The following is a 57,671-nucleotide window of genomic DNA, read 5'->3' on the forward strand; positions in this document are numbered from 1 at the left end:
ATTGGAGAATCGTATTCTACGTGTGATGTATTAATTGTAATACCACGTGCTTTTTCTTCAGGAGCTGAGTCGATTTGTGAGTAATCTTTCGCTTCACCGCCGTAAGTTTTTGCACAGATAGTTGCAATCGCAGCAGTTAAAGTTGTTTTACCATGGTCAACGTGACCAATTGTACCCACGTTTACGTGTGGTTTATTACGTTCAAACTTAGCCTTAGCCATTTTGATTTTCCTCGTTTACGTCGACGCCAGTTTAGAGAAAAACAACCCTGAAAAACCTTCTTTATCGACATTCGCCTAAAAAACTAGACACCTAATACTTGAAAAGCAGACTATAATAGCCTGCTTCTTTAAAATGTTGTGGAAATTCCACTAAGCTGTATATCTGGAGCTCTTATCGAGATTTGAACTCGAGACCTCTCCCTTACCAAGGGAGTGCTCTACCACTGAGCTATAAGAGCGACATCTTCGATGGAGCGGGAGACGAGGATCGAACTCGCGACATGCAGCTTGGAAGGCTGCCACTCTACCAACTGAGTTACTCCCGCATGTTGGTACTGACCACTTCTATCGAAGTTAAATGGTGGTGAGAGAAGGATTCGAACCTTCGAAACTTTCGTAGCAGAGTTACAGTCTGCCCCCTTTGGCCGCTCGGGAATCTCACCACATCACACTTACACAGTGCTGTTCACCTACTTTATACTACCACACTTTTAAGATGGTGCCGGCACACGGATTCGAACTGTGGACCTACTGATTACAAGTCAGTTGCTCTACCAACTGAGCTATGCCGGCGCTTTCTAAGTGTTTCGTACGTTTCGTATCGGAACGGTGTGCAGTTTAGCAAAACTCTGAATCGATGCAAGTGCTTTTTTTAAAAAAACTGCTAAAAACTCATAAAATCAATCCGTTTGACGATAATTCAACCGCTTTGATCACTGCGCGAGCTTTTATTTGGGTTTCATTCCACTCAGATTCAGGATTTGAGTCTGCAACCAACCCTGCTCCAGCCTGCACGTAGACCTTTTGATCACGAATAACACAGGTACGAATCGCGATCGACATATCCATTTCGCCATGCCAGCCTAAATATCCAACTGCCCCACCAAATACACCACGTTTTACTGGCTCAACTTCATCAATAATTTCCATGGCCCGAATTTTTGGTGCACCCGAAAGTGTTCCCGCCGGGAAAGTAGCTTTAAATACATCTAAAGCATCTACATCATCCCGAACTTCACCTTGTACGTTGGAGACAATATGCATGACGTGTGAATAACGCTCGATTACCATGCGGTCAGTGACTTGGACTTTACCAATTTTAGAGACACGTCCAACATCATTGCGCCCCAGATCAATCAGCATCAGATGTTCTGCAATCTCTTTTTCATCTGCCAGTAAATCTTGTTCTAAGGCAAGATCCTCTTCCTTGGTCTTGCCACGTGGTCGTGTTCCCGCCAACGGGCGAACCGTTGCAATGCCATTTTCCAAGCGAGACAGAATCTCTGGCGAAGAGCCGACAATATGGAATGGCTTTTGATCTGTCAGGGTTTGCCCCTGTACAAGAAATAAATATGGCGATGGATTTAAATGCCGCAACGCACGATACACCTGTAGCGCCTCACCATCAAAGTCAGACACCATACGCTGGCCAGGCACCACCTGCATCACATCCCCTGCACGGATATATTCTTTGACCTTTTCAATGGTTTCAAGAAATTTTGTTTTGCCTGTAATGGACTCAAAATGCGGTGCTGTGTGCGGTTTTGCCTGCAAACTCACAGGTGTTGCCAATAATTGCTCCAGTTGATCCAGCTTTTGCTGGGCTTGAGCATAGGCATCAGGCTGATTGGCATCGGCATGATGAATGAGAAATAAAGTATCTTTTAAATTATCAAACACAATCACAGTTTGAGAGAGCATTAGCCAAAGATCTGGCAATGTTACAGGATCAGCAGCAGGCACGTTTTTCAGTTTTGGCTCAATATAACGTACAGCGTCATAGCCTAAATAACCCACCAATCCTCCAGTAAAGCTTGGTAAATCAGGCAACTCAACTTGCGTAGGGACTTTAAACTGGCTTTGAAACTCACGGATATAATTAAAGGGATCGGCACACGCCTGTTGACTCACCGAACCATCTGCCTGCTGCACCGTGAGCACACCGGCATTACAGGAAAAAACGGTAGACTCACCCAAACCGATCATGGAATAGCGCGCCCAGTTTTCTCCCCCTTCAACCGACTCAAATAGATAGGCTTGCTTGTGGTGTTTAAAACGTGCAAAAACAGAAAGTGGCGTTTCAGTATCGGCCAAACGTTGGCGATAGACAGGAATGGTGTTATAGCCTGTAGCTTTTAATTGTTCAAACTGTATTAAGGTGGTCATGAATCTTCTCTATGGTTTTTAATTTCTGTGCGTTTTTTCTTTAGTGCTGTCTCAAGCCCGCCATCGAAAAACCATAATCATCTTCATGCTGGTCTCCTTACTAAATCTTCTTCTATCAATTCTGCCAAACTATCGACCACTTGCTGCGGCTGACAGTCATAGATGCTTTCTCCATGATTATAGCCATAGCTGACCACAATACAATCAATACCTGCACGTCTGGCGGCTTCAACATCATTACTTGAATCCCCAATCATCAGTGTTGCTGTTGTGGTGGTCTTCTGTGCCTGCACACAGTGTAGCAATGGCAATGGATGTGGTTTACGTTCAGCAAGACTATCTCCCCCTATCACCATTTTAAAATACGGACTCAAAGCCAAGAGATCAAGAATCCCTTTTGCCAGCTGTTTAGGCTTATTGGTTACACAGGCCATCGCAATATCATGCTTTTGACAATAATCTAAAAATGGTAAAACCCCCTCATATATTTGCGTATTGACACAGAGCTCCTGCGCATAAACAGCAACAAATGTACTGAGGAGTTGCTCTTGCTGTTGAGCCTCAACTTGTCCAAACTGATGTTCTAGCACAGCCTCACACAGTTTGGCTGCACCTTTCCCCACCCAATCCCGAACTTGAACCTCTGTCACCTTCGCCAAACCCAGTTTTTCTAAACTCAGGTTCATAGAGCGATATAAGTCAGCAGCGGAATCGACAAGTGTTCCGTCTAAATCAAATAAAATAAGACTACGGTGTTGTAACTGTGCAACAGACATCCTTTAGACCCCAGAAATGAAAAAGGCACACCCAGGAGGGCATGCCTTGATTGTAAAAGCTTCGCCCAATTATTTAAAGAATAGCCAGGCAATCACCGCTAAAATGATCAATACAATAATAGAAATGAGGCCAACCGAAGCATTCTTCTGCTGCTCTTTTTCCTCAGTCACACGCGAAACAGGTGCTTCAATCGGCACAGGTTGTGGTGTTGGTACGGCCTGTACATTGATTCCTTCAGGGATTGGTGCTGGCTTTGGAATCGCCACTTGCTGCGGCATTCCATCACGCGTGATCGGCGTCTCGACTGCACGTTCAGCAATACTTGGCATACCCTGATCCGTAGAATTTGACGCTACAGGTTCAATCTCGATTTCTGGTAATTCAGCTTCAGATACCGCTGGCGCAAGTACTGAAAAGACAAAACTGGCAAACTGCAGAATATCGCCATCGTGTAGCTCAGTTTCCTGCTCAACACGCGTATCATTAATAAATGTACCATTCGACGAGTTCAGGTCTTGTACCCATAACTGCTGATCTTTCAGCAATAACGCCGCATGGCGACGCGAAATATCTGCTGACTGTAGCAAAATATCCGCATCTTGATGTCTGCCCACCAACATGTCACGTTCGACACTCAGTTCTTGCCCCGTAAATTCACCTGTAATGGCTTGCAATTTCCAAGTCATAGATGCATATCCTTATATAATTTCTTGCAATCATAACATTGTGACATAAGCGCTTCTGTGCATCTACTGTGAAGAGGCGGGTCGGATCGTCGTTGTGGTCACGGTATTTTTACTGCGCTCGGTTTCCTTGACTGGTAATTGCACTGTTCGCTGTTGCACTTGGGGTGCTTCAACAGCAACTGGTGTGGTCACCACCACCGCTTTACCCTGCGTCGCAGTTGGAACCTTTTGATAAGGAGAATTGACCACAGGTGCTTGTCGATTATAAATATCTTCAACATTCTCTGGTAACTTGGCAAAATTACCATTCTTATCCATTGAAAGCTGCAAACTATAGAGTTGATTATAACGTTGTTGCGAAATACGACGCACATCATCAGCATCCCCCACAATTGAAGGGTGGATGAAAACCAAAAGATTACGTTTTACATTACTTCTTGTATTTGAACTAAATAGGCGACCTAGATAAGGAATATCCCCTAACAGTGGCAGGCTCTGACGAGATTGTTCCGTATCATCCGAAATTAGCCCCCCCAAAACCACTGTTTGACCATGATCAGCCAAAACTGAGGTTTTAATCGCACGTTTGCTGGTCACCAAATCGGCAGCTTGACCTTTATTGCTTTGTACATTGGAAACTTCTTGTTCGACTTCTAAACGTACAGATCCCCCTTCACCAATATGCGGAATGACCTTTAAAGTCACCCCGACATCTTTACGTTCAACCGTCGTATAAGGGTTAACCGTACTGTTCCCTGTCGTTGCCACAGAACCCGTTACAAAGGGAACGTTTTGACCAACAACAATATAGGCTTCTTCATTATCCATGGTCACAATCGATGGAGAAGACAATAGATTGGATTTGGTATTGGTCTTTAAAGCCTGAATTAAGGCACCGTATGCACGTCGCGGATTACTAAAGTCACCGACCGCGAAACTTGCGCCACTCCCAGTGCCCCCATTCGTGCTTCCAAGCACGCCTGCTGCACCTGCTGCCCCACCGGTTAAATAACCAGCGGCAATTTTAGACAGGCTTGCACCTACATTGCTAAAACTCAGTAAACCAATGCCACTACTCAGGTCACCCAAAGCCCACTGCACACCGAGTTGATCCGCATCATCACCCGTCACCTCCATAATTGCAGCCTCGATTAATACCTGCTGACGACGCGTATCTAATTGCTGAATTGCCGCATCGATTTCCCGCATCAACTGCGGATCAGCTTTGACCACCAAAGCATTTTGTGCAGGATCTGCAATAATACTCACGCCACCTTGATTAAAACTGGTAATACTTGAGTTTTGGCTATTGTTGGAATTGCTGTTTAAGTTAATTGACGGGGTAGAAACCGATGAACCTGTTGATGAACTGGAGTTCTGATTATTCGACATCAGATTACTCACCGAATTTGGTCGATTGGTACTATTTGATGTAGATGACGAAGATGCAGATTGTCCTGTTACTAAACCTTGTAAAATCTCGGCTAAGTTTTTTGCACTCGCATATTTCAAACGATAAACTTTAAGACCACCCAATCGATCTGCGGAGGGTACATCCAGCATTTCAATCATTTGACGCAAACGTTTCCGTGAGTCTGGGTCACCTTTGATCAGAATCCGATTGGTTCGATTATCAGCAATAATCCGCACCCGCGAGCCAATAAAGTCTTTCGATGCACCCGTTGCACTCATGGTCTCCAACAAGCCAATAATTTCTTCAGCTTGACTCGACTGCAAACTAATCGCTTCAATATCATTTTGACCCGTACCATCCAGATTACGCACGATATTTTCAAGCTGATAGATATTGGTTGCGCGATCAGAAACAATTAAAGCATTGGTTCCCGCAACCGCCGCCAAATGTGCAAATTGTGGCATTAATGGGCGTAAAGCGGGAATCAGGTCATTCGGATTGGTATTTTGCAACCAGATCACCCGAGTCACAATTTGATCACCACCGGCACGACTGCGTGCATCGTAAGGAATCCCGGAGTTCTTGGCATTACTGTCTGGTACCAGCTTAACCGTGTTGCCTGAAGGGAGTGCCACCACACCATTAACATTGAGCACGCCTAAAAATAGGTCATACACTTCATCTTTATTCAGCGGCTTGTTGGAAATAACCGTGACATTGCCGCGTACACGTGGGTCAACCGCAAAGTTCTTGCCTGTAATATCCGCAACTTCATTAATGAATGCGGTTAAGTCTGCATCACGTAGATTGATCTTCCATGTTTGTGCTTGCACATGGGTACTCACTGTCGCAATCAAAGGTGCTGCGGCAAGTAATGCCCAAAGTGGACGTTGATGATTTAAAACAGCCATAACCTGCACTTATTCCTAACTGATGTGTGACGTATGATCACTAAAAACTTTGTTGTATGGTCATCACTTGATCACCACGTTTTATTTCTATTTTGGCATGCCCTTCACGACGTACTTGCTCTAATAATTGTACTTCGTTGAGTCCCTGCCCGACAGTTTGACCATTGATCGATAGAATACGATCACCAGCACGCAAACCCAAGGTATTTTTTAAATTCGAAGGCGTCTTGTCTGATATTTCATAGCCATCGGCACCACCACCACTGACCCCCATATTTTTCAGATATTGCTCTCGATTATCTTGTATTTGTTGAATCGCCTGCCCAAGCGCAGATTGAGGAGAACTCTGGCTCTGTGGTGCTGGCGTAGGCGGAGGTATTACACCATTACGATTATTCAGTACGGGTTCAACTGGTTGATATAAGCCTTTATCCAAGCCCTTAAATTTAACTTCTCGGGTTGCACCATTGCCTTGCTTCAAAACCACATGATCCCAGTACACTTCTGCCAGTTGATATGAAGTTGAACCCACTGTTTCTCCAACGCGGTAGCGTTCAGCTGTATCATTCAACTTAATCACGGCAGAAGATAGGTAATTGGGTTGACCCAGCAATACACCTTGCAGTTCCAGATTGAGATTATCATCGGCTGAAGTTGCTGCAGGTTCATTAAATAAAGCAAAAGAACTGATATTAGGCACTTGGGCCTGCTGCGAGCCTAATTCAACCCGGTCAAATTGCATCGGTTGTGGTGGTGCAACCACCCACCAGAATAATGAAGCCAGCTTCCAGCACAGCCATAAAATCAATAATGCCAGAACCACGCCACCGAGCTTATCCAGTTTTTGCCAACGCAACTGTTGTATTTTTTCAGTGATTGCTTTCATCAGAAACCACCTTGCAACAAAGGTTGCCGCGAACTGATCACATAAGTGTCTAAGCCCGCCTTACCTTCATAAGATGGAATATTTAACAACATCCGCTGGGTCAGTTGTACATCCAGCATCAGGTTGGCGTCTAGGCTAAGATTCGCCATTTTCTGACTGCGTTGATCACGAACATCGATTTGTAATTGCCCATTATCATCTTTAAGGCTAGCCGCCAAGGAAGGCATATTCATCCGATCTTGACGCTGACCAAAAGTATAGGCCAACGCACCGCCTCCCCAATTCAATTGACCTTCTGTCGCGCTAAAGCCTTTTTCTTTTTGGTAATTCAATTGTACGTCTTTCAGCTGGATTGAGTTTTCAGGCCACTGCCAGTTGGCAAAATATTTTAGGGTTTCAGGCGAAATTTTTCCTTGCAGATCTTTAATCATGATTTTTTTGCCAAGACCGTAAGCAAAAACGCCATTGAATTGGGTATTACCACTATGAATATCGAGATTTGCACCAACACGTAGTAAAAGTAAATCAAGCGGACGGGTTTTCCAGTGTACTGAACCACGCAATTGGCCACGTTGCCAGTCAGCTTGCCCCTGCCAGATGTTACCGCTGACATTATGTAATATTTGATTATCTTTTGAAAATTTCGCAATTAACCATGTTGCTGGAATTTGTAAAATAATAAAAATTAAAAATGCAAAAATGGCGAAAATCCACCATCTCCATTGCTTGGTTTTTTTCTTCATTCCACCCTTACCAACATACAAATATCATCCTTTTTGAGACAATTGCCCCCTGAATGACATTATGCATACTTTTTCAACATCGCCAATTCTCTCATATAAAAAAACCAAGCTTTTTAAGCCTGGCTTTTGATAAAGGATAAAGTCATCGTATGACAAAACGATGACTTTAAAACTTGCTTAGATTAGGAAATCTTCAAGTTTTGCACCTTTTTCTAATTCTGCAACTAACCAGCGTGGTTGTTTACCACGACCAGTCCAAGTCTCTTCAGTATTGCTCTTATTACGGTAACGTGGCTCTACTGCTTTACGCGTTGTTTTCTTACGCTTTTGCTCACCCACTTCCAATAATTCTTCAACGCTATAACCAATCGCATCTGCAATCGCGATAATTTGATTATATGCATCTTCAATGGCTTGATCTTTTTTGCTTGCAATCAAAGCTTCTGCTTCTGCTTGTAAACGTTTTAAATCTTCTACAGATAAATCGCTAATATCTGGCTTCATTAGAACCACTCCAACTTAATAGGGGAAATATATCACTCGAAAAATAAAATGAATTTGAAATTCGATTCAATATTAATTTATAAATGATTAAATAATCAATATAAGAATAACCCACTTAATCGTATATACCGTACAAAATGGCATTTTATTTACAATAAAACAAAAAAAGTGGTCTGCTATATAAAAACATATTTTATAAAATTGAAACAAAGCAGAGCAATCAACACGTTTTATATTAATTTAATCTTAATTTTATCTAAAAAATTCTAATTTCATTAGCAAAAAATCTGGTTCAATTCCGCCCCTTTTACAAATGAGCAATTTGAACCTTATTATATAAATTTTCTATATAATCAAACAAAAGTAGACATAATCGTCTTTATAATAATTAATGAGATATTAGAGAATGCCCGACTCCTTGCTCTAATTCAATTATTCTCCGTCTGATTAGATCAGGAATATTCAGTTTTGTTGCTGTCACTTTATCTACACAAACCATAACAGCTTCACCCGTGGCTACTATTTGGTTTTGTGTTTCACTCCAGAGAACATAATGCATACGAAAAGCACTATTTCTGAGTTCTTCAATTCGCGCACCAATATGTAGCACATCTGGATAAAATACGGGTTTCAAATATTTACATTGACTGGATGCGACCACCGTCAATATCTCTAGATCAAAGATATTCAATGCCATTAAATAACTAATTCTCGCACTCTCCATATAACGATAATATTGCACGTTATTTACATGGCCAAAAGCATCCATATCCCCCCAAGCCACCGTTTGCTTATGGATAACCGGATAGACAGACAGTTCCTTCATTTTCACACTCATATCTTGAAATTAAGAAAATTCACATCATTTTCAAATATTAAATTTAACTGCTTGATTAAGTCCTGATTATCACCCAGCATCGACTTGATTCTTAAATAGCTCATTAATATATTATCAGGATATAAGTTTAATAGTTGTTCCGCCTCTGCCTGACGCTGTGTCGCCATATAAATATGCCACTGTGCAAAGGTCAGCATTGGCACGCTGGTATAGCGCTGCTCCAGCTGAATAATACGTTGTTCAACATAACTATAATCGGGAATCTGCTTTAACAATTGTTGCTGGAACCAAAGATAAAACACCTCAGGATCAAATTGATCTTGCAAGAGATGTAAAGCCAGATCTTCATGCTGCACACTCATTTCAGGCATACGGGCCAGTAATTTAAGCCAAAGTACCTTACTGCTATATGGGCGAGACTGGATCTCATCTTGTAAAACCAGATAACGTTGCTGCAATGCCGCAAGATCATCTACTGTAGCCTGATCAAATCGAATCAATAACTGCTGCAACCATAAATCACGATGTTCAGCATCGAGCAGGCCATATTGCGTGGTTTGTAGAAATAGCCATGGTTCTTGCAAAGCAAGTTTGCCCCATAATGCAGTAATACGCTGTTGATACGCTGTTTCAATTTCGATTAACCACGGCGAAAGTTGGTGCTGTGCAAGAAACTCCAAATGGGTCAGTGCTTTTTCAGTTTCTTTCTGCTCAAGAAAAATATCAATACGTTGCAGTTCAGCTAATTCAAATGCCATCGGCGCTGATTTTTCCAAGTTCTGCAAGGCAGCTTCATAATCACCATTTTTATAATCAAATTGCGCGTCAATAATATTGCTGAGTAATCCAGATTGAGTAAACACACGCTCAATAAAAACCTGCTGATCTTTTGCAGCCTCCAATAACCAGACGATGCCTAACTGCTCATATGGATGCAGGTCTTTAAAATGGAGAATGGTTTCTTTTTTCCGCTGTTCACGTGTCCAATATCGCTTGCTCATCAGCGCGATGAGTTGTGCCAATAAACTTATAAAAATCAATAAAGCGAGTAGCCCCAAGACATTACTTTGGAACTGCCATTCTCGCCAATAGATATAAACGTACCCACTGCCAAAGCCATAACTCAAGACTGAAAAGAGTGCAAATAATACCAATCCAACAAGCAAATAAATCAACATTAACTGTTTCATAAGCAATTATCCCAACAAACCTAAGCTAGTTAATTTCGGTGTTGGTACAGCTTGCTGATTTAAGATTTTCTCTAAACGTAATTTTATTTGCTGGCTATTCTGATCAGGTAATTCAGCAAGTAACTGGATGACTTCTTGAACTGATTTCTGGTAGTCCGCAAATTGCCCCTGCTGCAATGCTTGTGATGCGAGTAACAACCGCAATTGAGCCTCTTTTAAGATAATTTTACGACTCATTAAATCTGGGGTAGAACGTTGTACTTTTTCCAACTTAAACCACTGCCACCATTCAGCACCTGCACTCTTTTCAATACGCACTTTCGGGTTTTGAATGTCTTGCTGAATCTTCTGATCCAGCTGCTGCAATAAATGATCCAGCTGTTGTTGCTGTTGAGTCCTGCTTAATACAAATTGCTGAATCGCCTGTTTATCCTGCTGAATCGCTTTAATCAAACTGTCTTGCAAGGCAGGAGAAACTGCATATTGCAGCACATGCTGCTGAACCTGATTTAACTGCTCCAAGGCATAAATAACTTGTTGCTGATCCAAGGCAAATTGAACCAGCTGCATCTGCTGTTTAATTAAAAGAATCGGAGAAATTCCCTCAACAGTCATCGGAGTAGAAGTTTTATCCGCAGGTTCAATTACATGATTATTTTGCAGTTGGCGTTGTAGCGCTACCAACTGATCATTTAATAAGGCATAGCGCTGTTCGGTTTGAGTCAATTGCTGTTGAAGCTGAGGAAGCGTTTGAGAATATTGTGCAACATCGTAACTGAGCTTAGCCAACCACAGTAAACTCAATCCTAATATTAGATAACCAATTTTTCTCATACATGTCCTTGCCAGTCACTCATGCGTTGAATGATCTCTGATGCGGATAAATTTTCAAGCTGAATAATGTTAAAGCTTTCCGTTGTGGCGGGTTGTGAACAACGTACCAACTGATCCAGACGTGCACCTAAAACCAAATAGATCCACTGGGCAGTCAGTTGATGCTGAGTACATAATTGCTGCCAATAGTTCCAGCTGGCTTCACTACTGATCAGCACAGCAACAGGTTGATTTAAACTTATTTTTTTTACAATTTCAGGAAATACTGCAACACTTTGCTTGGGACATTGCCGATGATAGAGCACAAAGTTCAGGATTTCGACACCTCGCTGCTGCAATTGTTGCATCATAAACTGTCGTCCACCCAAGCCACGCCAAAATGCGATTTTCTTTAAATCTGTTTGCTGTTTTAAAATTGGCAGATGCAACATCCCCTCTGAGGTTTCCACCTCAGGTACCAAGCTCTGTAGCTCAAATCGAGCCAATGCCTGCGCGGTCGCTTGCCCAACCGCAATCCATTGAATATGTTTAAGCTGATCCAGTGCTATACCTGCTTGCTGTAAATAGCGCATCCCGATATCAACGGCTGTCGGACTCACCACAACAACCGCCTGAACATGGCTCAGCTCCAGATAAAGCTGTTGTAAAACATTGGAAAAAGGCTCAGCCACTAATTCCAGCAAAGGTAGGGCTTCGACCTGATACCCCGCTTGATCCAGCGCCTGGGTTAAAGCAGATGCACGCTGATCAGGTCGTGTATTGATAAACAGCATTAATACAGTGCTTTGAGCAATTCCCCTGCACCCTGCGCCAATAAGCGTTGTGCAAGTTGCTCACCCAATTGTTCAGCATCTGCTGCTGTACCGACCAATTGCTCTTTCAGCAAAGTCTTACCATCAACACTACCAACACGCCCTTCAATCTGTAATTGATCATGGACCAAAGTCGCATAACCTGCTATCGGGACTTGGCAGCCACCTTCTAGATAGGCATTAAAGGCACGTTCTGCACGGACACAGATCGACGTTTCTGCATGTTGTAAGGGCTGGATCAATTCTAATAGTGCTCCATCATCTGCACGGCATTCTAGGCCAAGTGCGCCTTGACCCACCGCAGGCAAGCTCAATACGGGTGCTAAACAATGACGAATACGGTCAGCCAAACCTAAACGTTTTAGACCTGCGCTGGCTAAAATAATGGCATCGTATAAACCATCATCCAGCTTAGATAAACGCGTCCCCACATTACCGCGTAAATCGATAATTTCTAAATCTGGACGCTGCTGTAAAATCTGACATTTACGACGCAGGCTTGAAGTGCCAACCTTAGCTCCTTGCGGCAGCTCATCAAAATGCTGATAGCGATTGGAAACAAATGCATCCAACGGATCTTCTCGTTCACAGATCACAGCCAAAGTTAGTCCTTCTGGCAAGTGCATGGGTACATCTTTCATCGAATGCACCGCCAAATCTGCACGACCATCCAGCAAGGCAGCTTCTAGTTCTTTGACAAACAATCCCTTACCACCAATTTTTGCCAATGGTGTATCCAGAATCTTGTCACCCTGTGTCACAAACTTAACCAGCTCTACCGTTAAATCCGGATAAAGCGCATTTAAACGAGCGCGAATATGCTCAGCCTGCCACAATGCAAGCGGACTTTGGCGGGTGGCAATTTTTAAGGTTTTCATAAATTCAAGTGAGGTCTGGATCAAAGCAATTGCTCCCAACTTAACTTGCTCGCCTAAAATTGCAAGTAAAAAATCATAATGTGCTGATTCATTCACCGGAATAGCACGATTTACAATTGGTGCATACACTCTCTTAAACTTGGCAAATGGCGACGACTAACCGACAAGCGTTCTTCCAGTTCACGTAAACGTACCTGATACTGTCCTGCTGCAACCAGTTCCAAGCCTTCCAGATAATCAAGCGAGACCAACGCATTACGATGAATCCGAATAAAGCGATCTGCAAATTCATGCTCTAAATCTTTTAGTGTTTCATCAATCAATACACTGCCATTTTTATGACGCACAGTGACATATTTTTGGTCTGCTAAAAAGTAATAAACATTTTCCAATGGAATCAGTTCTACCCCGCGATAAGTTTTCGCAGCAATTTGATGGCGTTGAGCCTTGGTCTCGTACATATCGTCTTGTTGTTGTAAACCAGTCATTTGTGCTTGTGTAAGTTGGGTTAAATGATTAAACACCTGTTGTAAGTCTTGTAGTGCAACAGGTTTCAGTAAATATCCTTGTGCTTGAAATTTAAATGCTTCCAATGCATGTTGATCATATGCCGTACAAAAAATAATGGCAGGGCGAGGATTGAGCTGACTGAGTTGTTCAGCGCATTCCAAACCATTCATGCCAGGCATTTGAATATCTAATAAAACGACATCAGGTGAGTCATTTTCAATATGATTTAGCACATCCTGACCATGATGCGCCGTCGCAATGACTTCATGTCCCATTTGGGTCACCAAACGTGACAACCGCTCTACTGCGAGAGGCTCATCATCAGCAATCAGAACTCTCATCCTCTTCTCCTTGTCACCGTTAACTTCATCCATCATTTTTATGGTTAACCGGACTTATTATTTTACTTGATAGTGGTAATTCACCACCGTCGTATATAACGACACTCCCCCGTAAATCTGAAACTTGACCGTTTGCCCATAATAGGCCTTCAAGCGCTGCTCCACATTCTCGATCGCAATACCATTTCCTTTTCTCGATTTTATTGTATCGTGAGAATAAGGGTTAGTAATGACTATACTGACTTGATTTTGCAATATTTCAACCAATACGCTAATGGTTGAAGGCTGCAAAACTTTTTCCACTCCATGAAAAATACTATTCTCAAGCAAAGGTTGCAATGTTAATAGTGGGATCGTGACCCGTTTTAATTCGATGGGAGTTGCCTGTATATTCCATTCTACATTTAAACGCGCGCCTAAACGCATTTTTTCTATACTTAAATAGTGCTGACACAAATCAATTTCCTCGGCCAGACTCACCAGCTTCAGTTCCTGAAAACTGGCTCTAAACAGCCGGGATAAGTTGATCAGCATATTTTCGGCTTTATCAGGGTCAATCGTGATTAAACTCACCACACTATTTAAACTATTAAACAAAAAATGTGGATGAATACGTGCCTGCATTGCCTGAATTCGGGCATTCAACTCGCTATATTGCTGATTCATCCACTGCTCACGCATGTATAAATAGCGCATGCAGAAAGCACCCAGCAACACCCCATAACCTAAGTGCAAGCTGGTGCCCTGAAATAAAATCTCTTCAGAAAATGCTCCAGAACGTGTGACCCAATATTGCAGAATATTCACAACACAGGTGGTGAACAGGACAATCAGTTGCAGCAGAATAAAACCCAGAACCAGAGCGACCTTTTGACTAAACTTGGCAAAGAAGTCCTGAAAATAATCGACCAATGCCGAAAATGATAAAATCACCCAGTTAATAAAAAACATATATTGCAAGACACGAACACCCTCCAAAGCCTGCCACGACCTTGCTTCCGCCAATGCCAGTACCATCGCCAGAACATTACTGGCAACAATTAATTCTAATAAGTGTTGCCATTGCCCAATTTTCGTAAAAAAATAGGAGCCTGATGGATTTCCCCCCTGACGAGTTTGCGATAACTTCTTACGTCGAGTTTCGGCAACTGCGTTTGGATTTGCTATACTCTTTTTTATTTTGCTGAGCCGCCATGACCACATCTTCTCAATCCTCTTCTTCAGCCAGCCCGAATCAAACCTCTGGAATGTGGGGCGGTCGCTTCTCTGAAGCAACTGATGCTTTTGTTGCAGAATTTACCGCATCTGTGCAATTTGACCAACGTTTTTATAAACAAGATATTGCAGGTTCGATTGCACATGCCACCATGCTTGCTAAAGTCGGAGTGCTGACTGAAGCTGAACGTGACGACATTATCCAAGGTTTAAGCACGATTAAAGCAGAAATCGAAGCAGGCAATTTCGAATGGCGCATTGATTTAGAAGACGTACATATGAACATTGAGTCTCGTTTGACTCAACGAATTGGCATTACAGGGAAAAAATTACATACGGGCCGTAGCCGTAACGACCAGGTTGCCACTGATATCCGTTTATATTTACGCGATGAGATCGATGACATCCTAGGCTTATTACTTCGCTTACAAAAAGGCTTACTCAGCTTAGCCAGCAACAATACCAACACCATCATGCCCGGCTTTACCCATTTACAAACTGCCCAACCCGTCACTTTCGGCCATCATTTATTGGCATGGTTTGAAATGTTAGTGCGCGACACTGAGCGTTTGCAAGACTGTCGTAAACGTGTCAATCGTATGCCGCTCGGCTCAGCGGCATTGGCAGGCACCACCTATCCGATTGATCGCGCCTATACTGCAGAATTACTGGGTTTTGAAGCCGTTTCAGAAAACTCGCTGGATGCGGTCTCAGATCGTGATTTTGCCATTGAATTTAACGCAGCGGCGTCTTTAATCATGATGCATTTATCACGCATGTCAGAAGAACTGATTCTATGGACTTCAGCTCAATTCAAATTCGTCAACATTCCAGATCGCTTCTGCACCGGCTCATCCATCATGCCACAGAAGAAAAATCCAGATGTTCCAGAACTGGTTCGTGGTAAGTCAGGCCGTGTATTTGGTGACTTAATCAGCCTATTGACCCTCATGAAAGGTCAACCTTTAGCATACAATAAAGACAATCAGGAAGACAAAGAACCTTTGTTTGATGCAATTGATACCGTTCGTGGTTCATTGATGGCCTTTGCCGATATGGTGCCTGCTTTGGTTCCAAATATCGAAATCATGCGTGAAGCCGCGTTGCGTGGCTTCTCCACCGCAACTGATCTGGCCGACTACCTTGTGAAAAAAGGTGTTGCATTCCGTGATGCGCATGAAATTGTCGGTAAAGCAGTGGCTTTAGGCGTGGCAGAAGAAAAAGATCTATCTGAACTCACCCTCGAACAACTCCAACAATTCTCTGATTTAATTACAGCAGATGTTTTTGATAAAGCACTCACGCTAGAAGCTTCTGTCAACGCCCGCGATCACATTGGTGGTACCTCACCAAAACAAGTCGAAGCTGCGATTGCTCGTGCGCATACTCGCCTAGAACAGCTATACGTTTAAGGATCTACAATGACTAGACAAGTCTTTTGCCGTAAATACAAACAAGAACTTGAAGGTTTAGACTTTGCTCCCTTCCCTGGAGCCAAGGGCCAAGAGTTATTTGAAACGGTTTCCAAACAGGCATGGCAGGAATGGTTAAAACACCAAACCACGCTCATTAATGAAAAACGCTTAAACGTGTTTGAACCGGATGCGAAAAAGTTTCTTGAAGAACAGCGCGAGAAGTTTTTCAATAACGATGAAAGCGTCGAAAAAGCTGAAGGCTGGACCGAAGAGAAATAAGTAACTCGGTTTAACTTACGATAGAAAGAGAGCTGAAAACGGCTCTCTTTTTACGTGATATTTACATAAGTAATAAAGCCTTACAGAGTATACACAGTTGTCTACATGACACATCCATCAGCTCAGCCTATAGTTGTATGCAGAAGGACAAAGAGATACGTTGATATCTCACGTAACGCATGATATTTCTCTCCCAGACTTTCCCCCGAAGTCTGGGATTTTTTTATTTGTATACCCTATAAATAAAAAACCACCCGGTATCGGGCGGTCTAAAGTTATTTTATTTTTACGCTTATTTTTGATGTACTTTCTGTTCAATTTCTTCGATGCTGGTATGACGTACATCCATCCCTTTCGCCATATAAATCACTTGCTCTGAAATGTTACGGGCATGATCGCCAATACGTTCCAAGGAGCGCAGTACCCACATGACATTAATCACGCGTGCAATATGACGAGGGTCCTCTATCATATAAGTCATTAAGGTCCGTGTCGCCGATTGATATTCACGGTCAATATCGACATCCGCCATTACTACTTTCAACGCTTGTTCAACATCTAAACGAGCAAATGCATCTAATGCATCATGAATCATGACACGAACCTGATTACCAATATGACGTGTTTCCATATAACCACGTGGCGACTCACCTTCTTCACAAAGGTTTTGTGCAATACGGGCAATTTTTGCAGCTTCATCACCGATACGTTCCAAATCTGTATTGGCCTTACTCATTGCAATGACCATACGTAAATCAATCGCGGCAGGATGACGGCGTGCAAGAATTAAGGTTAAACCTTCATCAATATCACGCTCAAACTGATTTACCGCATTGTCTTTGAACTGAACATCTATCGCTAAATTAGCATCTGTGTCTAATAAAGCATGAATTGAGTTAGCAACTTGCTGCTCTACCAATCCCCCCATGGTCATAAACTTGGTATGCACATCTTGCAAGTCTTCATTAAATTGTGAAGAAATATGATGACTTAACACAGGATTGCTTGGGCTCACAGTATGCCTCCACTAGACACATGGAAAAAATGATTGGTGATTAGAACATAGAAATGATGAAAGTTTTATGACAATAGCATGGATTTGCTGCTGAGAGATGAGCATGAATTGATACAACAAAAACTAAAAAATCTGTTAGTCTAAATGCCTAGCTTGACGGAGCGCAGTTAATCAACTGCTGAGATTATCTTAATCACCTGATTTAAAGATGAGTACCGTTGAACCTGATCAGGTTAACACCTGCGTAGGAATCAAGCCCAGCAAAAACTTAGCCTTTATTTATCATAGAGATAAATCCGCCATTGTTTTTGGTCGTGCTTGATTCGTTAATGCCATACATAAGGATCATGCCATGAACCAATTAACGAATCTTTCCCCTGCTGACATCTCCGCTCAACATGAGCAAGACGCTAAAGATTTAACCCGTATTTTACCTGCATCCCGCAAGGTTTATGTTGAAGGTTCTCGCCCTGATATCCAGGTGCCTTTCCGTGAAATCAGCTTAACCGAAACACCGACGGGCTTAGGGGGTGAACACAACCCAGCCGTCATGGTCTATGATACCTCTGGGGTATATACCGATCCAAATGTACAGATCGACTTAAATAAAGGCTTACCCTTGGTCCGTCAAGCATGGATTGAAGAACGTCAAGATACCGATGTACTTTCTGGTCTGAGTTCTGCGTTTGGCCAAGCCCGTTTAAAAGATATCCGTACTGCTGACATTCGTTTTGCTCATATTCAAAACCCACGCCGCGCACAAGCAAACAAAAACGTGACACAAATGCATTATGCCAAGCAGGGTATTATTACCCCTGAAATGGAATATATTGCGATTCGAGAAAACCAGCGCCAAGGTGAGGGTGTGGATATGCGTCAACATGCAGGTCAAAATTTCGGGGCGCAGAATTTAACAGAAATTACCCCTGAGTTTGTACGTCAGGAAGTCGCTGCTGGTCGTGCCATTATCCCAGCCAATATCAATCATCCAGAATGCGAACCCATGATTATTGGTCGTAACTTTCTGGTGAAGATCAATGCCAATATCGGCAACTCTGCGCTTGGCTCCTCCATTGATGAAGAGGTCGCGAAGATGACCTGGGCAACCCGTTGGGGCGCTGACACCATCATGGACTTATCAACAGGTAAGAATATCCATGAAACCCGAGAATGGATCATCCGCAACTCCCCTGTTCCAATCGGGACCGTTCCGATCTACCAAGCTTTGGAAAAAGTCGATGGTGTGGCTGAAGACCTCACTTGGGAGATCTTTAAAGACACCCTGATTGAACAAGCGGAACAAGGCGTGGATTATTTTACGATCCATGCAGGTGTATTACTGCGTTATGTACCCATGACAGCGAATCGTCTGACAGGGATTGTCTCTCGGGGCGGTTCGATTATGGCGCAATGGTGTCTGGCACATCACCAAGAAAACTTCCTGTACACCCATTTTGATGAAATCTGCGAGATCATGAAAGCCTATGACGTATCCTTCAGTTTAGGTGATGGTCTACGTCCAGGCTGTGTACAAGATGCCAATGATGAAGCGCAGTTTAGTGAACTAAAAACCCTAGGCGAACTCACCCATCGCGCTTGGGAACACGATGTGCAGGTGATGATTGAAGGTCCGGGGCATGTGCCAATGCATATGATTAAGGAAAATATGGATCTGCAACTTGAAGTCTGTAAAGAAGCACCGTTCTATACGCTTGGACCACTGACCACCGATATCGCCCCCGGCTATGACCATATTACGTCTGCGATTGGGGCGGCAATGATCGGTTGGTACGGCACAGCCATGTTATGTTACGTCACACCCAAAGAGCATTTGGGCTTACCCAATAAAAAAGACGTCAAAGATGGCATCATCACCTATAAGATTGCCGCACATGCCGCTGACTTGGCCAAAGGCCATCCGGGGGCACAAGTACGTGATAATGCCTTATCCAAAGCACGCTTTGAATTCCGTTGGGATGATCAGTTCAATTTAAGTCTGGATCCTGATACAGCACGTAGCATGCATGATGAAACGCTGCCAAAAGAAGCCCATAAGTCGGCACATTTCTGTTCCATGTGCGGACCCAAATTCTGTTCCATGAAAATCACACAGAATGTGCGAGATTATGCGCAAAATCAACACAATGCCAAGCAGTCAAACGATGCTGAAACAGAAGTTGAAGCAGGTCTCAATGCCATGAAAACCGCTTATCAGGAACATGGTCAAAAATTGTACCACAAAGTGTAAATCGACTAAAAAAAGATTTTCCTGCGAATCATTCTCGGTTAGGATGAGATATGTACAATCTCATCCTGATTGAAGATGACTATTCTTGACCACGCCAGCTACTCAGCAACCGACGTAACGATAGAATCTCGAGAGCCTCTATTTCGAGGGTTTATTCAAGTTGAGAAAGTGAGTTTAAAACACCGGTTATTTTACCGAGAAGATTATTCAACTTTAATTCAACGTGAATTGGTTCATCGTCCAGAAGCTGCGGGCGTTTTACTTTATAATGACCAACAACAACGTTTTGCATTGATTGAGCAATTCCGTGTCGGTGCGTTGAATGATCCTGTTTCTCCATGGCAACTCGAGATTATTGCAGGGGTACTCGATGGAGATGAATCTCCTGAAAACTGTATCCGCCGTGAAAGTCTTGAAGAATCAGGCTGTGAGATCACGACATTAAAACATTTATTTAGCTTCTACCCTTCTGCTGGTGCATGCTCTGAATTTTTTCATTTATATGTTGCAGAAGTTGATTTACCAAAAGACGGGGGCATTTTTGGAATGCCGGATGAGGGTGAAAATATTCAACTCCATCTATTTGATTATTCCGCATTAGAAGCATTATTAAATAACGGGCGGTTGAGAAACGCACCTGTAATCATGGCATTGCAGTGGCTGTCTCAACATATACAACAAAGATAAAAATCTGAAGGGGCTAAAGACGGTGACTTTCCAAGTCTCATCATTATCGCAACAAGATTTTGTGATGATACAGATTACTGATACACATTTACTCGAGTATCCCCATTTAGAATTTGTCGGCATGCAGCCCGAACAAAGTTTTCATGCTGTAATCGACTTGATGCGCCAACAACACCCTCATATTGACCTGATTGTACATACTGGGGACTTGGCACAATCACCAACCCCATTAACCTATAAGCGCTATGTCCAGCATATGCAAAGCCTGGGAATCCCCTTTTTCCAGACACCAGGCAATCATGACGATGTCTCGCATTTCCCATTTCATGAAGCAGATCAGGCACAGCCAACCGTGATTGAATTAGGGCAATGGTGCATTATTTTATTGAATAGTGCACAGCCCAAGCGTATTGACGGTAAAATTGCTGAGCAACAATTACAGCAACTCACCCAGTTGTTGATTCAATACCCTGATCGTCATGTGATTATTGCTTGTCATCACCATCCTTTTGCGATGCAGTCAGCATGGATAGATCAGCACAAACTCAAAAACTCATCTGACCTACTGGAAACGATCCAGCCCTTTTCCAACGTCAAAGCAATTGTCTGCGGTCATGTGCATCAGGATTCGATTAATACATGGCAAGGGATTGAGTTTTTATCCACGCCGTCAACCTGTATTCAATTCAAGCCAAAGAGTGATAAATTTGCTCTGGATGAAGAACATCCGGGCTATCGCTTTATTCGTCTCAAAGCCAATGGTGAATTGGAAACTCAGGTCTATCGCTTACCCACTTCGCAACGAATGAACAGTTCCGAAGTTCTGGGATATGATTAGGGACTGCTGACATTTCACAGATGCTTGTGGCAGAGGATATTTTTTAGACGGTACAAGGCAGGTTTTGTGAAGCTTAGTCATTCTCAGTAAACAAAACCTAACATCGTAGCGACAAAAAATCTCCCTGCCCCGCAGGGTTATGGCTAAAACATCCCTAAACTGCGTTATGAAACTTGACAAGGGAATCGCCATTGTCTGTATTTCATGCCTTGTTTATGTTGTTTTAGCCTATAACACAATGCATGGCTGAAATAGCAGCAGTTCCTAAAACTTTTGATTACAAATTACATTGTCGAATTCTCACAAAATCTAGACGGCAATGACTACCATCTTGCTCAAAAACTCTATATGATGTCGACCCTTGATGGGAAAAACCATCTCAGGTTTCTATAAAAACACTTGCATATCACCATATTTTTTGCGTATAGATAGTACGTGTAAGATGAGGAATGCCCTATATGGCGAATGACAACCAAAATCAAGTCTTGGACGAACCGACAGAAGTGATTGATGATCTGAAATCGGCGAAACGTGTCCGTAAAACCAAACCGAAGGCTTCAGAAGGTGGTACAACTGCTAGTCTGTTTGGAATTGCCCCTTATCAGCCGAAGAAAAATGAAGAATATATGTCTGAAGGACAACTTGAGCATTTCCGCCAAATTTTAAATGCCTGGAAAGCAGAGTTAATGTCTGAGGTTGATCGTACTTTAAATACGATGCAGGACGAATCGAGCGCATTGCCAGACGTCAATGACCGCGCGACGCAAGAAGAAGAATTTGCAATTGAGCTACGCACACGTGATCGTGAACGTAAACTCATTCGTAAAATCGAACAATCGATTGAAGCGATTCAAAACGAAGACTATGGTTTCTGTGAAACGTGTGGTATCGAGATTGGCTTACGTCGTTTAGAAGCTCGTCCAACTGCAACATTATGTATCGATTGCAAAACTTTGGCTGAAATCAAAGAAAAGCAAAACAACGGTTAATAATCCCTCCCAACCTCCCTTTAAAAAGGGAGGAGTACTGAGAATTTAGAAACTTATAATGTTCGAGTACTCCCCTCCTTTATAAAGGAGGGGTCTGGGGGAAGATTAAAAACACACGACCATTTAATCTTTATGTCTTATATAGGACGATTTGCGCCATCGCCAACCGGCCCCTTGCATTTTGGCTCCCTGCTCACCGCAGTTGCCAGTTATTGCGATGCCAAAGCCCATCACGGCCACTGGCTGGTTCGAATTGAAGATACCGATATCCCCCGCATTTATCCCGATAGCGAAACACATATTCTCGCATGTCTCGATGCCTTTCAATTTGAACCCGATGCAGAGATTATTTTTCAAAAAGATCGTTTCGAGATCTATGAGCAGGTGCTTGAGCAACTCAAGCAATTCGATGCGATTTATGCCTGCCAATGTACCCGTAAAATGCTGGGTTCCAATCATATCTATGCCGGGACTTGCCGCGATTTAAATTTAGCGTTTACTGATCAAGCGATTCGCTTAAAGGTTACTGATCAACAGATTTGTTTTGAGGACCGTTTACAAGGTCGACAATGTTCTAACTTACAGCATGAGCTTGGTGATTTTGTATTAAAGCGTCGTGATGGCATTATCAGCTATCAATTGGCAGTGGTGGTCGATGATTATCTGCAAGGCATTACCCATGTGGTGCGTGGTGCAGATCTACTCAACAATACAGCTCGACAAATCTGGCTAGGGTCTTTACTCAATTATCCTGCCCTAAGTTATATGCATCTCCCGCTGGCTATGAATGATCAGGGCCAAAAACTGTCTAAACAAAATCTGGCACAAGCCCTTGATATCAGCCAAGCGCCCGAACTTCTGCATCAGGCTATTCTAGCTTTGGGACAAGCATCTGTTGAACTGGATCAGCCACGTATCATGCTACAACAGGCCGTGCAGCAGTGGGATGTGAATTTAATTCCGAAAGGCATTCATTTAACTGGTACCTATTTATAAGCAATAAAAAAGCCCTGCATCATGACAGGGCTTTTTTATTTGTTTGAATATCCTAGAAATTCGACTCTTCTTTCACAGGGTTCAGCTCTTGTGTCGATGCATCAATTTTCAGGATTAAACTGATCATCGCAGCACACATCATCAATGATGTACCACCATAACTAATGAAAGGCAGAGTCAAACCTTTGGTTGGCATTAGCCCCATGTTCATGCCCGCATTTACCAGAATCTGCATCAGGAAAATGATGCTAATCCCGTAGGCCAAATAACCAGCACGTAAATAATTATGCTGTAAAGCACGATGACCAATACGAATACAACAAGCCAACATGGTAAAAGACAGCAGCATCACCACCGTCACACCAAAGAAACCGAACTCTTCCCCTAAAACCGCCAGCATAAAGTCGGTATGGGCTTCAGGCAAATAAGAAAGCTTCTGCACACTATGACCCAAGCCAGTTCCAAACCATTCACCACGACCAAAGGCCATCAAGGCATTGGAAAGCTGATAACCCACACCCAATGGATCAGCCCATGGGTTGGTAAATGAAATCAAACGCTGGAAACGGAACGGTTCAAAGATAATCAGTGCACTGACACCTGCAAAGATTGCACCCAGCATGATCAAGAACTGCGTGGCAGGTGCCCCCGCCAAGAAGAACACCCCCACCATCATTAACACGATAACGACGGTTGCCCCCAAGTCAGGCTCGGCTACGATAAACCCCACGGTTAAAGCCATCACACCACTCAGACGCAATAAACCTTTCCAGTGCGTTCGCACCTCTTTAGCACGGCGTACCACGTAATCTGCAGTGAAAATCGCCATCACAATCTTGGCAATTTCAGTCGGCTGCAAGGTAAAACCACCGACCTTGATCCAACGATGCGCCCCGTTCACTTCGGAACCCACCACCAACACCGCCAATAGCAACACAATAGTAATGAGCCATAATGGAAAGGCATTTTTAAACCACAGATTCAATGACACCCGATACGTCAGGAATGCGACCACCGCTGCCACGACAATTGAAATGCCGTGACGAATCAGGAAATAAAATGGGCTTTCATGAATATATTCCGCATAGGGCATTGAAGCCGACGCGACCATGACCGAACCGAAACACAGTAATGCAATCACACAAAAGATCAGAATATTTCGTGCCGTCATTTCTGCGGGCAGCTTGGGCAAACGATTGAGCAATTGCGAAATCTTTTGCACCGTATTTGGGGCTAAATCCGCCATAATTCTGTTCCTAGTTGTTCTTGTCATTCAACGCATGGACGCATGCCACGAATTGCTGTCCACGATCATTGTAACTTTTAAACATATCAAAGCTGGCACACGCTGGTGAGAGCAATACGACATCTTCAGCTTGCGTATTTTTCTGTGCCAATGCCACCGCTTCTTTTAAACTCTGTGCATGCTGAATGGCTGTCGCACCCTGAATCGCTTGCTCAATCACCGCTGCATCTTCACCAATCAAAATAACAGATTTCACATATTTCTGAATGGCTTCACGCAAAGGTTTAAAGTCTTGACCTTTGCCTTGACCACCTAAAATCAAAGCCAGCTTACCTTTTTTCACTTCAATTGCTACCCCCAAGCCATCAATCGCGGCCAGGGTTGCACCGACATTGGTACCTTTAGAATCATTGTAATAGCGCACACCATCAATTGTGTCGACATACTCGCAACGATGTTCCAATCCTTTAAAATGCTTTAAGGTTTCTAGCATAGATGCCGTTGGCAAACCAATCGCCTCACCCAATGCCAAACACGCCAAAGCATTGGCAACGTTGTGCATGCCTTGAATATACATTTCAGAGGTCTTAAGTAAACGCTCACGGCCACGCGCTAACCACATACTGCCATCCGCATCGCGCAACACGCCGTACTGATTTAGGTCTGGGGCATTCAAACCAAAGCTTTGCATCGCTGTTGCATCAGGAACTAAAGGGCGACTCAGGTTGTCATCACGGTTATACACCACTTTTTTCACGCCTTGGAAAATACGGTGTTTGGCCTTGTGATAGCCCAGCATATCACCATGACGATCCAGATGGTCTTCACTCATATTCAACACCACAGCAACCTCTGCATTCAAATGTGATGTGGTTTCAAGTTGAAAGCTTGATAGCTCTAAAATTAGTAGTTCTGGCTTGTCTTTGAGTAAATCCAATGCAGGACGTCCGAGATTCCCCCCCACAGCAACCTTTTTACCCGCTTCTTGCGCCATCAACCCCATTAAGGTGGTAACGGTGCTTTTTGCATTTGAGCCTGTAATCGCAACAATGGGAACTTCTGTGGCACGGCGTAGTAATTGAATATCGCCAACCACTGGAATGCCTTTTTCAATCGCTTGCTGAATTTCCGGAAGTTGCGGTGCAAGCCCTGGACTGAGAATGATTTCTTCTGCTTGTAATAACAGTTCCGTATCTAATTTGCCAAAACTGGTCCGTACAGTTGAAGGAATTTGATCATGGCCCGGCGGAGTCGCACGCGAGTCTGTTACTGCAACTTGGTAGCCTTGCTCATGCAGAAAGTTAACCGCCGACACCCCCGAAATTCCCAAGCCAGCCACAACTTTCAACCCGCCACGCTGTATTAACATTTTTGCCCCATTTTTTGCAGATCACAGAATGGCAAAAATGTTAGCACTTTACTGTTTTAAATGCTTTTTCAGTTTTAGTTTTATTCAATCTTTTTTGTGTCCGTGCGTAAAAACTTAAATCTATATAAAAAAGCGAATCCCTAATAAAACCAAGCCCCCCTAATCCACAGGCTTAAAGCCCTGTTACCAGCATTTAAATTCAGCACTCTCACGATAAGCATAAATCCAGCAAGATAAGACATGAACACCGTGATAATCCGTTTTTATAAATATTGATGTACAAAACTAGAGGAAATGATGTCAGCAATCGTCCTAAGCCAATACAATCATTTGTGTTTAAGCTAAATGATTTGTATGAAGTTAGCTTTTTTTTATTCCAAAAAGATTGCCCATCAAATGATGGGCAATCTTTTTAATATTAACGCCATTTGACCGTTTGAATAGTTTCTGGCTTTTTGGTTTCAGCCTCATCGGTTGAGCAACCGCAACCACCACCACAGCCCACTGCCATTTTAGGTTTTAACCACGTTGCCAAACGTTGCCAACCTAACCGCTGGCAAAGGTTTGACAGAGCTAGAAATACTGAACTTGCTGTTTGAGGAAACACCTTCTTAAAGACTACAACAGCACTCCACAGCACCAACACAGCAACAATCAAGTACTCAAACATAAGCCTCTCTCCAATGGTTTCCTCCCTTTTTAAAGAGAGGTGAGTTTTCTTAGCCCCAAATGCGTGATGCAATTTGGTAGGTGAAGAACGACATTAAATAAGCCAAACCAAACAGATATACCGTCATGACTGCCACATGCTTCCATGAACCTGTTTCACGGCGTACCGTTGCTAAAGTAGCTAAACAATGTGGCGCATAGATAAACCAAACCAATAATGACAAGCCTGTTGCTAAGGACCAACCCGAGCCATCCGCACTGATCAGATGCGTCAAACCTTGCGCAACAGCATCATCATCTGCTCCTGATAAGGCATAGACTGTGCCCAAAGCAGCAACTACAACTTCACGTGCCGCCATGGCTGGAATCAATGCCACTACAATTTGCCAGTTAAAACCTAAGGGGGCAAAAACTGGATGCAATAAATGCCCAAGCATCCCCGCCAGACTATAATCAATCGCAGGCTGTGTCGCCCCTTCCGGTGCTTGCGGGAAGGTACACAGGAACCACAAAATGATCGTCAATGCCACAATAATGCCACCAACGCGGCGTAAGAAAATTTTTGCGCGCTCTAATAGACCAATTGCAACACTTCTCATATCAGGGAAACGGTAACTTGGTAACTCCATCAGCAACGCATGCTGTGTTTTGTCTTTTTGCAAAAACTTCATCACAAACGCAACACACAGCGCACTCACAATACCAGCCATGTATAAACCAAACAGTACAAGACCTTGTAAATTGAAAATACCCAGTACGGTTTCACTTGGAATAAATGCACCAATCAACAGGGCATAAACAGGTAAGCGCGCAGAACAGGTCATCAAAGGTGCAACCATGATCGTGGTAAAACGATCACGTGGATCACTAATACTACGGGTTGCCATAATCCCTGGAATTGCACAGGCAAAACTCGATAACAACGGGATAAAAGAACGACCACTTAACCCTGCTTTAAACATTAACTTATCCAGTAAAAATGCCGCACGAGGCAGATAACCAGATTCTTCCAGAACCAGAATAAAGAAGAATAAAATTAAAATTTGCGGTAAGAACGCAATCACGGTTCCTGCACCAGCCAGCACACCGTCAACCAATAAACTTTGTAGTACAGGATGGCTAATCGTTTCTGTCAACCATTCGCCCAACCAAGGCACCACACCATCTTCGATTGCGCCCTTAAATGGTTCAGCCCATGAAAACACCGCTTGGAAAACGATAAACATCATGATCGCCAGACTCAACAAGCCCAACACTGGATGTAAAAAAATCTTGTCCAGAAAATCGGTACGCTTGTCTTCCTGATCAACAAAGTTCACGACATCTTTAAAAATCGCTTCAATTTTTTGATGTGAACTGCCTGCCAGACCACTGAGTTCAGTCTGAGGAATCGCATACTTGCCTTGATCAAGAGCATGCAATAAATTTTCGATACCTGAACTGCGTACTGCAACCGTTTCAACCACTGGTACGCCAAGACGCTCAGAAAGCTTTTGCGTATTGATCTGGATACCACGACGACGTGCCTCATCCATCATGTTCAAAACCACAAGGATAGGGCGACCCAACTCAATAATTTCCAGCACCAAACCAAGATGTAGTTTTAAGTTAGTTGCATCCACCACACACAAAAAAGCATCTTGTTGCCCTTCTTCCGCAATTTTACCTCGACAAACATCACGGGTAATTTCTTCATCAGGACTGGTGGCCTGAAGGCTATAGGTGCCTGGCAAATCCAGGACACGCACTGCTTTTCCAGAAGGGAGCTGAAAATGCCCGACTTTGCGTTCAACGGTGACACCCGCATAGTTGGCAACTTTTTGGCGTGTACCGGTTAAATGGTTAAATAAAGATGTCTTACCACAGTTTGGATTTCCCACAAGGGCAACACGTAACGCATCACTCATGCAGGTGCTCCTTCAAGTTGAATTTCAATTTTATCCGCTTCCGCTTTTCGTAACGCAAAACGCGTAAAACCGAGCTGGATTAGAATTGGATCTCCACCAAAGACCCCCTTGGTAACCACCTGTACTTGCGTACCCGGCACAAAGCCTAAACTTTCTAAACGAACTGCAACTAAATCTGGCTGTTCTGTCTCATCGACCACGCGATTGACTTTGGTAATCATCGCTGTTTGCTTGACTTTTAATGCTGACAATCGCACCGCTTCTAACCCTTAACCCTTTTTTGCTAGTATACAAGCAAATGAGAATAATTACCAAAACCAATCTCAGTGGCATTTACCGCTGTGACAGATCGACAACAAATCATTTTTCTTTTACAGTGCAAGACAATCAAAAATAAATCAGGGTCATACTCGGCCCAAAATATTGACCTCCAATTTTCACCTAGCCAAGCTTTCAACATCCTATGTTAAATAAAAAGCCACGTATTCCTGCTGCAATCCATATCCCGGAACATTTGAGTTTTTTACAGGGTTTTCGGGATTATCTGGTGGCTCAAACAGTGAGCCCACATACCCGTAATGCCTATTTGTCCGATCTGATCCAATGTAGTGAATTACATCCAACAGCAGCATTACCGCAATGGTCCAGTGACGACATCGCCGATGTGCTGATTGCACTCACCAAAGCGGGTAAAAGCCCACGCTCAATTGCACGTTGCCTATCTGCGTTAAGACAGTTTTATAAGTTTTTAAGAGAACAAAAGCTACGCGACGATAATCCGGTTGCCAACCACCATTCTCCTAAAATTGGACGTGCTTTGCCCAAGGATTTATCTGAACAAGATGTAGAAGCATTGATCAATGCACCTGACATCAACACAGCTTTAGGCTTACGTGACCGGGCCATGTTTGAAGTTCTGTATGCCTGTGGTTTACGCGTTTCCGAATTACTCAATTTACGTTTGGAACTGATCAATTTAAAACAGGGCTTTGTACGAATCACGGGAAAAGGTAATAAAGAGCGCCTCGTACCATTGGGACAATTTGCCTGTGACTGGATTGAAAAATATTTAGTTGAATCACGTCCACATCTGTATAAAAGTAACACTGATTACCTGTTTTTAACCCAGCATGGCGGCATCATGAGTCGACAAAATTTCTGGTATGCAATTAAACGTTACGCCTTACAGGCCAATATCCAAGCAGAGCTCTCCCCGCATACCCTACGTCATGCCTTTGCCACCCACTTGCTTAATCACGGTGCGGATCTGCGCATAGTACAAATGTTACTTGGACACAGTGATCTTTCCACCACACAAATCTATACCCATGTCGCACAACATCGCATGCAGGCGTTACATGGCAAATACCACCCACGGGGATAAAACCACCTTTTATCGAGGAGCCCGCTAAAATTTGATTCCGTTCACAGAGCCTATGCAAGATTTAACGAAGTAATTCATTTTTTTTGTTATGCTAGGCCCCTTATACAAATGAATTCGTACAAAAAAGGTTCTATATGTTGTTTACTCGGTCTCAGCTTGTAATTGCTTGTACATTAGCATCAACATTATTAGTCAGTGCTTGCTCAAAAGAAAACTCAGCACAAAAACAAGATGCACTCACAGCAAGTGCACCTGCGACAGGTGAAGCTTCAACCTTAAATGAGCGCAATGCACAGCAGCGTTTAGTCTCTACCTTAGAAAAACATTTCAAAACCGCCAATATCAATGCCAAGATTCTTGCGGTGAAGAAAACTGAAGTTCCAAACTTATACTGGATCAGCCTCGAAGGCATGGGTTCCGTTTATGCAACTGCTGACGGTCAATACATTATCCAAGGGGATGTGGTTCGTTTAGGCGACAAACAACTGCATAATGTCAGTGATGCCTTACAAGCAACCGAAAATAAAAAACATTTAGCGGCGCTGAAAACCGAAGATCTGATTGTTTACCCTGCACAGGGCGGTAAAGCCAAGCATGTGATCTATGTATTTACTGATTCGAGCTGCCCTTATTGCCATAAACTGCATGAACATTTAGCAGAAATTAATGCCAAAGGCATTGAAGTCCGTTACATCGCATGGCCACGTGGTGAACAATTCATGCCAACCATGCAAGCCATCTGGTGTAGCCAAGACCGTAAGGCTGCCTTTGACCAAGCAGCCAAAGGCTTACCCGTTTCGGCGGCAGAATGTAAAAACCCAGTACGTGACCAATATCAATTGGGCTTAAACATGGGGGTCAATGGCACACCTGCAATCTATAACGTCGATGGTGAGTATTTAGGTGGCTATATGACCCCTGAAGAAATCGTACAACGCTTAAACAAATAAGCGAAAATAACACCGCAAAATAACAAAGACTCGGGCGACAGATTAAAGATGATCGGGATAAGGTCTGTTACCACTTTATCCATGATTGCGACAGAGGAGATTTTTAGGCGATACAAGGCATGGATTGTGAAATTTAGTCTCTCTAAATAATGAGCAACGGCTAAAGTTGCGCAAGATAACGCAGAAGTGCCAAAAATCTCCCTGTCCCACAGGGTTGTGGCTAAAACTCCCTCATACGTCGTTATGAAACTTGGCAAGGGAATGTCACTCCCTACGTTTCATGCCTAGTCTGAAGGATTTTCAGCCATCAACGCAATTCATTTATAAAGTGACAACAGACCCTAGTGTCTGCGCACTTTTTTAGCTATGATCAAGCTTCATTAAAATGATTGAATATAATGGAGTGTGACGTGAAACCAGTTCGTCTGGCGATACTCGGTCTTGGTACTGTAGGTGGTGGAGCCCTTAAATTACTACAAGAAAATGCTGCGGAAATTAAACGCCGTACCGGTCGAGAAATTCAAATTACACACGTAGGCACACGCCGTCCACGTCCAGATTTACAACTCGAAGGAATCAAACAAAGTGATGACTTGATGGACATCGTACGTCAAGTTGATGTTGATGTTGTGGTTGAAGTCATGGGAGGGATTCATCCTGCCTATGAAGTCATCATGGAAGCCATTAAACATGGCAAACAAGTTGTCACCGCAAACAAAGCCTTACTTGCTGAACATGGCAATGAATTATTTAAAGCGGCTGAAGACAATGCCGTGCAAATCGCTTATGAAGCAGCGGTTGCAGGCGGGATTCCAATTATTAAAGTGATTCGTGAAGGTCTTGCAGCAAACCATATTGAATGGCTTGCAGGCATCATTAATGGCACAGGCAACTTCATTCTGACTGAAATGCGCGAAAAGGGTCGTGCTTTTGAAGATGTATTAAAAGAAGCGCAAGAACTGGGCTATGCCGAAGCAGATCCAACCTTTGATGTAGAAGGGATTGATGCTGCGCACAAACTTACCATTCTGGCGTCATGTGCTTTTGGTATTCCATTACAGTTTAATAAGGTCTATACCGAAGGCATCAGCAAAATCACCGCTCAAGATGTTAAATATGCAGAAGAGCTTGGTTTCCGCATTAAGCATTTAGGTATTGCACGTCGTGCCGAACACGGTATTGAATTACGTGTTCACCCAACGCTGATCCCTGCGGAAGAGCTCATCGCCAACGTCAATGGCGTGAAAAATGCGGTATTGGTTCAAGCCAATGCGGTCGGCCCAACCTTATATTATGGTGCAGGCGCAGGTGCAGGCCCAACTGCCTCAGCTGTAGTTGCCGATGTCATTGATATCGTGCGTGATATTTCTTATACCGAAGATGGTGCAGGTACTATTCCTCAGCTTGCCTTTGAAGCACTGACCAATGTGCCAATCTTAAGCCGCGAAGAAATGACCACAGGTTATTATATTCGTCTCAATGCTGAAGATCAGACCGGTGTCTTGGCAGATGTCACAACCATTCTCAGCCGTGCTGGTATTAGTATTGATGCCATCATGCAGCAATCACGCTTGAAAGACTTGATTCCAATCGTAATTTTGACAGATCCGATTGTTGAATCAAAAATGGATGAAGCACTTGCACAAATTCAAGCATTACCTGCAATTCGTGGCGAAATCGTAAGAATTCGTTTAGAATCGCTCGATAGTTAATCAGTTTAAATCTCCCCTCACCCCTCAATAAAGAGGGGGAACTCCTCCCTTTGGAAAAGGGAGGTTGGGAGGGATTTTCTCTCTACCTTATATTGGAACACCATCATGTCGAATGCCAATCGTTATACTGGTCTTGTAGATCGTTACCGTGACCGTTTACCCGTGTCTGCAACTACACGTGCAATTTCTTTAGGTGAAGGTAATACTCCACTAATTAAACTCGAGAACATTCCACGTATTATTGGCAAAAACGTCGAAATCTATGTGAAATACGAAGGTCTGAACCCGACTGGTTCATTTAAAGACCGTGGTATGACCATGGCGGTGACCAAAGCAGTTGAAGAAGGCTCTAAAGCAATTATCTGTGCCTCTACAGGTAATACTTCGGCAGCGGCAGCGGCTTATGCAGCACGTGCAGGCATTAAAGCATTCGTCCTGATCCCAGAAGGCAAAATTGCCATGGGTAAAATGGCGCAAGCAATGATGTATGGTGCGATTACCATGCAAATCCGCGGTAACTTTGATGATGGTATGCGTTTGGTCAAAGAAGTTGCAGATCAGGCACCAGTAACGATTGTAAACTCAATCAACCCTTACCGTTTGCAAGGTCAAAAAACCATTGCTTATGAAATCGTAGAAGCGCTTGGCCGTGCGCCTGATTATCACTGCTTACCAGTGGGTAATGCGGGGAACATCACTGCACACTGGATGGGTTATACCGAAGCGGTTGCCAACCAGCCAGCAGATCAGTTTGAACAAGTGATTTATGATGCTGCGACAGATCAATTCACAGGTCCTAAACCAGAAGGTTTACCGACTATGGTGGGTTATCAAGCCTCTGGTGCTGCGCCATTCTTACGTGGTGCACCAGTGGAGAACCCTGAAACGGTTGCAACAGCGATTCGTATTGGTAATCCACAAAGCTGGAACCATGCCAAAGCTGTGGTACGTGATTCTAAAGGTTGGTTTGATGAACTGACTGATGCTGAAATTTTAGAAGCACAACGCCTCCTCTCAATGTACGAGGGTGTGTTTGTTGAACCTGCTTCTGCTGCGTCAATTGGTGGCGCAATCCGTGATCTTAAAGCAGGCAAAATTGCTGAGGGTTCAGTGATCGTATGTACCGTAACGGGTAATGGCTTAAAAGACCCAGATACTGCAATCAAGCAATGTGCTGATGCGGTGATGCTGTCAATTGATGCCACCATGGATCAAGTGAAAGATTCAATTCTTTCAAATATGTAAGCATAACTTTGCAAGTAAAAAAACCAGTTGCTCGCAACTGGTTTTTTTATCTGAATACAAGCTGTATTCTTTGTAGCACGCATAAAAAAAGCTCTTCATAACAGAAGAGCTTTTTTTAACATTCATCTAGATTAAACGCGTTTTGGCAAACTGCTTAACCATGTCAATAGGTTGGTTGCATCACTATTACGAGCTTGTGAGCTTGGTGCACCCAATAAGACAACAACAGCTGGACGTGAATTCACCGTGGTGTGCATGACGACACAACGTCCCGCTTCATTGATATAGCCTGTTTTTGACAGGTTAATGTTCCAGCCACCATTACGAACCAATGCATTGGTATTATTTGATTTCAGTACACGATAACCTAAATTGAAATCATAGGTTGGCGTGGTTGAAAATTGGCGAATCAAACCATATTGCGAAGCAGTACTGACCAGAATCCCTAAATCACGTGCAGATGAAACATTGTGCGGATCTAAACCTGTAGATTCAGCATAACGTGTAGACGTCATGCCCAATTGCCTCGCTTTGGCATTCATTGCTGCAACAAAGGCTGGACGTCCACCTGGGTAAGTCCGCGCTAAAGCGGCCGCCGCAGGATTTTCAGACTTCATCAAAGCAAATAAAAGTGCTTCTGCACGATTCATGGTATCGCCCGCGCGTAAGGTCGAACTTGAATTCTTGCCACCTGCACCAGCGAAATCAATCGATTCCAGCGTGATTTCTTCTGACATGTTTAAGCGCGCATCAGCAGTCACCACAGCAGTCATCAATTTAGTAATCGACGCAATTGGAACCGACATGTTGCTGTTTTTACTGTACAGCACCTCGCCGGTCTGTGCATCCATCACCAAGGCAGCACGTGCATTGACTGAAGGTTGGCTGCTATACCCGAAAGTATCGCGAATTTGTGTCGACGACTGTGGCGCCGTTGAAGAGGTGATGGTTGACGAACTACCATTACGCAAAGTTGTGGTAACAGACGTTGAACCTTGCGGACTAATTTCTAGCGGATCATCATCTTCCATCAACTGACTAGCATCACTTGCAGACCAATTCATCGAAGCTGAACCGCTCACACGCGAAGAAGCTGGATTGTTATTCACAACCAGTTCAGCAAAACTTGTTGAGCTCCAGGCCAACAAGATAGACATGCTTAAAACATGCATGATAGATTTTTTAGAATTTTTCACGACACAATACTCAACTCAGGACGCTGCACATTTGCGCTTAACACCATTATGCCTTACATTTGAACAAATCGGGTAAAGCTTTTATAGACACAATTGTGTACAACTATTCGCTAAAAACGAAGAATAGGATTGCTAATTTTGTCGTTTCATTGCAAGCTAATTTTGCTTTATGTAACAAAAAACCAGTTTTTTTGAAAAAAAGGAGGTCTTCTTGATCACTGTTCTCGTTGTTGATGATCATGAACTCGTGCGCACAGGGATTTGTCGTATGTTGGAAGACCACCCTGATGTAGAGGTGATTGGACAAGCAGAATCGGGGGAAGAAGCGATTGCTTTGGTGCGTCAGAAACACCCTCAAGTGGTGCTCTTGGATGTTAATATGCCAGGTATAGGCGGTGTTGAAACGACCCGTCGCTTGTTGCAAAGTGTACCTGAAACTAAAGTGATTGCAGTCAGTGGTCTTGCGGAAGAACCCTACCCGTCTTTGCTCTTGAAAGCCGGTGCAAAAGGCTATATCACCAAAGGGGCACCTATTACAGAAATGGTGCGCGCCATTAATAAAGTGATGCAGGGCGGAAAATACTTCAGTGCAGATATTGCTGAACAGCTCGCCAGCTCTTATCTTTCAGATACCCAGCAATCTCCATTTGATGCCTTGTCAGAACGTGAAATGCAAGTGGCGATGATGGTCGTCAATTGTATCAGTGCACAAGAAATTGCAGACAAACTATTTGTCAGCGTGAAAACCGTAAATACTTATCGCTATCGTATTTTTGAAAAATTGGCAATTGACAGTGACGTCAAGCTAACTCATCTTGCGATTCGTTATGGCCTCATTAAACCTTAATACATCTAGAATAATAGTCATCGCCTATGTTAGGGAAAATAGCAACATCGGTCTCTCAGACCATCTATCGGTTAGGCGTTTGGTATAGTGGCTATCGGCTTATTATTGCCGTTAGCCTGCTTTTAATTTATTTACTGACTGCCGAGCAACTTTCGGGTAATTATGTTTACCCCTTTTTATATTTCTATACTTTAATTTGCTATATCGCATTCAATATCTTTCAGCTCGCTTTACTACAGCTTGTTCCGATACAGACCTCGAAGCAACTGATTTTTATTTTTCTAATCGACGTAATTGGTCTCAGTTTAATTACGTTTGCTTCGGGTGGCCCTAATCTGCAGTTGAGCCTACTTTATGTCATTATTATTTTTTCTTCTGCGATTTTACTCAATGCACATCTTTCACTGATCATTACTTTATTTGCAGTCATCATGGTAGTTTACCAACGCTTTTTAGGTGACTTCTTTGATGCCAATAATTTAACGCATCTCAGCAATAGTATTTTTCTAGCCTTTTTGTTTTTCGTTGTGCATGCCATTGGCCGCATTGCCGTACAACGCTTTAAAATCTTAGAAACCCTGACATTCAATCAGTCAATCGAGATTCATCAACTACAGAATATTAACCGCTATATTCTTGAACAGATTGAAGACGGCTATTTGGTTCTTGATGAAAGCAATCATATTGTTTTAACCAATCCTGCAGCCAATACCCTGTTAGGGATTCATCTGCCGACCTCTTTGGAAAAGACACCACTGATCAAATTACAGCCTGACTTGTTTGAATTGATCCAATTCAGCAATCTGGAAGATGGTGAAGAGTTCAGTTTTGAGTCACAACAGAGCCCCTATACCATCAATGTTCGGGTCAAACACCTGCTTGTACCAGAACAAGCCCTGGTATTATTAGTTTTAAAAGATGCACAAAAACTGACACAACAAGTTCAACAGCTCAAACTGGCCGCCTTGGGTCAACTTTCTGCCAGTATTGCCCATGAAATTCGCAATCCATTGGCGGCTATTGTACAGGCCAATAGTTTATTAAAAGACAGCGACACCCACCAACTGAACATGCTGTCTCACATGATCAGCAAGCAAGCCAAACGCATTGATAATATTGTGCAAGATACACTCGCCATGGCACGCAATAAGCCAACAGAGCCTCAAATCATTGAGCTCAGCCCTTTCTTGGAAAGTTTGCTGAATGAAGATCTTGCCGATGCCAAACATCGTATTCAACTAAAACAGACGGAACAACTCAGCATTCTCTTTGATGAAAAACAATTACGCCAAGTGCTGATTAATTTAATTCGAAATGCATTACGACATAATTCGACCGATGCTCCTTATATTGAAGTTGAAGTCCAGCTAAAAGATGGACGAAGCTGTATCGATGTCATCGATTTTGGGACGGGTGTCTCAAAACGAGATATTTCTCAGCTATTCAAACCATTTTTTAGTACCGAAATTAAAGGAACTGGTTTAGGATTGTACCTGTCTCATACTTTTTGTGAGGCAAATCATGCAAAGCTCACCTATATAGAGCGACAACAAGGAGCATGCTTCAGGATTGAATGCTCAAAAATTCATTGATTAGATTAGGTTTCTCGGGGAAATGGCAACAAAACAACCACTCGTCTTATTGGTAGACGACGAAGAAGATTTATGTCTTTTAATGCAGATGACGCTGGCGCGGATGGGCATTAAAACACATCTCGCCTATCGGGTCGAACAGGCTAAAAAATTCTTTACTGAATTCCAGTATGATGCCTGTTTAACAGATTTAAATCTTCCTGATGGAAATGGTTTGGATCTGGTCAAACATGTAACTCAAAACTATCCCAACACGCCAATTGCCGTATTAACAGCTTATGGCAATATGGATATCGCGATTGCTGCACTCAAAGCAGGTGCATTCGATTTTGTCAGCAAACCTGTCAACCAAATGCATTTGGATCAACTGATCCAGAAAGCACTGAACCGTCCGCAGCCTGAGCAAGAAGCAGCAGAAACAGCCTTAGAAAACAAGCTATTAATCGGACGTTCCGCACCCATTCAACAACTGCGCATTGCTTTAAAGAAAATTGCACGCTCCCAAGCCCCAGTGTTCATTACTGGTGAGTCAGGCACAGGTAAAGAAGTGGTAGCGAATCTTGTGCACCGCCTAAGTAATCGCAGTGAAGGGCCTTTTATTGCCATCAATTGTGGTGCAATTCCAACCGAGTTGATGGAAAGTGAGCTGTTTGGACACAAAAAAGGTAGCTTCACAGGCGCAACTCAGGATAAGCAAGGCTTAATTCTGTCTGCTCACGGTGGTAGTTTATTTTTAGATGAAATTGCTGAATTACCGTTAAATATGCAGGTCAAACTGCTGCGTGCTGTTCAGGAAAAGAAAATTCGTCCAGTGGGTTCGGATCAAGAAATTGATGTAGATTTTCGTGTGATTAGTGCCAGTCATCAAGATTTAGAGCTGTTGGTTCAGCAAGGCCGCTTCCGTCAAGATTTGTTCTTCCGTATTCATGTGATGGATATCGTACTGCCACCTTTACGTGAGCGTGGGCAAGATATTTTGCTGTTGGCCAACCACTTTATTCAAAAGATTAGCCAAGAATGGGATCTACCCGCAAAATCGCTCTCTACACGTGCTGAACAATTTTTGTTGCAACAGTATTTCCCTGGGAATGTGCGGGAATTACGCAATATTATTGAGCGTGCCATTACCCTTAGTGATGATGACAACATTGATTTGGCACATTTACAGACCGCGCCTTTGCGGAGCACACTGGCCAATCCAGCCGCTTCATTTTCGGCTACGCCTGCAGAAGAAGCTGAACCAGTTCAACATTCTGCCAGCACGACACTGAGCTCGAAAAAACTTCCACCTGAAGGCTTGGAGCGTTATTTAGAAAATATTGAAAAAGAAATTCTCCTCAATGCACTCAACCTGACCCATTGGAATCGGACGTTAGCAGCGAAAAAGTTAGGTATGACTTTCCGTTCGTTACGTTATCGGCTGAAAAAATTCGGCTTGGATACCGAAGACGAAGAATAACCAAAAACAAGGCCCCGATTTTCAGGGGCCTTATTTTTAAAAATGTTTTTTTAATAACGACTTTTCAATACCAAGTCAGTTACATGTTCGAGGTAAGCATCCTCTTTCATTTCTGCTGTTAAGGGAACAATTTGATTGGGTTGAATCCCTTGCCCTTCAATCATATTGCCATTGGGCGTGTAGTAATGCGAAACCGTCATTTGTAACGCCGCACCGCTCGGTAAAGGAAAGAGCTTTTGTACCACGCCTTTACCATAACTGGTCTCACCCACCACCCAAGCACGTTTATGTTCCTTCATTGCTGCGGTAAAAACCTCAGCCGCAGAAGCGGAACGTCGATTGATCAAAATGCCTAATTTCATGTTCTGAAATTCATTAGAGGGTAACGCTTGGAATTGCTGATCGCCTTCTGAACGGCTTTTAGTGGTGACAATAATCCCTTGGTTTAAAAATAAATCGGCCGCTTCAACCGAAGCCGAAAGTAAACCACCTGGATTATTACGCAAATCAAATACCACCGCTTTTAGCTTGGTAGAACTATACTCTTCAATCAAACGTTTAATTTCATTGGCAGTATCTTGTTGAAAAACACGTATTTTCAGCACCAAGACCTGATTGTGTAACAGAACAGGTTCTATATCAGTTTCAACTTTTTTATTGCGAACCAAAATCACCGTACTGCTATTATTGTCTGGCTGTATCTGTAAAGTGCTACCGATTGAACCGTAAAGTAAACCTTGAACCTGATCTTGGTTTAAGCTCTTCAGTTCCTGATTATCGACCTTGAGAATCACTTGCCCATTGTGCAGACCCAACTTGCTCGAGTCCGAACCTGCTTTTAAATCTTGAATCTGCCAAGACTTGGCATGGGCATCATAATTTAAATTAAAATCGACGGAGGCGAGATCACCTTCTGTATATTGAATCAGTTGGCGATATTCTTCTGCAGATAAATAACGGGAATAACGATCCAGACCACTGACCAGACCTTTAATTGCTTGTTGAAATAAAGCATCATCCGATTTTTTATCAACATAGTTATCTTTGACAATGCCATAGATCTGCACAAACTGTTGAATCGACTCAATCGGGACTTCTGCATTTTGAGCAGGCGCCTCATCACCCCATCCCGAAGCGTGTGTTACAGGCGCCGCAAAAAGACTATGGCCCCAACACATCAACAAACTTGCACAGATCGCTCGGTAAATGTTGTTGTGCTGGGTCATTGCTTCACCTTATTTTAAAGTAATTAAATTCTTGCCTTGCATATCAGAAGGTACAGGAATGTGCATCAAATGGAGTAATGTTGGCGCAACATCAGCCAGTACACCACCTTCGGCAATCGTTGCTTGTGTTGGTCCCACATAAATAAATGGCACCAATTCAGTGGTATGCTGGGTATGAACTTGTCCGCTGTCATAGTCTTGCATCTGCTCTACATTACCATGATCTGCAGTAATTAACATATGCCCTTTGTTTGCCATCACGGCATCATAAACACGACCAAGACAGGTATCGACCGTTTCAACTGCTTTCACTGCAGCATCAAATACGCCGGTGTGTCCAACCATATCGCCATTGGCATAGTTCACGACCAATAGGTCAAACTCACCTGAATTGATTGCATTCACCAACTCGTTCGTGACTTCATAAGCACTCATTTCTGGTTTTAAATCATAAGTTGCAACATTCGGAGACGGGATCAGAATCCGTTTTTCACCAGGATATTCATCTTCACGACCACCACTAAAGAAGAAGGTGACATGTGCATATTTCTCAGTTTCAGCAATACGCAATTGGGTTTTGCCTAAATCTGATAAATATTCACCAATCGAGTTTTTCAGCTCTTCTGGCATATAAGCGACAGGTGCATCAATGCTGGCTTGATAACGAGTCAGCATCACAAACTTCGATAAATTAGGTACGACTTTACGCTCAAAACCTGCAAAATCTTTTTCCACAAAGGCCCGGGTAATTTCACGCGCGCGATCGGCACGGAAATTCATAAAGACAACGCTATCGCCGTCTTGGACTTTGGCAATTTCACCAATGCGGGTTGCTTTGACAAATTCGTCATTTTCGTTCGCGGCATAGGCAAGTTCCAAGCCCTCAACTGCGGAATTAGCAACACGGACTGCTTCACCTTCCGTCATTAAACGATAGGCTTGTTCAACACGGTCCCAGCGATTATCGCGGTCCATCGCAAAGTAGCGACCAATCATCGACACGATACGCCCTTGATTTGGATACTGTGCAAATAAAGCATCTAATTTTTCTAATGAGGGTTTTGCACTGCGGGGTGGGGTATCACGACCATCTAAAAAGGCATGCAAATAAACAGTTGCACCACGTTTTAAGGCCAATTCACACATCGCCACAATATGGTCTTCATGCGAATGTACGCCACCTTCTGACAACAAGCCCATCACATGCACAGCACCCTTCGCAGCTTTGGCTTTCTCAACCGCATCCACTAACACTTCATGCTCAAAAAAAGCACCTGTGCGGATATCTTTGGTAATTCGGGTGAAATCCTGATATAGCACACGACCAGCACCGAGATTCATATGACCGACTTCAGAATTACCCATTTGACCATCAGGCAAGCCAACATCTTCACCTGAGCCCGAGATTAGACTATTTGGATGCTTGGCTTTCATCGCTGTAAGATTTGGCGTTTTTGCCGCTAAAAAAGCATTATCATCAACAGCTTCACGATGTCCTACACCATCCATGATTACCAGAACGTGAGGAATTTTGCCAGCATTTGCATCCGTCATAATGGACTCTCTGTTTGTCATTTGATCGGTCTATTTTACCGAAATTTAATCGAATTCTCTATGATCTCTCGATGGCTTTCATCAATACCGATCATAGAGGCTGTCCATCAAGATTAGCGTGCCCGATAGAGCAGATAGCTACCAATCATAAAGATCAGCACTACAGGCAAGAGCACAAACCATGCTGGAGATGGTGCATAAACCAAACTGGCATAACCCAAGAAATCTTGTAAATAGAAGAAACCTAACCCAGTAAATAATGCAATTACTAAACGGAAACCCATCGACTGTTGGCGCAACGGGCCAAAAATAAAGGAGCAGGCAATCAAGACCAGTGTAATTAAAGAAAACGGTGCGGTGATTTTCTGCCAAAAAGCCAGTTCATAGGTCTTGGGTACCTGACTATATTCTTCCATATAACGCATGAAACTAATCAATTGGCTAGGTGATAAATCTTCCGGATCTAATGTCACCATATGCACATATTTTGGCTGTAAAGCCAAACCAAGTGACTGCTGTTCATGATCAGTTTTAATGGCATCACCTTGCGCCAATAAATCGACTTGATGGGACTGCGATAACACCCACTCTCCATCTTTAAGGAACTGTCCCTTTTCTGCGCTCACAAAAGATTGCAAGCGATAATTCTGGTCAAAATCGATGGTTTGAATATTACGCAACTGACCCTGTGAATTGGCATAATCAATATAAATAAAGCGTTGCCCTTCACGTGACCAATAGCCTTTTACTTCTCCCAGCGCAGCGACACTGCGTTGTTTCTTAATACTTTGTGCCTGTTCATTGGTATAGGGAATCACCCACTCGCTCAAGACAAAAGATAGGACGATTAACAGTAATGCTGAGCGCATCACCCAGCCGACAATCCGCCAGAGGCTAATGCCGACCGAACGCATCACAATCAATTCACTATTCGATGCAAGCGCCCCCAGCCCCAGAACAGAACCGATTAATGCCGCAACAGGCAGAATTTCATACAGATAATGTGGTGCACCCCACATCACATACAGGAACGCTTGCCAAGCATTATAATTCGGTTTTAGCGAGCCCAGCTCACCCAGATAGGTAAATAAAACTTGCAAGAAAGACAGTACCAACGTAGTTCCCAACATTGCGAGAACAGTGGTTTTTGTCACATGTTTGGCGACTATTCGACGTGCTAACATTACAACCCCACTCGCTGAATACTTTTCTTAAGTTTTGGTGCCAATTTCTGTTTACGCGCGAAAATTGCTGCAGCAATTGCATAAACCAAAAGCACTACAGGATAAGCCCAAATATCTAATTCTTCTTTACTGATTCGGGTTTTAATCGCAATCATCACCACAATCAAACTGGCAAAAATAAAAATAGCAGGGATCAGGCGATAATAACGCCCTTGCCGCGGACTCACCTCTGACAATGCAACGGCAAGCATCAAGGCAACAATGATGATAAATGGCCCGAAGACACGCCAACCCAGTTCACTACGTACCACCGAATCATCACGTTGCTGCCATAATTTAGACATGGGCAGGGCTTCCACATCATCACTTTCAAATTTTACATCTTTATCACTTTCCAGACGTAAACGGTACGACTGGAACTCAGCCTGAGTATAGCGTGGCTGGTTTGGATAGATCTCGTAACGGCGCCCTTGCACCAAATCCACAACATTCGCCGTGTCATTGGCAACTTCGACACGGGTCGCCTCTTTGGCCAGAATCATGACATCAGGTTTATCTTCTTGCTTGGCTTTTTGGTAGAAAAAAATGTCTTTAAGATTCTTACGGTCTTCGGACAATGAACCTGCATAAATGGTATATGGCCCAGAAGAAATAAACTCTTTAGGTCTCACCAAATCAAAACCCGTTCGGACGGCCTGGGTGCTGGTCAGTTTTTCAAACTCTCTTAAGCCCCATGGTCCCATCCAAAGCATCAGGCTGGTTTGTACCACCAGATACACCAGTGTCATAGGTAACAATAACCGAGCCAATTGATTCCGACTGACACCGCTGCCATTTAAAACTGCCATCTCATGGTCAACATAAAGACGACCAAATACCAGCATCAATGCAATGAAGAAGCCCAAAGGAAGAATTAACGTCAAAAACTCAGGCAGGCGGTAGCCAATAATGCTAAATAAAATCCCTGCATCTAAGCGGCCTTGAGCCGCAACGCCAAAATACTTGATTAAACGACCACCCATCATAATCAAGGTTAATAAACCAATGACCACGAGAGATGTCGAAACCACTTGTTTGACGAGATAACGCCGAATAATCAAAGTAATACTTCCAAAAAGACCAATTGAAGGTAACGCTAGTTTACCCGAATGTTAAAAATATAAAACCTATCGCTTGTTGCGGATTGCAACCTCATATCCGAAAGTGTTTAATGGACTTCTCTTTCTTTTTTGCTCACCAGGTTCTATACAAACAATGAAATTTACACTTCAAAACGCATTCCCAGCTCAGGCGTCTAGCGAATCTTTGTGGATTTTGGTTGATTCAGAACAATTACAACAGAACTTAAATACTTATCAAATCAATCATCTAGAAGAAACACTCAATGCAACGCAGTTCAAGGCAGGATTTAACGAAAACTTGCCCCTGATTGCAAATATTGCCGTTCAAGCCAATGCACAACTCCTCGGACTTGGAAAAAGTACCGAGTTGAAAGCGACAAAATTAGCAAAACTTGCACAAAGCATTATCAAATCATCACAAAATAAATTTAAACAAATTAGCGTTGATCTGTCTGCCCTTCCGACAGATTTACATTCTCTCTTTGTACTCAGCCTCACCCAAGCGGCTTATGGCTATGACGAATTCAAATCGAAAAAGAATGAATTTATCCTAGACACCATTCACCTGATCGCCAATCAAACAACTTTGGATGAATCACAATTAAATCTGCTTCAAGCGGTACAGACGGGTCAAAGCTATGCCCGTGATTTGGGTAACCGTCCGGGGAATATCTGTTTCCCTGAATATTTGGCCGATCAAGCAGTTGCTCTTGCTGCACAATATCCAGACTTGTTAAAAGTGACTGTGTTGGATGAACAGCAAATGGCGGATTTGGGCATGTATGCTTTCCTTGCGGTCAGCAAAGGTTCAGATCGTCCAGGTCGTATTGTCACACTAGAATACAATGCCCAAATTGAGCAGGCTCCTGTCGTACTTGTGGGTAAAGGTGTGACCTTCGATACTGGTGGTATTTCATTAAAACCTGGCTTAGGCATGGATGAAATGAAATTTGATATGTGTGGTGCTGCCTCTGTATTGGGCACCATGCAAGCGCTTTGTGAAGCTCGACTGCCGATTCATGTGGTGGGAGCGATTGCAGCGGCTGAAAATATGCCATCAGGCCATGCCACTCGTCCGGGTGATATTGTCACCAGTATGAGCGGTCAAACCATTGAAATCCTCAATACTGATGCCGAAGGTCGTTTGGTGCTGTGTGATACCCTGACCTACATTAAACGCTTTAATCCTGCGTTGGTGATTGATATCGCGACACTGACAGGCGCTTGCGTGGTTGCGCTAGGGAAAGTCGTTAGCGGCTTATTCACACCCGATGATGAACTGGCACAAGCGTTGCAACACGCAGGTGAACAGTCACTGGATCGTGTATGGCGTATGCCTGTGATGGAAGAGTATCAAGAATTACTCGACTCGCCTTTTGCTGATATTGCCAATATTGGCGGACCTTATGGCGGTGCAATTACAGCAGCGTGTTTCTTGGAGCGTTTCACTCGTGATTATCGTTGGGCACATCTTGATGTTGCTGGCACAGCGTGGTTATCTGGAACAGCCAAAGGTGCAACGGGTCGCCCAGTACCGCTATTGATGCAGTTTTTAGCTAATCGTGTTGCAACGAAAAACTAAAACATGGCGCAAATCAGCTTTTATCTCTTTGAAAACAGTACAGAACGGCAAGTCGAAAGTGCTTGCCGTTTATGTCGGAAGATTCTAAATCAACACCCCCAGATTTGGTGGTATTGCACAGATGCAGATTTACAAACTGAACTGGATGAACTGCTTTGGCGCTTTGATCCGGTCAGTTTCATTCCACACGGTATCGATCAAGTGACGAGTCCTGTCTGTATTTCGGCAGAACTCCCCCCGTCCAGTGATTGGATCGTGTTTAATTTTAACAATCATGCACTTGAACAAACTCAAGATTTTCGCCACATTATCGAGATTATTGAAAATAATGAAGCTGCGAAACAAATCGGGCGGGAAAAATTTAAAATGTATCGTCGTTTAGGCATTGAAGCTCGAACATTTAAATTATAACCCAGCAACCAAGAACATCATTTGAGGAGTGTCTTGTGGCATTAAATGTAGGTCAGGACTTTAAAAAACGTTGGTTAAATGCACCTGAGGCTGTTCGTCAGACCTATCAGGACGATTTAGCACGTATCTGTGATCTATTATTACCACAAACGTCGATTCAAAATTGGACTCAACACGAAGAAACCGCTCAACAAGGTTCTCAACAACGAATTGATCAAGCCTATGCAGAGCTCAAAGCGGAACTGATTGAACAAGCACGGATTCGCAAGCAACAGGCTTTGGAACAAGCTTTAGCTGAAAAACGTGCAGCTGAAGCGGCTTATGCAGCGCAACTACAAGCCGATGAAGCACGCCAGTTTGAACAACAGACGGAGAACCTCGTTGCACTACGTGGCCATATCGATCAGGAAATTGCTCAACAGACTGAACGCTATCAGACCAATCCAGAGCAGCCAAGTGTTGACTATGCACGTGGCCAAACGGTCATGGTTGACGATCAGCAAATTCTGTCTGAGCTAGAAAGTGTCCGTGTGCGACTGGAGCTCGAAGCCGAGGGTTTGATTGAGCAAGCCGTGACCGTATTCCGTGCCAAACTGCATGCTCTGGCACAAGATGAAATTGAGTATGTCCTGAAGAATAGTGACTTTTCCGACGAAAAATAATAAAAAGGCCCTGTTTAAACAGGGCCTTTTTATAGATAAATTTTTATTTTAAGAAACCATTTTCAGCCAAGAATGCCATGCTGATATTTGACTCAGTTTTTTGCTCTGCGGCCTTATCACCCAACAATAAACGCTCAATATAACGCGCCAATACATCCACTTCCAGATTGACTTTGCTGCCGACTTGCCAGGTACCAATATTGGTACGCTCAGCCGTGTGTGGAATTAAATTCAAACTTAGAATGTTGCCACGCAAATGGTTAATGGTCAGACTAATCCCATCAACCGTGACTGAGCCTTTTTCTGCCAAGTATTTAGCTAGCTCAACCGGAGCCGTCACTTCAAAATACAATGAACGTGCATCATGGCGAACCAAGCTAATTTCACCTAAACCATCGACATGACCACTGACAATATGTCCACCAAAACGTGTGGTGGGCAGCATTGCTTTTTCGACATTGACTGCTTGGCCGACTTTCCACTGACCCAGTGTGGTCCGGTTCAAACTTTCACGCGAAACATCAGCCGCATACCAGTTTTCCCCCCATTCAATCACGGTCAGGCAGATTCCATTGGTCGCAATCGAATCCCCCAAATGTACATCAGACATATCCAAATCAGTTTGAATACGCAAACGGACATCACCACCTACACTTTGTAGGCTCTCAACCTTACCTAAACTTTCAATAATGCCTGTAAACATGGGAGTTTCAACCTATCTTTATTGCAGTATATAGCACTGTAAAGAAGATACCTTAAAGCAAAGAACCCGAGATAACAAGGCATGTGCAGTGCAAACACAGGCAAATAAAAAGGGCCATCACCTGATCGCCCTTCTCATGATTCATCTGGTCTTTATTGCATTTCAGACACTTGCTTTTCAGCAGATGATTGTGGTTCTGCTTTCTGATGGACAAGGAAATGACTAAAGAATAGTTTATAACCTAACACACCTAAACAAGCCCCCACGATTGGTGCAATGATTGGCACGATAAAATAAGGAATATCACGTCCCCCTGTAAACGCAACAGGTCCCCAACCAGTGAAATAAGCCACAACTTTCGGACCAAAATCACGCGCAGGATTCATGGCAAAGCCCGTAAGTGGACCAAAAGAAGCCCCAATCACCGCCACCAGCAAACCCACCAAGATCGGTGCTAAAGCACCACGCGGCAAGCCATTACTGTCATCTCCAATCGCCATAATCAACCAGAGCAATAACATGGTGATAAACATTTCCACCATAAAAGCCTGCCCGATCGAGAGCAAATGATGTGGATAGGTCGAGAAAATTCCTGCCAGTTCCAGACTTTCGACACTGCCACGCACCATATGGTGAGTCTGCTCATAATCCACAAAGAGATTGCTATACAAGCTATAAACCAACAGCGCACCCACAGCAGCACCAGCCACCTGTGAAATAATATAAAACGGCACCTTGCGCTTATCAAAGCCAGCAAACAATGCCAATGCAATGGTCACTGCAGGGTTAAGATGTGCTCCCGAAATACCAGCAGATAAATAGACCGCCAATGCTACAGCCAAGCCCCACACAATGCTGATTTCCCACAGACCTAAACTTGCACCGGCAAGTTTAAGTGCAGCCACCACACCAATACCAAATGATAAAAAAATTGCGGTAGCAAAAAATTCAGCTACACATTGCCCCAATAAGGTGGGTTCCGAGCGACTCATAACAACCTCTCTTGGTCATCGCTGCAAATTGGCAAGACCCTAAATTAAGCTCGGCAAACTATATTTATTTTCAAAACGGGTCAATATGATTTGGTAATTTTTTAAACGATTGATCAAAAGATTATAATCCAGAAACTAGATGATGAAGACCATAAAAAAGACAGAAAAATAAAACCTAAAGCTTTGTTTAAGTTATCTATTTAAGATTTTTTAAATATAGATATTGAGATAAAAACAAATGATTAAGAACATATAAATCTGCTAAAATTTGATGTATTTTTATTATAAAAACAAGCAGTTATCTTATAAACCGATTTATTTTATCTAATTATCCGATGCTGGCTTAAAATTGGATACAAAAACACCACTTTGTCATCCAAAGTGGTGCTCGACTTTACTTACCAAAGTGCCAGCTGAGTACTATTGCCAGTGGTATCCACCCCGCCTAGTTCAGCAAAGTGATATAACTGACCCAGTAGCTGTCGCAACGGCGGACCTGATTTGGCATGAGTATCGGTAATCACAATAAACTCAAGCACGCGTGCGCGGTCTGATTGGCGCTGCTTACTTACACGATAGCGCGGAACATCTTGCGTCAGCAGCGTCACTTTGCCGCGTTTTAAATTGGCGGTGAGCAAGTCTTTCGGTTCGATATTTCCATCAGTCGAATAGCTGGTCAAAATATAGCGGGCATTAATGGTTTCCAATAACTTTTCATACGCCTCTTTGGCATATTTTGACGAGTTATAAGGACTTGGACGCTCTTTACGCCATGCGCGATCAATTCCGCTCTTAAAACCTTTGGTATCGGGTGAAGGTAAATCCACCTGATCCCATAAGGTCAGCGCATTGAGGACATGGTAATTACTGCTATAGGCGTGCTGGTTATATGGCGGATCGAGATAGGCCACATCGACCTCAAAACCACTCATCTGATTGGCGAGATGCTGTGCATCTACACACCACATTTCTGCGGCAGGCCGTTTAGGATCACCAATCTCACAAAAACGACTCGGTGTCAGCCACAAGAGTGATTCAATCCGCTCTAAAGCTGTTTGGGTACGTCCACCCCAGCCCTGATGGAAACTTTTAAAGACACCACTGGTATTACTGACAAAACTTGCCGAATATAACAGCGGTGCCAATAAAGCACTCATTTCCACATCATTGATGGCACCCTGAGCTTGCCATGTTGCAATCTGCTGGCGAATCGCATCAATACGCATGCCGTTACGGCGTTTGAAGAATAAACGGTCACGGGCAGGGTCATAAACATCATCATTACGCGGACACAAGTTGTGTGTGACCCAACCTTTGACCTCAGGCAAACGGTTCAGGTAATCAATGGCTTTTTGATAGCCACCCAGTTCTTTAAAAGCAGGCGCATCTACACAAGCTAAAATGGCATGATTCAATGCGTGGCTATAAGGTTCCCAGTCATTGGCAATCACACGATAACCATTCTGACGTGCCAAACGCGAGACAACGCCACTCCCCGCAAAGAAATCCGCAAAAATCGGTGGATTCTTTTTCTTGCTGTTCAGTGTGCCTGTAATCTCGAGTGCCTCTAAAATGAGATGAAGCAGTCGACGCTTATTGCCCAGATAAGGCACTAACTGATGAAAAAGATATTCGTCTGTCGTACGTGCGGCATGACGACGTTTGTGATAAACCGATGGTTCTGGATTCATATCATCTCTTGGATAGGGAGCAATCTTAGGCGAATGTCTTGCCCAAGTTGGGTTACATCAACCAATTCAAAACGCAGCTGCTCTGCCATTTTGCTAAATTCAGCATTGAACATTGCCCGAGCAGATTGACCAAGCAAAGTGGGTGCAACATAACTGATCATTTCATCAACCAGCCCTTGCTGCAGAAAGGCAGTCGATAAGGTTGCACCAGCCTCAACCAATACATCATAAATTTGATAGTGTTGGGCCAAGGTCTGCAATAATTGATTTAAAGGCTGTACTGATAATTGTATCACGCCTAAATCTGCAAGTTCTTGACGAAATGGTGTCATCACCATGACAGTTTCAGGATTTTGTAAAATCTTGGCTGAAAGCGGAAGCCGTCCTTGACGATCAAGCACAATCCGCTTGGGCTGAACCACCGTGCTCAGATCTATCCCGTCTAGGGCACGTACATTCAGTTCACAATCATCGGCTAGAACCGTCTGAATCCCGGTCATCACTGCGCCTGAAATGGCACGCCAGTGCTGCACATCTTGACGTGCTGCCGTGCCTGTAATCCACTTCGACTCACCCGAAGCCATCGCAGTACGACCATCAAGACTGGAAGCGATTTTTAAACGTACATAGGGCAAACCTGTAGACATGGCTTTTAAAAAGCCTGAATTGAGCGTTTTCGCAGTATCTGCACACACACCCGTTTCAACCTCTATGCCTGCCGCTTGTAATATTTGAACGCCCTTGCCTGCAACCAACGGATTTGGGTCTGAACATGCCACTACCACTTTCTTGACTTGCGCCTTAACCAAAGCCTCGGCACACGGTGGCGTTCGGCCATAATGCGCACATGGCTCCAGAGTGACATACGCCGTTGCACCTTTGGCATTCTCACCCGCTTGGCGCAAAGCAAAAACTTCAGCGTGAGGTTGGCCTGCTTTAGGATGATAGCCCTCGCCAATCAACTGACCCTCTTTCACAATAACGCAGCCGACATTCGGGTTTGGCTTGGTCGAGTATTGACCCCGTCGCGCCAAAGCAATGGCCTGTTGCATCCAGTGCTGATGTTCAGATAAGTGTTCTTGGGTTAACTCAGACATAGTCTCTCTAATTTAAGCTTCATTTTCACGTTGTTGCATTTGCTCAATCTGATGGCGAAATGCTTCTACATCTTGGAAATCTTGATAAACAGAAGCAAAGCGAACATAAGCAACATGGTCTAGGGCAAACAAAGCCTGCATGACAATTTCACCAATGGTTCTTGATTTTACATCACGCTCGCCCAGACGACGAATCTGTGATTGAATATCGCTGAGTACCGTTTCAATTTGCTCTTGCGTGACTGGACGTTTTTGTAAGGCATGCATAAGGGAGCGACGTAGCTTGGCCTCATCAAAAGGCTCATTTTTACCGTCGGATTTGATCACACGCGGCATCACCACATCATAACTTTCAAAGGTGGTAAAACGCTCTCCACAAATGACACACTCACGACGACGACGAATCTGGCAGCCTTCGGCAGCCAAACGCGAGTCTATGACTTTACTATCAGCGGCGTTACAAAATGGACAATGCATAGTTGCGTGATTATTTACTCTCTTTGCTTAAGTGTAGCAAAGTTTCTGCAATTGCAGAACCAGTACCCTAAAAGCATAAAAAAACAGCCCGATGGGGCTGTTTTTTAAATCGCATGTTGTGCCGATTATTCGATACGTTCGCCATGTTGGCTCAGGTCAAGACCCATACGCTCATCATCTGCGCTGACACGGATACCAATCACCAAATCGATCACTTTCAGGATGATAAAGGTCACAATTGCGCTATACGCGATGGTTGCCAATACACCTTCAATTTGCACCCATAATTGCCCCATAAAGGTTGGTGCAAGTGCAACATTCGCTGCTTTGATAATTTCATCGCTATAAAAGATACCAGTCAGAATCGCACCCACAATTCCCCCCACTGCATGTAACCCAAATGCATCCAAGGCATCATCGGCTTTAAGTAGGCGTTTCAATGCAGTAATACCCCAGAAGCACACCACGCCACCGATGAGACCCATGATTAACGCACCGCCAACACCGACGAAACCCGCAGCAGGCGTAATCACAACCAATCCGGCCACCGCACCAGACGCACCACCCAGTACCGATGCTTTGCCACGAATCAGACGTTCAACAATGAGCCAAGAGAATGCGGCAGCTGCGGCAGCAACTTGAGTCACTAAGATCGCCATACTTGCACGTGCACCTGCACCTAAAGCACTACCACCGTTAAAGCCAAACCAACCGACCCAAATCAAGCTTGCACCAATCACGGTTAAAGTCAAATTATGTGGTGCCATTGATTCACGGCCAAGCCCTGTACGTTTACCTAACATATAAGCAGCAACCAGACCAGCTACACCTGCGTTGATATGGACAACCGTACCACCCGCAAAGTCTAATGCGCCTGCTTTGAATAACCAACCATCAGCCGCCCAAACCCAGTGCGTGATTGGTGCATACACCAAGATCACCCAAACTGCGACAAATGCCATGAATGCTGAATATTTCATACGATCAGCAATCGAACCACTAATAATTGCAACAGTAATAATGGCGAAGGTCATTTGGAAAATAACAAATAAACTTTCAGGAATGGTGCCATTCAGCGCATTAAAGGCCACGCCATTCAGCATCGCCTTGCCCAAGTCACCAATATATGCACCTGAGCCAGAGAATGCCAATGAGTAACCAGCAATCACCCAGATTAAACTGACTAGAATGGCAGCAGAAAGGCTGAACATCATGGTACTGAGTACGTTTTTCTTACGAACCATACCCCCATAGAACAGCGCCAAACCAGGAATCGTCATCAACAGAACCAATGCTGTTGAAACAAGAATCCACGCTGTATCACCTGTATCCAGTTTTGCTGTCGCAGCAGGCGCTGGTGTGGCCTCGACAGGGGTTGCTGCGGCTGTTGCAGCAATTTCCGGTGATGCAGCCGTTGTATCAACGGCTACAGTGTGTTCAACCGCCGGGCTCGTTACCGCGTCTTCTGCCCAAACTACCGCCGAACCACCTAAGAGTGCGCCAGATAGACTGAGCGCCATAAGCATTTTTTTCATTCGTGTCCCCCAACCTGATTTTGCGAGCTATTTCTATTCTTTCTAACTCAGCAAAGTTTGTGCCAATTTAGACAGCATCTGGCCCAGTCTCACCCGTACGAATACGGATCACTTGTTCTAAATTGGTGACAAAGATTTTTCCATCACCAATTTTGCCAGTGCTTGCGACACGAGTAATCGACTCAATGACCGCATCCACCATCTCATCACTAATTGCAATTTCGATCTTTACTTTCGGTAAGAAATCAACCACATACTCTGCACCACGATACAGTTCTGTGTGACCCTTTTGACGTCCGAAACCTTTGACTTCAGTTACGGTAATCCCTTGAACACCAATTTCAGAGAGTGCCTCACGCACATCATCCAATTTGAATGGTTTTACAATTGCAGTTACAAGCTTCATGTTTGTTTTCCTTCGGCTTATTTCACCAGTAAGGTTTTATGTTCAATTTTCATGCCAATATTTAAAGGTTGGGGGGATTCAAATATTGGGCACAAGCTTTCTTTATAACCTATTTAGCCTTGAAGATGTAGATAGTGCATCGAAAATAAGTTTCATTTACCCCTGTTTCACTGGATTGATAAGTCACTCCAGCATCTGGCCCCAACTGTGCTAGAGGATTGGAGAAAGCAGTGATACACTGGGCAGCAAATATACATAACCGATTGAGCAGTTTATGATTGAGACTCTTTTACAGGCAATTTTGCAGCAAGTTGATCAACCTAAAAAAGATTTAGAAAAGAACTTACGTGCGCTATTGAATGAAAGTATCGAAAAATTGGATCTTGTCTCGAAGCAAGAACTGGATCGCCAAAGGAATGCCTTGAATACTGCTAATCAGCGTCTTGCTGAACTTCAACAACAGATGAAAATACTGGAAGAGTTTCTTCAGCATAAAAAATAGCACCAACTCGGTGCATATTGCACTGAGCAATGATTAAAAATAAAGCACTATAATGGAACAATAATAAGATGTCTTTTGCCAAGATTTATACCAGAGGCCTATTGGGGCTACATGCCCCACAAATAGAGGTTGAAGTGCATATCAGTGCAGGCTTGCCTTCTTTAACGATTGTCGGCCTGCCTGAAGCCGCAGTCCGTGAAAGTAAAGATCGTGTCCGCTCCGCCATCATTAATAGCGGTTTTCAGTTTCCAACCAAGCGTTTAACCATCAATTTAGCGCCTGCAGATTTACCCAAAGATGGTTCCCGGCTCGATTTACCCATTGCACTCGGCATCTTGATTGCCTCTGGTCAACTCCCAGAAAACAGTACTCAAAACTTTGAATTTATTGGTGAACTGGCTCTTGATGGACATTTACGTCCTATTTCAGGTGCTTTAACTATTGCCATGGCCTGTCAACAGGCCCAGCATCGTCTCTTGCTACCAGCTGAAAATTTAGATGAAGCCAATCAACTTCCTGAATTTGAGGTCTACGCGGCCAAGCATCTCCAAGAGGTTTGTGCACATTTTTTGGGCAACCCCCAGATTCAAGCTGCACCACAAAGAATAAATACCACGTCTTCTACTTACCAATTTGATCTGGCCGATGTTAAAGGTCAACTCCGTCCACGTCGTGCCTTGGAAATTGCAGCGGCTGGTGGACATTCATTACTGTTTAAAGGACCTCCAGGCACTGGAAAAACACTGTTGGCTTCACGGCTGCCATCAATTTTACCGCCGCTGAATACACGTGAAAATTTAGAAGTTGCGAGCATTTATTCAGTTGCCAATGCCCCGCATCATTTTGGACAGCGTCCATTCCGAGCACCACACCATACCGCATCCGCTATTGCCTTGGTCGGTGGAGGCTGTGAGATTCAGAAATAGATGAGACAAATCATAAATAGATGAGACAAAACCTATAACTTCTTAAAATCCCTAACTAAACTTATGCCTATTATTTAGCAGCATCAGAACAGCCTAGACAATTAATACACTATCAATAACTGGGTAATTTTTTAATTATCTATGCTGAAATAGTTTTTCTCGAAAAAATTCCACATCGAAAATTTCAATCTAATTAATACAAGCTTTCATAATACACAATGATGTCAAATCTTAGTCATTTGTTTTAGAATAACTATTTACTCTATAATGCCTTAACTTTTAATTTAAATAAATAAATCATACTAAAATTTATGAAGCTGACTATACCTTTCCCTATTATTCCTAATAAGAATGGCTACAGAAGCACCTCTGACTTTAAGAAGCTAAAGATTGATGTAAATTACTTAGTTTGGTGGTTTGGGGGTATTTCAAAGATACATCACCGTAAAACTATACTAACTTGTTTTCAAGTCATTTTTCGTGAAGTCATAGAACAAAATACAGATAACACTGTTGTAGGAGATTTTGTATTAGAAAATATATCGCTTTCTTCCAGTTCTAAGAGTTTTAGGATTGGCGATATTTGGTCTAGAAATAAAAATCATTCAGGGATAATAGAGGGAAAAATTAATCTACCTGTCTTTTCTTTAACAACTTCTTTTGACGAATCAAATTGGTGCATTCGTGAATTTAATGAACAAAAAAATATAAATTCAGATCTTCAAAAATTTCTTGAAGTCTTTCCTCTTCCAAATAAAATCAGAGATACAAGCAAATTTCTGGAATTAGGACTTGAAAATAAGCAGAAACTATTCATCAACAATATAGCTTTTTTAGTTGTAAGTTATGAAAAAGTTTCATTGTTAATGACTTATCCTTTTGTATCCTCACATCCAACGATCAAAACCATTACGAATTTATTAATACGTCCTATAAAATTGGATAAATCTGATGACAAATGGCGAGTCTTTTCATACTCTGAATCAGAGTGTATATTTTTGGCACATTTCAAATACGACCCATACACTCAGAAAGTAATAAAAAAACTAACTAATCAAAGAATTAAAGCATGGTTAAAAATAGAATCAGACGATGATGTTCCTACTTTTTATCCCTCTATTCAACCTTGGTATACAGATGATAAGGTCGACATAAAAGTGCAAGGTTTTTTATGTAATGGGAATATTATTGGGCTAAATATTCTCTCTATTTCAAATCCCAAAGGTCCTATCATTGAGTGGCATACACCTTTACGTAAAATGGGCAAGCAAGCTCCCTCAATTGATCGTGTAATACATATAGATCAGTTCAACAAACAGCTTATGTTGCCGCTCCCCGGATTGAATTAAACCCATGATATAAAATAAATTTATTCATAAAATGGTTATATAGATTTTAGTTGTCAGGCATTAACAGTAATATTCTTATGAGCAAAAATTATGTATCAACTCATTTGTCATTATCTTTAAATCCAAAATGAGTTCTTCACTTATTTGTTAGTGGAATCTTTCGTAGAATTTCCCCTCATTGAATGAGGGGGGCAACTTATGCTTAGTATGGTCATTTCTGTTTAGTATAATATTCCTCAGCATGCGGAGTATATTCATATCTTGATGTTTGATTGACCTTGATGATCCTATGACTATCGTTCATCTCAGTTCCCTGATAATGAACTTCAATAGAATAGAATGGTTTCTCTGTTTTGATTACTTTAAGGGTAGAAGAATAACCATATTCTGGCTCATCTGTACTTCCATTACCTTCAGGAATATAGCCTTGAACGATATAATCATCTTCATTCAATAGTAGAATAACCCAGAATGATTCACTAAAACCATTTCCATAACGACCATCTGTGGTATAGCTCCCCATGACATTCTTCCCCATGGGTTGCAAGTTCTTCTTCAGCTCTTTGTCATTCCACCATGTTTTTCCATATCCATAAAAGCCATCTGTTCCATTGCCCTCAGTTTTAGACACCAATTGGAATTGACCATTATCGAGTCTTTTAAACAGATATAGGTCTAGATAGCCAACACTAGCATGTGATGTATCTGCACCATTACCAAATACTTTTGCTCGCTCAACACCAACCAAATAGCGATCTTCTTTTTGTAAGTTCTGATAGCTCAAGATTGGAGTAATACTAATTACAATCTTAGAGTCAGGCCCATTCAGTTCTGGAAAATTAACGAAATAGTATTTCCCATCTACCCAATCATCAGTTGGCCTTCTATCTCTAGATGATGTCACTTTGTAAAAGCTTCTGGCGACGGTATCAGCACTCAGGTTAGGGAGTATCACTTGCTTAAAGTTCTTAGGCTCAATCTTCGATGTATCATAGTGTTTAATAGCTGTGTTAGTTGTCTGGACTGATACCGTTTGAGTCGTATTAAATTGCTGTACTTTGGCTTGTAGTGATTTATACATCTTAACTGCATCAGGTTGCCCTTGCTGTGCTGCGCTTTGCAATAAAGCAATGCCTTTCTCTACATTCTGTGCCACGCCATCTCCATTGAGATACATGACTGATAGAGTATATTGTGATGGAGCATAACCATTGTTTGCTGCCTTGGAAAACCATTCAGCCGCTTTTTTATGATCTACATTTAAGCCATTTTTACCTAAATAGT

At 43.1% G+C, this 57,671-nt stretch carries 53 protein-coding genes, 4 tRNA genes, 1 pseudogene and 1 riboswitch (1 of these 59 cut by a window edge); of the genes and pseudogenes, 20 read left to right on the forward strand and 38 right to left on the reverse strand.

Annotation, left to right across the window (positions count from 1 at the left end):
• The 19 genes from F895_RS12440 to F895_RS12350 form a co-directional block, all read right to left on the reverse strand.
• Positions 1-221: GTP-binding protein (locus F895_RS12440; RefSeq protein ID WP_005240170.1), on the reverse strand; the 221-nt coding region annotated here is incomplete at its 3' end.
• Between the two features lie 164 nt (positions 222-385).
• Positions 386-460: transfer RNA gene (locus tag F895_RS12435), tRNA-Thr, on the reverse strand.
• A gap of 11 nt (positions 461-471) precedes the next feature.
• Positions 472-547, reverse strand: a tRNA-Gly gene (locus F895_RS12430).
• A gap of 33 nt (positions 548-580) precedes the next feature.
• Positions 581-664: transfer RNA gene (locus tag F895_RS12425), tRNA-Tyr, on the reverse strand.
• A gap of 54 nt (positions 665-718) precedes the next feature.
• Positions 719-794, reverse strand: a tRNA-Thr gene (locus tag F895_RS12420).
• A gap of 99 nt (positions 795-893) precedes the next feature.
• Positions 894-2,387 carry an anthranilate synthase component I gene (gene trpE / locus F895_RS12415; protein WP_005240171.1) on the reverse strand — a complete coding sequence of 498 codons (1,494 nt, stop codon included), beginning with the start codon at positions 2,385-2,387 and terminating at the stop codon, positions 894-896.
• Between the two features lie 83 nt (positions 2,388-2,470).
• Positions 2,471-3,163 carry a phosphoglycolate phosphatase gene (locus F895_RS12410; RefSeq protein WP_005240172.1) on the reverse strand — a complete coding sequence of 231 codons (693 nt, stop codon included), beginning with the start codon at positions 3,161-3,163 and terminating at the stop codon, positions 2,471-2,473.
• A 69-nt stretch (positions 3,164-3,232) separates the two neighbouring features.
• On the reverse strand, positions 3,233-3,850 hold the full coding sequence (locus tag F895_RS12405) for an FHA domain-containing protein (RefSeq protein WP_005240174.1): 618 nt from the start codon (positions 3,848-3,850) through the stop codon (positions 3,233-3,235).
• A 63-nt stretch (positions 3,851-3,913) separates the two neighbouring features.
• Positions 3,914-6,175, reverse strand: a complete 2,262-nt coding sequence (gene gspD / locus F895_RS12400) for a type II secretion system secretin GspD (protein ID WP_005240176.1) — start codon at positions 6,173-6,175, stop codon at positions 3,914-3,916.
• Between the two features lie 40 nt (positions 6,176-6,215).
• The gene (locus F895_RS12395) at positions 6,216-7,061 is read right to left on the reverse strand and encodes a type II secretion system protein N (RefSeq protein WP_005240178.1); all 846 of its coding nucleotides are present in this window, start codon (positions 7,059-7,061) and stop codon (positions 6,216-6,218) included.
• Positions 7,061-7,804, reverse strand: a complete 744-nt coding sequence (gene gspN, locus F895_RS12390) for a type II secretion system protein N (protein WP_005240180.1) — start codon at positions 7,802-7,804, stop codon at positions 7,061-7,063. Before gspN ends, F895_RS12395 begins: the two co-directional genes overlap by 1 nt.
• A gap of 177 nt (positions 7,805-7,981) precedes the next feature.
• Positions 7,982-8,308, reverse strand: coding sequence for an H-NS histone family protein (locus tag F895_RS12385; protein ID WP_005240181.1), 327 nt, complete (start codon positions 8,306-8,308; stop codon positions 7,982-7,984).
• 388 nt (positions 8,309-8,696) lie between these two features.
• A complete protein-coding gene (locus tag F895_RS12380) occupies positions 8,697-9,134 on the reverse strand; it encodes an acyl-CoA thioesterase (RefSeq protein WP_005240183.1) in 438 nt (145 codons plus the stop codon).
• 8 nt (positions 9,135-9,142) lie between these two features.
• Complete coding sequence (locus tag F895_RS12375; RefSeq protein ID WP_005240185.1) at positions 9,143-10,336, reverse strand: hypothetical protein; 1,194 nt, start codon at positions 10,334-10,336, stop codon at positions 9,143-9,145.
• A 6-nt stretch (positions 10,337-10,342) separates the two neighbouring features.
• Complete coding sequence (locus tag F895_RS12370; RefSeq protein WP_005240187.1) at positions 10,343-11,170, reverse strand: hypothetical protein; 828 nt, start codon at positions 11,168-11,170, stop codon at positions 10,343-10,345.
• On the reverse strand, positions 11,167-11,943 hold the full coding sequence (locus F895_RS12365) for a uroporphyrinogen-III synthase (protein WP_005240189.1): 777 nt from the start codon (positions 11,941-11,943) through the stop codon (positions 11,167-11,169). Before F895_RS12365 ends, F895_RS12370 begins: the two co-directional genes overlap by 4 nt.
• On the reverse strand, positions 11,943-12,860 hold the full coding sequence (gene hemC, locus F895_RS12360) for a hydroxymethylbilane synthase (RefSeq protein WP_026040141.1): 918 nt from the start codon (positions 12,858-12,860) through the stop codon (positions 11,943-11,945). Before hemC ends, F895_RS12365 begins: the two co-directional genes overlap by 1 nt.
• 110 nt (positions 12,861-12,970) lie before the next feature.
• Positions 12,971-13,711, reverse strand: coding sequence for a LytR/AlgR family response regulator transcription factor (locus tag F895_RS12355; RefSeq protein WP_005240193.1), 741 nt, complete (start codon positions 13,709-13,711; stop codon positions 12,971-12,973).
• 57 nt (positions 13,712-13,768) lie between these two features.
• Positions 13,769-14,914 (reverse strand): sensor histidine kinase, encoded by a 1,146-nt coding sequence (locus F895_RS12350; RefSeq protein ID WP_005240194.1) that lies wholly within the window; start codon positions 14,912-14,914, stop codon positions 13,769-13,771.
• Between F895_RS12350 and argH the strand changes: the two genes are divergently transcribed.
• Entirely contained in the window at positions 14,905-16,338 is a 1,434-nt protein-coding gene (gene argH, locus F895_RS12345) for an argininosuccinate lyase (protein ID WP_010589809.1), read from the forward strand. The genes F895_RS12350 and argH overlap by 10 nt on opposite strands.
• A gap of 9 nt (positions 16,339-16,347) precedes the next feature.
• The gene (locus tag F895_RS12340; protein WP_005240196.1) at positions 16,348-16,620 is read left to right on the forward strand and encodes an oxidative damage protection protein; all 273 of its coding nucleotides are present in this window, start codon (positions 16,348-16,350) and stop codon (positions 16,618-16,620) included.
• Between the two features lie 292 nt (positions 16,621-16,912).
• Here the strand turns inward: F895_RS12340 and phoU are convergent, their stop codons facing one another.
• Positions 16,913-17,635 carry a phosphate signaling complex protein PhoU gene (phoU, locus tag F895_RS12335; RefSeq protein ID WP_005240197.1) on the reverse strand — a complete coding sequence of 241 codons (723 nt, stop codon included), beginning with the start codon at positions 17,633-17,635 and terminating at the stop codon, positions 16,913-16,915.
• Between the two features lie 147 nt (positions 17,636-17,782).
• Positions 17,783-17,903, forward strand: a riboswitch (TPP riboswitch).
• Positions 17,904-17,987: 84 nt separating this feature from the next.
• On the opposite strand from phoU, the gene thiC reads away from it, so the two are divergent.
• The 5 genes from thiC to gluQRS all read left to right on the forward strand — a co-directional run bounded on the left by thiC (position 17,988) and on the right by gluQRS (position 23,393).
• Positions 17,988-19,883 (forward strand): phosphomethylpyrimidine synthase ThiC, encoded by a 1,896-nt coding sequence (thiC, locus tag F895_RS12330; protein WP_005240201.1) that lies wholly within the window; start codon positions 17,988-17,990, stop codon positions 19,881-19,883.
• Between the two features lie 75 nt (positions 19,884-19,958).
• Positions 19,959-20,570, forward strand: a complete 612-nt coding sequence (locus F895_RS12325; protein ID WP_005240202.1) for an NUDIX domain-containing protein — start codon at positions 19,959-19,961, stop codon at positions 20,568-20,570.
• Between the two features lie 22 nt (positions 20,571-20,592).
• Positions 20,593-21,408: a 3',5'-cyclic-AMP phosphodiesterase gene (cpdA, locus tag F895_RS12320; RefSeq protein WP_005240204.1), complete on the forward strand. Its 816-nt coding sequence runs from the start codon at positions 20,593-20,595 to the stop codon at positions 21,406-21,408.
• A 458-nt stretch (positions 21,409-21,866) separates the two neighbouring features.
• Entirely contained in the window at positions 21,867-22,397 is a 531-nt protein-coding gene (gene dksA / locus F895_RS12315) for an RNA polymerase-binding protein DksA (RefSeq protein ID WP_004656335.1), read from the forward strand.
• A 132-nt stretch (positions 22,398-22,529) separates the two neighbouring features.
• Entirely contained in the window at positions 22,530-23,393 is an 864-nt protein-coding gene (gene gluQRS / locus F895_RS12310; RefSeq protein WP_005240206.1) for a tRNA glutamyl-Q(34) synthetase GluQRS, read from the forward strand.
• Between the two features lie 52 nt (positions 23,394-23,445).
• On the opposite strand, the gene ftsW is transcribed toward gluQRS, so the two are convergent.
• The 5 genes from ftsW to F895_RS12285 form a co-directional block, all read right to left on the reverse strand.
• On the reverse strand, positions 23,446-24,639 hold the full coding sequence (gene ftsW / locus F895_RS12305) for a putative lipid II flippase FtsW (protein WP_005240208.1): 1,194 nt from the start codon (positions 24,637-24,639) through the stop codon (positions 23,446-23,448).
• Positions 24,640-24,649: 10 nt separating this feature from the next.
• Positions 24,650-26,008 (reverse strand): UDP-N-acetylmuramoyl-L-alanine--D-glutamate ligase, encoded by a 1,359-nt coding sequence (gene murD / locus F895_RS12300; RefSeq protein ID WP_005240210.1) that lies wholly within the window; start codon positions 26,006-26,008, stop codon positions 24,650-24,652.
• A gap of 418 nt (positions 26,009-26,426) precedes the next feature.
• Positions 26,427-26,678, reverse strand: coding sequence for a DUF6587 family protein (locus tag F895_RS12295; RefSeq protein ID WP_005240211.1), 252 nt, complete (start codon positions 26,676-26,678; stop codon positions 26,427-26,429).
• 49 nt (positions 26,679-26,727) lie between these two features.
• Positions 26,728-28,584, reverse strand: a complete 1,857-nt coding sequence (feoB, locus tag F895_RS12290; RefSeq protein WP_005240213.1) for a ferrous iron transporter B — start codon at positions 28,582-28,584, stop codon at positions 26,728-26,730.
• A complete protein-coding gene (locus F895_RS12285; RefSeq protein WP_005240215.1) occupies positions 28,581-28,841 on the reverse strand; it encodes a FeoA family protein in 261 nt (86 codons plus the stop codon). Before F895_RS12285 ends, feoB begins: the two co-directional genes overlap by 4 nt.
• A 206-nt stretch (positions 28,842-29,047) precedes the next feature.
• On the opposite strand from F895_RS12285, the gene xerD reads away from it, so the two are divergent.
• The 4 genes from xerD (at position 29,048) to thrC (ending at position 33,875) form a co-directional block, all read left to right on the forward strand.
• Entirely contained in the window at positions 29,048-29,968 is a 921-nt protein-coding gene (xerD, locus tag F895_RS12280) for a site-specific tyrosine recombinase XerD (RefSeq protein ID WP_005240217.1), read from the forward strand.
• A 134-nt stretch (positions 29,969-30,102) separates the two neighbouring features.
• Positions 30,103-30,918: a DsbC family protein gene (locus F895_RS12275; RefSeq protein ID WP_005240219.1), complete on the forward strand. Its 816-nt coding sequence runs from the start codon at positions 30,103-30,105 to the stop codon at positions 30,916-30,918.
• Between the two features lie 410 nt (positions 30,919-31,328).
• On the forward strand, positions 31,329-32,630 hold the full coding sequence (locus tag F895_RS12270; RefSeq protein ID WP_005240221.1) for a homoserine dehydrogenase: 1,302 nt from the start codon (positions 31,329-31,331) through the stop codon (positions 32,628-32,630).
• 105 nt (positions 32,631-32,735) lie between these two features.
• Positions 32,736-33,875: a threonine synthase gene (gene thrC, locus F895_RS12265; protein WP_004802157.1), complete on the forward strand. Its 1,140-nt coding sequence runs from the start codon at positions 32,736-32,738 to the stop codon at positions 33,873-33,875.
• Between the two features lie 131 nt (positions 33,876-34,006).
• On the opposite strand, the gene pbpG is transcribed toward thrC, so the two are convergent.
• Complete coding sequence (gene pbpG, locus F895_RS12260) at positions 34,007-35,071, reverse strand: D-alanyl-D-alanine endopeptidase PBP7/8 (RefSeq protein WP_128568544.1); 1,065 nt, start codon at positions 35,069-35,071, stop codon at positions 34,007-34,009.
• Between the two features lie 211 nt (positions 35,072-35,282).
• On the opposite strand from pbpG, the gene F895_RS12255 reads away from it, so the two are divergent.
• From F895_RS12255 to F895_RS12245, 3 genes are read left to right on the forward strand one after another with little or no spacing between them, the layout of a single operon-like run.
• Positions 35,283-35,918, forward strand: coding sequence for a response regulator transcription factor GacA (locus tag F895_RS12255; RefSeq protein ID WP_005240224.1), 636 nt, complete (start codon positions 35,283-35,285; stop codon positions 35,916-35,918).
• 26 nt (positions 35,919-35,944) lie between these two features.
• Positions 35,945-37,510 carry a sensor histidine kinase gene (locus tag F895_RS12250; protein WP_005240227.1) on the forward strand — a complete coding sequence of 522 codons (1,566 nt, stop codon included), beginning with the start codon at positions 35,945-35,947 and terminating at the stop codon, positions 37,508-37,510.
• A 22-nt stretch (positions 37,511-37,532) separates the two neighbouring features.
• A complete protein-coding gene (locus F895_RS12245) occupies positions 37,533-38,969 on the forward strand; it encodes a sigma-54-dependent transcriptional regulator (RefSeq protein ID WP_005240229.1) in 1,437 nt (478 codons plus the stop codon).
• A gap of 50 nt (positions 38,970-39,019) precedes the next feature.
• Here the strand turns inward: F895_RS12245 and F895_RS12240 are convergent, their stop codons facing one another.
• From F895_RS12240 to lptF, 4 genes are all read right to left on the reverse strand, one after another.
• The gene (locus F895_RS12240) at positions 39,020-40,195 is read right to left on the reverse strand and encodes a S41 family peptidase (protein ID WP_005240231.1); all 1,176 of its coding nucleotides are present in this window, start codon (positions 40,193-40,195) and stop codon (positions 39,020-39,022) included.
• Positions 40,196-40,204: 9 nt separating this feature from the next.
• Entirely contained in the window at positions 40,205-41,749 is a 1,545-nt protein-coding gene (gene gpmI, locus F895_RS12235) for a 2,3-bisphosphoglycerate-independent phosphoglycerate mutase (RefSeq protein ID WP_005240233.1), read from the reverse strand.
• 113 nt (positions 41,750-41,862) lie between these two features.
• The gene (gene lptG / locus F895_RS12230; RefSeq protein WP_005240235.1) at positions 41,863-42,933 is read right to left on the reverse strand and encodes an LPS export ABC transporter permease LptG; all 1,071 of its coding nucleotides are present in this window, start codon (positions 42,931-42,933) and stop codon (positions 41,863-41,865) included.
• On the reverse strand, positions 42,933-44,033 hold the full coding sequence (lptF, locus tag F895_RS12225) for an LPS export ABC transporter permease LptF (protein ID WP_005240236.1): 1,101 nt from the start codon (positions 44,031-44,033) through the stop codon (positions 42,933-42,935). Before lptF ends, lptG begins: the two co-directional genes overlap by 1 nt.
• A 154-nt stretch (positions 44,034-44,187) precedes the next feature.
• Here lptF and F895_RS12220 point away from each other — a divergent pair, with 154 nt between their 5' ends.
• The 3 genes from F895_RS12220 to F895_RS12210 are packed head-to-tail and all read left to right on the forward strand — an operon-like array spanning position 44,188 to position 46,709.
• On the forward strand, positions 44,188-45,636 hold the full coding sequence (locus F895_RS12220) for a leucyl aminopeptidase (RefSeq protein ID WP_005240237.1): 1,449 nt from the start codon (positions 44,188-44,190) through the stop codon (positions 45,634-45,636).
• Positions 45,637-45,639: 3 nt separating this feature from the next.
• Complete coding sequence (locus tag F895_RS12215) at positions 45,640-46,047, forward strand: DNA polymerase III subunit chi (protein WP_005240238.1); 408 nt, start codon at positions 45,640-45,642, stop codon at positions 46,045-46,047.
• A 35-nt stretch (positions 46,048-46,082) separates the two neighbouring features.
• Complete coding sequence (locus F895_RS12210; RefSeq protein WP_005240239.1) at positions 46,083-46,709, forward strand: cell division protein BlhA; 627 nt, start codon at positions 46,083-46,085, stop codon at positions 46,707-46,709.
• A 43-nt stretch (positions 46,710-46,752) separates the two neighbouring features.
• Here F895_RS12210 and F895_RS12205 read toward each other — a convergent pair whose 3' ends face one another.
• The 7 genes from F895_RS12205 to glnK form a co-directional block, all read right to left on the reverse strand.
• The gene (locus tag F895_RS12205) at positions 46,753-47,412 is read right to left on the reverse strand and encodes a riboflavin synthase (protein WP_005240240.1); all 660 of its coding nucleotides are present in this window, start codon (positions 47,410-47,412) and stop codon (positions 46,753-46,755) included.
• Positions 47,413-47,564: 152 nt separating this feature from the next.
• Positions 47,565-48,404, reverse strand: a complete 840-nt coding sequence (locus F895_RS12200; protein WP_005240241.1) for an MIP/aquaporin family protein — start codon at positions 48,402-48,404, stop codon at positions 47,565-47,567.
• Between the two features lie 398 nt (positions 48,405-48,802).
• On the reverse strand, positions 48,803-50,095 hold the full coding sequence (locus F895_RS12195; protein WP_004656375.1) for a DNA adenine methylase: 1,293 nt from the start codon (positions 50,093-50,095) through the stop codon (positions 48,803-48,805).
• Positions 50,092-51,192 carry a bifunctional diaminohydroxyphosphoribosylaminopyrimidine deaminase/5-amino-6-(5-phosphoribosylamino)uracil reductase RibD gene (gene ribD / locus F895_RS12190; protein ID WP_005240242.1) on the reverse strand — a complete coding sequence of 367 codons (1,101 nt, stop codon included), beginning with the start codon at positions 51,190-51,192 and terminating at the stop codon, positions 50,092-50,094. The genes F895_RS12195 and ribD overlap by 4 nt, the downstream gene beginning before the upstream one ends.
• A 12-nt stretch (positions 51,193-51,204) precedes the next feature.
• Positions 51,205-51,669 carry a transcriptional regulator NrdR gene (nrdR, locus tag F895_RS12185; protein WP_004656377.1) on the reverse strand — a complete coding sequence of 155 codons (465 nt, stop codon included), beginning with the start codon at positions 51,667-51,669 and terminating at the stop codon, positions 51,205-51,207.
• A 125-nt stretch (positions 51,670-51,794) separates the two neighbouring features.
• Positions 51,795-53,204, reverse strand: coding sequence for an ammonium transporter (locus F895_RS12180; RefSeq protein WP_005240248.1), 1,410 nt, complete (start codon positions 53,202-53,204; stop codon positions 51,795-51,797).
• 67 nt (positions 53,205-53,271) lie between these two features.
• A complete protein-coding gene (gene glnK, locus F895_RS12175; RefSeq protein WP_004656379.1) occupies positions 53,272-53,610 on the reverse strand; it encodes a P-II family nitrogen regulator in 339 nt (112 codons plus the stop codon).
• Positions 53,611-53,884: 274 nt separating this feature from the next.
• On the opposite strand from glnK, the gene F895_RS12170 reads away from it, so the two are divergent.
• From F895_RS12170 to F895_RS12160, 3 genes and pseudogenes are all read left to right on the forward strand, one after another.
• Entirely contained in the window at positions 53,885-54,112 is a 228-nt protein-coding gene (locus F895_RS12170; RefSeq protein WP_005240251.1) for an accessory factor UbiK family protein, read from the forward strand.
• Positions 54,113-54,180: 68 nt separating this feature from the next.
• Positions 54,181-55,020: pseudogene (locus tag F895_RS12165) on the forward strand (YifB family Mg chelatase-like AAA ATPase); the annotation flags it as partial.
• 329 nt (positions 55,021-55,349) lie between these two features.
• Positions 55,350-56,387: a hypothetical protein gene (locus F895_RS12160; protein WP_005240255.1), complete on the forward strand. Its 1,038-nt coding sequence runs from the start codon at positions 55,350-55,352 to the stop codon at positions 56,385-56,387.
• Between the two features lie 211 nt (positions 56,388-56,598).
• On the opposite strand, the gene F895_RS12155 is transcribed toward F895_RS12160, so the two are convergent.
• Positions 56,599-57,671 carry the 3' portion of a tetratricopeptide repeat protein gene (locus F895_RS12155; RefSeq protein ID WP_005240258.1) on the reverse strand. The gene runs 172 nt beyond the window's last position, so only the last 1,073 of its 1,245 coding nucleotides appear in the window; the start codon falls outside the window, past its right edge — the gene reads right to left on this strand; it ends in the stop codon at positions 56,599-56,601.

It is taken from the genome of Acinetobacter sp. CIP 64.2 (genome assembly GCF_000369645.1).
Classification (GTDB): Bacteria; Pseudomonadota; Gammaproteobacteria; order Pseudomonadales; family Moraxellaceae; genus Acinetobacter.

Coding starts and splice junctions, on each gene's coding strand:
- F895_RS12295 (WP_005240211.1), bottom strand. CDS start 26,678: ATGTTTGAGTACTTGATTGTTGCTGTGTTGGTGCTGTGGAGTGCTGTT.
- F895_RS12375 (WP_005240185.1), bottom strand. CDS start 10,336: ATGAAACAGTTAATGTTGATTTATTTGCTTGTTGGATTGGTATTATTT.
- F895_RS12250 (WP_005240227.1), top strand. CDS start 35,945: ATGTTAGGGAAAATAGCAACATCGGTCTCTCAGACCATCTATCGGTTA.
- xerD (WP_005240217.1), top strand. CDS start 29,048: ATGTTAAATAAAAAGCCACGTATTCCTGCTGCAATCCATATCCCGGAA.
- gspN (WP_005240180.1), bottom strand. CDS start 7,804: ATGAAGAAAAAAACCAAGCAATGGAGATGGTGGATTTTCGCCATTTTT.
- nrdR (WP_004656377.1), bottom strand. CDS start 51,669: ATGCATTGTCCATTTTGTAACGCCGCTGATAGTAAAGTCATAGACTCG.
- gspD (WP_005240176.1), bottom strand. CDS start 6,175: ATGGCTGTTTTAAATCATCAACGTCCACTTTGGGCATTACTTGCCGCA.
- F895_RS12220 (WP_005240237.1), top strand. CDS start 44,188: ATGAAATTTACACTTCAAAACGCATTCCCAGCTCAGGCGTCTAGCGAA.
- F895_RS12245 (WP_005240229.1), top strand. CDS start 37,533: ATGGCAACAAAACAACCACTCGTCTTATTGGTAGACGACGAAGAAGAT.
- F895_RS12325 (WP_005240202.1), top strand. CDS start 19,959: ATGACTATTCTTGACCACGCCAGCTACTCAGCAACCGACGTAACGATA.
- F895_RS12215 (WP_005240238.1), top strand. CDS start 45,640: ATGGCGCAAATCAGCTTTTATCTCTTTGAAAACAGTACAGAACGGCAA.
- F895_RS12180 (WP_005240248.1), bottom strand. CDS start 53,204: ATGAAAAAAATGCTTATGGCGCTCAGTCTATCTGGCGCACTCTTAGGT.
- F895_RS12395 (WP_005240178.1), bottom strand. CDS start 7,061: ATGAAAGCAATCACTGAAAAAATACAACAGTTGCGTTGGCAAAAACTG.
- F895_RS12205 (WP_005240240.1), bottom strand. CDS start 47,412: ATGTTTACAGGCATTATTGAAAGTTTAGGTAAGGTTGAGAGCCTACAA.
- argH (WP_010589809.1), top strand. CDS start 14,905: ATGACCACATCTTCTCAATCCTCTTCTTCAGCCAGCCCGAATCAAACC.
- feoB (WP_005240213.1), bottom strand. CDS start 28,584: ATGAGTGATGCGTTACGTGTTGCCCTTGTGGGAAATCCAAACTGTGGT.
- F895_RS12240 (WP_005240231.1), bottom strand. CDS start 40,195: ATGACCCAGCACAACAACATTTACCGAGCGATCTGTGCAAGTTTGTTG.
- F895_RS12385 (WP_005240181.1), bottom strand. CDS start 8,308: ATGAAGCCAGATATTAGCGATTTATCTGTAGAAGATTTAAAACGTTTA.
- murD (WP_005240210.1), bottom strand. CDS start 26,008: ATGTTAATACAGCGTGGCGGGTTGAAAGTTGTGGCTGGCTTGGGAATT.
- ftsW (WP_005240208.1), bottom strand. CDS start 24,639: ATGGCGGATTTAGCCCCAAATACGGTGCAAAAGATTTCGCAATTGCTC.
- F895_RS12405 (WP_005240174.1), bottom strand. CDS start 3,850: ATGACTTGGAAATTGCAAGCCATTACAGGTGAATTTACGGGGCAAGAA.
- F895_RS12170 (WP_005240251.1), top strand. CDS start 53,885: ATGATTGAGACTCTTTTACAGGCAATTTTGCAGCAAGTTGATCAACCT.
- trpE (WP_005240171.1), bottom strand. CDS start 2,387: ATGACCACCTTAATACAGTTTGAACAATTAAAAGCTACAGGCTATAAC.
- F895_RS12350 (WP_005240194.1), bottom strand. CDS start 14,914: ATGTGGTCATGGCGGCTCAGCAAAATAAAAAAGAGTATAGCAAATCCA.
- hemC (WP_026040141.1), bottom strand. CDS start 12,860: ATGAAAACCTTAAAAATTGCCACCCGCCAAAGTCCGCTTGCATTGTGG.
- F895_RS12195 (WP_004656375.1), bottom strand. CDS start 50,095: ATGAATCCAGAACCATCGGTTTATCACAAACGTCGTCATGCCGCACGT.
- lptG (WP_005240235.1), bottom strand. CDS start 42,933: ATGTTAGCACGTCGAATAGTCGCCAAACATGTGACAAAAACCACTGTT.
- F895_RS12370 (WP_005240187.1), bottom strand. CDS start 11,170: ATGAGAAAAATTGGTTATCTAATATTAGGATTGAGTTTACTGTGGTTG.
- F895_RS12200 (WP_005240241.1), bottom strand. CDS start 48,404: ATGAGTCGCTCGGAACCCACCTTATTGGGGCAATGTGTAGCTGAATTT.
- thiC (WP_005240201.1), top strand. CDS start 17,988: ATGAACCAATTAACGAATCTTTCCCCTGCTGACATCTCCGCTCAACAT.
- ribD (WP_005240242.1), bottom strand. CDS start 51,192: ATGTCTGAGTTAACCCAAGAACACTTATCTGAACATCAGCACTGGATG.
- thrC (WP_004802157.1), top strand. CDS start 32,736: ATGTCGAATGCCAATCGTTATACTGGTCTTGTAGATCGTTACCGTGAC.
- dksA (WP_004656335.1), top strand. CDS start 21,867: ATGGCGAATGACAACCAAAATCAAGTCTTGGACGAACCGACAGAAGTG.
- F895_RS12160 (WP_005240255.1), top strand. CDS start 55,350: ATGAAGCTGACTATACCTTTCCCTATTATTCCTAATAAGAATGGCTAC.
- F895_RS12275 (WP_005240219.1), top strand. CDS start 30,103: ATGTTGTTTACTCGGTCTCAGCTTGTAATTGCTTGTACATTAGCATCA.
- gluQRS (WP_005240206.1), top strand. CDS start 22,530: ATGTCTTATATAGGACGATTTGCGCCATCGCCAACCGGCCCCTTGCAT.
- gpmI (WP_005240233.1), bottom strand. CDS start 41,749: ATGACGGATGCAAATGCTGGCAAAATTCCTCACGTTCTGGTAATCATG.
- F895_RS12410 (WP_005240172.1), bottom strand. CDS start 3,163: ATGTCTGTTGCACAGTTACAACACCGTAGTCTTATTTTATTTGATTTA.
- glnK (WP_004656379.1), bottom strand. CDS start 53,610: ATGAAGCTTGTAACTGCAATTGTAAAACCATTCAAATTGGATGATGTG.
- F895_RS12340 (WP_005240196.1), top strand. CDS start 16,348: ATGACTAGACAAGTCTTTTGCCGTAAATACAAACAAGAACTTGAAGGT.
- F895_RS12380 (WP_005240183.1), bottom strand. CDS start 9,134: ATGAAGGAACTGTCTGTCTATCCGGTTATCCATAAGCAAACGGTGGCT.
- F895_RS12355 (WP_005240193.1), bottom strand. CDS start 13,711: ATGAGAGTTCTGATTGCTGATGATGAGCCTCTCGCAGTAGAGCGGTTG.
- F895_RS12365 (WP_005240189.1), bottom strand. CDS start 11,943: ATGCTGTTTATCAATACACGACCTGATCAGCGTGCATCTGCTTTAACC.